The organism is Lentzea sp. NPDC003310 (genome assembly GCF_040610935.1).
Lineage (GTDB): Bacteria > Actinomycetota > Actinomycetes > Mycobacteriales > Pseudonocardiaceae > Lentzea.
The window spans coordinates 476,024-519,340 of sequence record NZ_JBEXNC010000005.1 but is presented as its reverse complement, the minus strand read 5'-3'; the positions used below and the strand labels follow the sequence as shown (position 1 = coordinate 519,340).

Genomic DNA, 43,317 nt, shown 5'->3' with positions numbered 1-43,317 from the left:
TCAGGCCGGCTACCCGTCGTCGCCTTGGTAGGCCATTACCCCACCAACAAGCTGATAGGCCGCGGGTCCATCCCATACCGCCGGAACTTTCCACCACCGAGCATGCGCTCAGTGGTCGTATCCGGTATTAGACCTCGTTTCCAAGGCTTATCCCAGAGTACAGGGCAGGTTACCCACGTGTTACTCACCCGTTCGCCGCTCGTGTACCCCGAAGGGCCTTACCGCTCGACTTGCATGTGTTAAGCACGCCGCCAGCGTTCGTCCTGAGCCAGGATCAAACTCTCCAATAAGGATTGTGTTTGATCGCTCCAGACGGAATATGTCTGGCAATCTGGTATTACTCTCAAAGGAATACCCCGACGAGGGGTATTCATATTACTGGCTGTGTTTCGGCACGCTGTTGAGTTCTCAAAGAACACGCGCTCACCGGATCCTCACTCCGTTTCCGGAGAGTTTCACTCGGGGCTGGTGTTTCTGAAGCTTATTTGGTGTTGGTCGCCGGTGTCAAATCGGCCTCTGAGAGGCTCTTTGTCTTCCGGCTTTTTCGTCAGGCCCGTTCCGGCTTGTTTTCCGGCCCGTGTCGCTCTGACTTGGAGAACATTACACGGGGCACTTTCGATCTCCAAATCGGGGGGTCACCTACGGCGCCGAACCGCCGCTGACCTGCGCGTTCGTCACCGAGAAGACCGGATGGCGGTCCGCCTCCGCCTCGAACGCCGAGACCGGGTCGCCGACCTTCGCGTCGAAGAAAGGCCTCGTCACGGGCTCTTTTCGCACATAGGCCGCCAGCACGGGTGCCGCGACGGGCGCGGAAACCTCCGTCAAAACGACTTGACGTGACCTACGTCCCCTTCGGAGCACTGCCGTGCCGGCGGCCCGTGCGTTGCGCACCCAGTCGCGGACCCCGTACGGCGCGACGAGCCACTCCTGGCCGTCGTGGTTCATCAGGCGGATGGGAATCGTTCGCTCCGTGCCGCTGCGGCGGCCGCGGATCGTGAGCAGCACGTAGTACGACGGCCCGATGCCCAGGGAGGCAGCGCGACTGATGACGACGTTGCCGATGCGACGCACGAGGTGCTGTCGGTAGGTCTTGGCCACGAGGTCAATCATGGACCTCGTGACGTACGACGTGATGGTCATTGGCGGAGGTCCGGCCGGACGGGCGCTCGCACGCGCCTGTGCGGGGGAAGGCCTGCACACGGCGATCGTCGATCGTCATCCACATCGGCCCCCTACGGCGACGTACGGCGCGTGGGCCGACGAGCTCCCGGAGGGCACGCCCACCAGAGCGGTGAGCACGACTGTTCGCGCGTACGCGCGCGAGGAGCACCTGATCGACCGCACCTACGTCGTTCTGGACAACGCCAAGCTCCACGAACTGCCGGACAGCGTCGAGGTGCTCCGACGGCCGGAAGCAGCGCGCTACACGTTCAACGCCACTGGGGCGCGCAAGGGCAGTGCGGAACAAACGGCCGTAGGAACGGTCATCGAGTCGGACAGCACGGAAACGACGTTGATGGACTGGCGTGGCAGCGGTGACACGTTCCTCTACACGGTCCCTCTAGGGGGCAACCGAGTTCTTGTGGAAGAGACGTGTTTGGTGCGCAGGCCTGGCATGCCACTGCAGGAGCTCCGTGAGCGCTTGCACGCGCGGATGGCGCCAGGCGAAGAAGAGGAACGCGTGCGCTTCCCAATGGACGCTCCTAGGGCGAAGAACGCGTTCGGCGCGGCGGCCGGCTTCATCCACCCCGCGACTGGCTACAGCGTCGCGACCTCGCTCCAGCTCGCTCCCCGCGTGGCCCAGGCGATCGCGAGCAACGAGGACCCCAAGCGCGTCATCTGGTCGCGTAAGGCGCAGGCCGTGCACGCAATGCGCGCGTACGGTCTGAAGGTCCTCCTCCGCCTCACCCCCGACGAGACGAAGGACTTCTTCGAGCTGTTCTTCCGGCTCGACCCGGAACTGCAGCGTGCTTACCTGTCCGGCCGCGAGGACGTCCGCGGCATGACGGCCGCCATGATGGCCTTGTTCCGAACCGTGCCGAGCCACCTCAGGTGGAAACTCGTCCGCTGAAACCCCAGCGTGAAGGCCGTGTCACGGTGCGCAGCCCCGGCGTGGCGATTCGGAGCCGTGCTCGTGAACAGCTGGTGAACCCCCTTGGTGCCGCTCGTTCGCACCGGCACGATCGAGGGCGTGCCCGCATTGCTGGATGACGTCAGGTTCGCCTTCCAGCCGCTGTTCAACCTCAACACCGGGGGCGTCGTCGCGATCGAGGCTCTGGCCCGGCCGCACGACGGCAGCGTGCAGGATCTGCTCCAGGCCGCCTTCCGGGCGGGCCTGCTGGCCAACGCCGACGTCGGACTCGCCTGCCGCGCCATCCGGTCCGCGGGCGACTTCGACCTGATGCTGCCGCTGCACGTGAACCTGCTGGCGATCACGGTGGCGGACAAACCCGAGGTCATGAGCCCTCTGTACGGCGCTCTCCGGGACGCGGGGCGGTCGCCGGACAGCGTGGTCATCGAGATCGGCGAACCGTACTCGCGGGCCAACCGCGGCCGGCTCGCCCGCGGCCTGCAGACGTTGCGCAACAACGGTTTCCGCCTCGCGCTCGACTGCGTGGGCGAGGGCGACGTGCCGCTCGGCCTGCTGACCAGCTCGTCGCCGGACTACATCAAGCTCGACCGCGAGATCGTCCGCTCGCTGCCCGACGACGCCGCGCGGGGTGCGCTGGTGAAGTCGCTGGTGCACCTCGGCGAGTACACGGGCGGCCAGGTCGTGGCCGAGGGTGTGGAGACCGAGGCGGAGCTGACGTACCTGCGCAAGCTCGGGGTGGGGTACGCCCAGGGGAAGTACCTGGCGCCGCCGCAGCGCAGGCCCGCCGTGAACGCCCGCATCGCGCCCGAGGCGGTGACGGAGACCGGGGAGATCCGCCGGGCCAGCACGGGTCCGCGGATCACGGCGTTCCTGCACCCGGCGACGACGTTGCCCGAGCACGCCACCAGTGAAGAGGTGCGTGAGGTGCTCGCGTCGCAGCCGTCGGTCACGGGTGTCGTGCTCGTCGACGACGAGGGACGCCCGAAGTGGTCCGTGGACCGCAACAGGTTCCTTCTCGCCGTGACGGGTCCGTACGGCCATGCGTTGCATGCCAAGCGAGAGGCCGCACGGCTCGCGGACAAGCCTCACATCATCGGTACCGAATCGTCGGCGCTCGACCTGCTGGACGTGGTGGCGGGTGCGAACCGTGAGCGCACCAACGACGACCTCATCGTCGTGGACCACAACGAGCGGTGCATGGGTGTTGTGCGCGTGGCGGACGTTGTGCGAGGTGTCGCGGAGCTGAAGGTGGAGCAGGCGGCCGCGCTGAGCCCTCTCACCCGCCTGCCGGGTAGCGACGTGATCTCCGACGAGGTGGACCGGCGCATCGACCAGGGCGAGATCTTCGCGATCTCGTGGCTCGACGTCGACGGCTTCAAGCTGGTCAACGACACGGTCGGGTTCGCGGCGGGCGACGACCTGATCCGCGCGATCGGGCACGACCTGGCGGATCTCGCGCAGGTGTTCCCCGGTGTGCAGGTCGGGCACGTCGGCGGTGACGACTTCCTGCTCCTCGTGGGCCTCGACGAGACGGTGCCGCTGTGTGCTCGTCTGCTCGACAAGCCGTACACGGCAGAGGGACGACACGTCACCCTCTCTCTTGCGACCCTTATCTGTGCTCCGGGATCAGTCGGGTCGTATCGAGAGGTGTCGCGGTTGCTGGCACCAGTGAAGGAGCACGCGAAGTCGCTCTCCGGTTCCAGCTGGGTCATGGGACGGCCGGGCACCGAACGACGCGACGTGCTGCGTGGTGTCGCGCAACGCGCGGTGAGTTGACAAGTACAACCAAACGCCTCCTGTGCGGCGCGCTGATCACTCATAGCATCGAGGGTGCTACTCAGTGCACAGGAGGTTCGCGTGCAGGTCGGCAGCAGAACTCAATCGGTACCCGCGCAACGCAGAAGCATTGACGGCCTCCTGACCGTTGGCGTGGAAGAAGAATTCGTTCTGGTGGAAGCCGCCACGGGGCATTTGGCCAACCGTGCCAACGAAGTGCTGGCGGGCGCGGACCGGTACGAGGTCGATCTGCAACCGGAAATCGCGCAATACCAGGTGGAATCGGCGAGCGGCGTGTGCACGGACATGACCGTGTTGCGCGAACAGCTCGCCACGGCGCGGAGGGCTCTCGTCGAACGGGCGGCGCGGCACGACGCGCGGCTCGCGGCGACCGGGACGCCGGTGCTGGGGCTCACGATGCCGACGCCGCTGACGAACTCCCCGCGCTACCACCGGATGGCGCAGGAGATGGGCGCGCTCACCAACGACCTCGCGATCTGCGGCTGCCACGTGCACATCGGGCTGCCCGACGACGAGGCGAAGATCTTCGTGAGCAACCACCTGCGGCCATGGCTGCCGACGTTGCTCGCGCTGGGCGCGAACTCGCCGTACTGGCTCGACGGGGACACGGGGTACGCGAGCTGGCGGTACGTCGTCTGGAACCGTTGGCCCACTTCGGGTGCGCCGCCGCACTTCGAGTCGGCGGCGGAGTACTACGCGGCACGGGAGGAGATCGTCGCGAGCGGCGCGGCGATCGACGCGGGGATGCTCTACTGGGACGTCCGGCTCTCGGCCCGCCACCCCACGCTGGAGCTGCGGGTCTCCGACGTGGCGCCGACGGTCGAGGAGGCAGTGCTGATGGCCGCGCTGGTGCGCGGGATCGCCGCCACCGCGCTGACGTCCGGCACGCCGCCGGTGAAGCTGCCGGCGCACCTGCTGAAGGTGGCGATGTGGCGGTCGGCGCGCGACGGCCTGGAGGGCTTCGGCATCGACCCGGTGACGGGCGCGCCCACGCCGGCGTCGTCGATCGTCGCGTCGCTGCTGCGGTGGATCCGGCCGGCGCTGGAGTTCGCGGGCGACTACGAGATGGTGTCCACGGCGATCGACCGCTTGCTGCTCGACGGCACGGGCGCGGTGCGGCAGCGGCGGGCGTTCGCGCGGCGCGGCAGGCTGGACGACGTGGTGGGTTTCCTGGTGGCACAGACTTCTCCCGTGTGACCTCACTCGATCGGGTACAACTCGTCGCGGCTTGGGGTGCCTCCAAGCCGCGATCCGGTAGGTAGTCCCCGTGGCCACCCCCATCTGGGCCCCGGGAGTGAACGGCCCGGAACTCCCCAACACCGCACGGGTCAGGGACTACTGGCTCGGCGGCACGCACCACACCGAGGCCGACCAGCGGCTCGCGGCGCACCTCGTGTCCGCGGCGCCGCACCTGCCGTACCTGTGCCGCACGCACCGCGCGTTCCTCGGCAGGGTGGTCAGGAGGCTGACCGCCCTGGGCGTGCGGCAGTTCCTCGACCTCGGGTCCGGCCTGCCCACCGCCGGCAACGTGCACCTCGTCGCGCCGGACGCGAGCGTGGTGTACGTGGACGTCGACCCGGCGGTGGCGCAGCAGGGCCGGGAGATCGTCGCGGACGACCCGCGCGTCTCCTACCTGTGCGCGGACCTCTGCGATCCCGGTGCGGTGCTGGAGTCGGAGGAGGTCCGCACGACGCTGGACCTCACGCGGCCGGTCGCGTTGCTGGTGCTGGACGTGCTGCACTTCGTCCCCGACGAGGCCGAGCCGCACGAGGTCCTCGCCCGGTACGCGGACGCGCTGGCGCCCGGCAGCCACCTCGGGCTCTCGCACACGTGCCGCGACCCGTTCATGCTGGCCGCTGTCGGGCTTTTCGGGGCCATGTACGGGAACCAGCCGCTGCCGTCGTTCTCGTTCCGGTACCCGGAGCAGGTCGTGCGGTTCTTCGACGGCTTGGAGGTCCTCCATCCCGGTGTGGTGCCGATCCCGTTGTGGGAGCCGGATCCCGGCGAGGTGCGGGACCGCAACCCGGAGAACTTCCAGGGCTGCGGCGGTCTCGCGCGCAAGAACTAGGCGAGCAGCGGGATCGCGGCCAGCACGATCGTCGACGCGACCGCCAGCGACATCCCGTAGCGCAGCTGCTGCCGTGCCGACGGCAGGTCGCGCGCGAGCAGGAACGCCGAGCACGCGCCCACGCCGACAGCCGCCCACCACGGCCCGAACCGGAACCACAGCCCGCCGCCGACCAGCAGCAGTCCGCCGACGGTCAGCTGCGTGGTCGCGTTCACGGCGTGACGGGTGCCGTACAGCACGGCCGGGGTGCGCGAGCCGGCGCGCGCGTCGCCGGCCCGGTCCGGGACCGCCCACCAGAGCGCACGGCCCGTCGCGAGCGCGGCGACGCCGGAGAACACCAGCCACACCGCCGGTTCGGCCCGTCCCCCGGCGGCCGAGTAGGCCGTGATGCTCGGCAGCAGTCCGGCGGCGGTCGCGAGCGCCACCGGACCGGCGTACCCGCGCCGCTTCAGCCTGACCGGTTCGAGGTTGTAGGCCAGGTACAGCACCAGGATCAGCGCGACGCCGGCCGCCACCCGCCACGACACGGCGACGGCCAGCGCGAGGGCGAAGACCATTTCGAAGACGGCCAGGGCGAGGACTCTGCGGGTGCCGATCTCCCGCACCGCCTGCGCCAGATGGCGTTTCTCGGTGGTGTGGACGTCGTTGCGGACGTCGGCGTACGCGTTGAGCGGGTTGCCGGAGATGATCGCGACGAAGTTCGCGAGCACGGCGATCACCACGGCGAGGTCGAACCTCGTGGCGTAGCAGGCACCCCAGGAGGCGGCGCACGCGTAGTGCGCGCCGAAGGGGTGTTCCAGGCGGTGGAGGTGGATCAGCGCCGGCACGTGGCCACCACCGTGAGGCTTGGCGGCGGCACCATCGCGGCGCCCCGCGACCGGGGCGGGCCGATCGGCGAGGTGACCTCGACGCGCCTGTGCCGCAGCAGGGTCGCGACGATCAGCCGGATCTCCAGCAGCGCCAGGTCCCGGCCGGGGCAGAGCCGCACTCCCCCGCCGAACGGGAGGAACGCGCCGGGCGGCGGGGGCGGGCGGCCGGGGTCGAACACGTGCGGGTTCTCGTAGGTCGCGGCCCGGCGGTGCGCGAGGTAGATGCTCGGGGTGATCACCATGCCGGCGGCGCTCATCCGGTTGCCGGCGAGCGTCGCGGGCGGGGACAGCCGCAGCGACTCCGCGATCACCGCGTCCAGCAGGTCCGGTCGCTCGGCCAGGCCGGGGGTGCGGCTGGTCCAGTGCAGCGTCCACGCGGTGGCGCTCGCCGTGGTCTCGTGGCCGGCGAACAGCAGCGAGACGACCTGGTCGCGCAGGTCGTCGGCGGGCAGGAACGCCGCCAGGGCGGGAGGTTCGGCGGTGCGCGCCCGGTGCAGCAGCAGCGCGTCGAGCCGCGGGTCGGACCTCGTGGCGCCGGGCGTCAGGCAGCGGTGCGCGAGGGTGCGGACGCGGCTGCCGAGGCGGCGGTCGAGCCAGCGGGAGAACGCGGTCAGCAGCACGTCGTCGTCCACGCCGAACACGACCCTGCCGATGATCCGCAGGGTGAGCCCCCTGGTCCACGACGACAGGCTCACCGGGGTCTCCGGCAGGTCGCCGACCGCGCGCTCGACGATCTCCTCGACCACCGCCCGGTGGCGGGCCGGGCGCAGCAACGGCGCGAGCGTGCGCCGGTACGCGGCGTGCTCGCGGCCGTCGAGCCAGAGCACGGACCTGGTGCCCAGCAACGGGCTCAGCGTGCGGCTCGGCGGGTGCCGCAGCGCGCGGTCGGTGCGGAACAACGCGGTCACGACGTCCGGGTGCCAGGCGAGCCAGCGCCGGTCGCGCACCCGGACCAGGCCGTCCTCGACGTCCTCCACCGAGTCGAGGAACGGGATCAGGCGCAGCGTGAGCTTCAGCTCGGTGCGGTTCACCGGCGCACCGCGCAGGCGAGGTGGAGCGCGGCCCGGCCTTCCGCGCGCACGATTCTCGTTGGGGTGTAAAGGTCCTTGTCGTGCCACAGCGGCGGGTGAGCGCGATCTCCCCAGTGCCGCAAGAACATCGCACCGCGGTGGACGGCCCGGCTGACGTCGCGGGTCGCGTGGGACAGGACGCGGAGTGCGTAGGCGGTCTCCTCGTAGGTGCCCTCCCACCTGCCCCACGAGCCGTCGTCGCGTTGCGTGCCGAGCACCCAGTCGACGGCTTTGTCGTTGCCGCGCAGGGCATTGGTGGCGCACGCGGTGGCGTAGTACGGCGAGGCGTGCCACTTGTCGGTCCAGTTGCCCGCCGGTTCCTGCATGTCCCGCACCCACTCCTCCAGTTCCCGGTCGGGGCCGACGGCCTGCAGCGCGTGGGCGTTCGTGCTCGTCGACGGCGTGCGCTCGCCCGGGAAGCAGGCGAAGTGGCGGGCTTCCCGGTAGCGGTCGAGGACGCGCACGGGGCCGGGGCGGTCGCACAGCGCGAGGGCGTGCAGCGCGGTGGCCGTGTCGTCGGCGTCGGCCGGGAGTCCCGGACCGCCCGCGGCGCCGTCGACCGAGAACGCCGCCCGGATCCCGTCGGTCGCGGTGTCCGGTACGTCGAGGCCCGCGGACCTCAGGGCGACGACGATCCACGACCGTTCGAACAGCGGGACCGGGACGCCCGCGGGCACCGGACCGCCGTGCCGTTCTTGGACGGCCTCCAAGTAGTCGAGGCCAGGACCCGGCACCGGTCCCCCGAGCTGCACGGCGGTCGCGGCCGGACTGGCGGCGACGACACCGTCGACCGCCCGGACCTCGGGACGCGGGCCGAAGACCTCCAGGGTGTGCCAGAGCTTGGCCGGCAGCGGGCGGCGGCGCAGCGCGTGCAGCGGACGGGGGTCGAACGGTGTGCGCAGGCCGAGCCGCTCGGCCAGGGCGGGCACGATGAGCTCGACGGCGACCGTGTCGGGCAACGCCACCGGGCGGCCGAGCAGACCGCGCAGGGCGGCGAGGCCCCGGCGCGCGGCCGAGTGCGGACCCAGGGCGTCGACCGCGCTCAACGTCGGGACCAGCGCGTACTCACCCGGTCCGCCCCACGTGCCGTCGGCGTGCTGGCTGTCGAGGAGGAACCGGACCCGCGCCGCGTGCCCCCGCAGCCACGGCGCGAGAGCGACCAGCCGGGCCGTCTCGTACACGGACGGTGAAACGCCACCCCAGGGATCGTCGCTCAGCTGCGCCCACAGCCCCATGTGCGGCCCCCGGAGATAGCGACTGCGTAACCCTAGGCCCACGCAGAGTAGCACCGACTGCGCCGTTCGGCGCAGCACCCTGCGGGGTGGTCGTGACAGGCGGATGCTCGGGGAAACAGCCCGGAAGGAGCAGATTGTGACGACAGCGCGCGACATCATGCACCCCGGCGTGCAGTGCGTGGACGAGGACGCGAGCCTCGTCGAGGCAGCCCGGATGATGCGGGACCTCGACGTCGGCTCCCTGCCGATCTGCGGCAAGGACGACCGGCTGCACGGCATCATCACCGACCGCGACATCGTGATCAGGGCCGTGGCCGAGGGCCTCGACCTCGCGACGACCCGGGCCGGCGAGTTCGGCTGCCACGTGCACTGGGTCGACGCGGAGGACCCGGTGGAGCACGTGCTCGAGACCATGGGCGAGCACCAGATCCGGCGGCTGCCGGTGATCGAGGACCACCGGCTCGTCGGGATGGTGTCCGAGGCGGACCTCGCGCGGCACCTGCCGGAGGACAAGCTGGCGGAGTTCGTCGAACGGGTCTACGCCTAGAGCCTGCGAACGCCGTGCTCCAGGTAGTGGGTCTCGCCTGATTCCCGCGCGCGCAACGCTTCCGCGACCCTGCGGGCGAGTCTCGGGATCAGGCGGTCCCCCGCTTCGAGCGGCGGGACGAACGCGTACGACCGCAGTTCCTCGGCCTGCAGCCGGATCTCGTCCGCCGCGGTGAGCAGGCCGCCCTCGAACACGAACAGCACGCGGTCCTCGCCGTCGCGCGGAGCCCAGTCGGCCACGAGCAGCCGGCCGGGTTCCCTGACCAGGCCGAGCTCTTCCTCGACCTCGCGGCGGCACGCCTCGCTCGGAGTCTCGCCGTGTTCGACCGCGCCGCCCGGGATCTCCCAGTGCGGCTTGTAGGTGGGCTCGACGAGCAGGAGGCGTCCCGCCTCGTCGAAGAAGAGGGCGCCCGCCGCGGACAGTGCTCTGCTGCTGCGATCCACGGGCTCAGAACAGGGTCGCGGGCTCGAGCGGTTCCGGCTCGGGCAGCGGATCGAGGCCGGACACCAGCGCGCGCACGTCGTCGTGGAAGCGGCGGCACAAGGCGGGCGCGTCGTCGTTGTTGGGCGTGTGCACGAAGAACGTCGGCGACAGACCCTCACGCAGCCAGTTCGCGACCACCTCGGTCCACGGCCGCCAGCCCTCGATCGTCTCCTCGTCGGAGTCGCGGCCCAGGTAGCGGACGGACGGCCGGTCGGTGAGCGCGCGGGTGCGGCGCGGCATCCTCGGCTTCCTGGCCCACGCCTCCGCTTCGCCCTCGCTGGTCGGCGGGCTCTGGAACAGGACCTCGGTGTCGAACGGCATCCACTCGGCGCGCACGTCGTCGAGCGTCGTCTCGAGCAGCGACTCCGCCCGCGCGTCGGTGAAGAAGTCGAGGTGGCGCACCTCCGCCACGCGCCGGAGACCGGCGGGCAGCCTGCGCAGGAACCGGCCGAGGGCGTCGACGTCGTGCGGGCCGAACGACGCGGGCAGCTGCGTCCACAGCACGGCCCGCTCGCCGAGGGGCTCGATGGCGTCCAGGAAGGCGCGCATCTCGACCTCGACGCCGGCGAACCGGCGCTCGTGCGTGACGGTCTTCGGCACCTTCACCATGAACCGGAAGTCCGGGTCGGTCTGCTGCGCCCACGTCTCCACGGTGCTGCGGGCCGGGGTCGCGTAGAAGGTGGTGTTGCCCTCGACCGCGTTGCACCAGCCCGCGTACGCCCGCAGGCGTTCCTTCGGCGGCGAGGGCTGCGGCAGGAACCGTCCAGGCCACGCCTTGTGGTTCCACATCGCGCAGCCGACGTGAAGACGCGCCACTCCACCTGCTCCCGTCGGTCGAGAGGCCAGTCTATGGTCGTCCGGCCAGGGTTCGAACCTGGGACCCTCTGCTTGTAAGGCAGACGCTCTCCCGCTGAGCTACCGGACGTTCAGTCGCCCCGCCAGGACTTGAACCTGGGACCTACCGCGTATCAGACGGACGCTCTCACCGGGCTGAGCTACGGGGCGTTGGTGGAAGACGAGGGTGTCGAACCCTCCAGGGCGATCTTGCAAGGATCACCTGCGCGCCGGCGCGTCCCCCGTTGTGTTCGGTTGTGCAGTGCCGCGGGCAGGATTCGAACCTGCACTGGACGCGTTCTGAGCGCGTTGCCTCTTCCGTTGGGCTACCGGGGCGTGCGGATCCGGGGAGTCGAACCCCGACTGTCATGGCCCTCAACCATGTGCCTCTGCCTGTTGGGCTAGATCCACGTCATTGCGAGCGGTCGGAGGGCATCGAACCCTCTGCTTCGGTTTGGAAGACCGACGTGTCCGCCGAGTTCACCACGACCGCATTGTTTTTCGAGCAGCACCGATGGAAGGAGTCGAACCCTCGGGCAACGGGTTTGGAATCCGTTCCGCTTCCGAAGCTCATCGGCATGGACCAGGCCAAAAAGAAAACCGCCCACGTTGCGCGTGGGCGGCTCCGAGGTCATGACCTGGGGATCAGGTCATGGCGTGGAGCCCCACGCCACCGCCAGCAGACCGCTGGCGACGAGGGCGAGAATTCGCCATCCCGCGAGCTGTGCCTTGGCGAGCATGTCTTCCTCCGGTTGATCTTCGGTGTTCGTGATGGGATCAAGTTATGCGAGCGGCGCGAGGGGGCGCAACGCATTTAATCGAGTTCACCGGCATGTTCCAGATGGTGGATTCGTGTTTCGATGGCGGACATGCGGGGTAAAGGGTCGCGTCATCCGGAACTGACGGCGCTGCTGGCCGGTCGCACACCGGCCGCCACCGTGGACGTGTCGTGGCAGGGCGGCGCGATGCCGTTGCGGGTGCACGCCCACACCGTCCCGGCCGAGCTGCCCGACGTGCTGGTCACGTCGGTGCGGTGCGTCGTGCGGGTGGGCGGGCTGGTGGTCCTCTGCGAGAACGCCGACGGGTGGCACCCGTTGCCCGGTGGCAGGCGAGAGCCCGGTGAGTCCCATGTGGACACCGCGGTCCGCGAGGTGCGTGAGGAGACCGGGTGGTTGCTGGACCGCGCGAGTCTGCGCCCTCTCGGGTGGCTGCACCTCGAGCACCTCGCGCCGCGTCCCGCGGGCTACCCGTACCCCTACCCGGACTTCCTGCAGGTCGTGTTCCACGGCACCGCGAGCGGGCGCGACGGCGGACCGGACTGGGTCGACACCGACGGGTACGAGCAGCGGTCCCGGCTGGTCGGCCTGGCCGAGGCACGTGCCACCACCTCGAACGGTCTGCTGGCGCCGGCGTTCCTGGACCTGCTCTGAAAACGGCGACGGCGCGCACCCCGGAGGATGCGCGCCGTCGCGACGAGAAAGCCGATCAGACGGTGAAGCCGAGCGCCCGCAGCTGCTCGCGGCCGTCGTCGGTGATCTTCTCCGGGCCCCACGGCGGCATCCACACCCAGTTGATGCGGAAGTCCGACACGAGACCGCCACCCGTGCCCCCGGTGAGGGCGGCGCGGGTCTGGTCCTCGATGACGTCGGTCAGCGGGCAGGCCGCGGACGTGAGCGTCATGTCGATGGTGGCGACGTTCTTCTCGTCGACGTGGATGTCGTAGACGAGGCCGAGGTCGACCACGTTGATGCCCAGCTCGGGGTCCACGACGTCGCGCATCGCTTCTTCCACGTCGTCGAGCGCGGCGACGTCAGCCTTGGGCTCGAAGACCGGCATGCCCTCGGCTCCCCGGACCACTTCTTCGGTGCTCATGCTGCTCCCTGGCTTCGTGCTACTGCGTCTTTGAAGGCCATCCAGCCCAGCAGCGCGCACTTCACGCGCGCCGGGTACTTCGAGACGCCGGCGAAGGCGATGCCGTCCTCGAGGACGTCCTCGTCGGGCTCGATCTGGCCGCGGCTCTGCATCAGCTCGACGAACGCGTCCATCTTCTCGAACGCCTCACCCACGGGCTTCCCCACGACGAGGTCGGTCAACACCGACGTCGACGCCTGGCTGATCGAGCAGCCCTGGCCGTCGTAGGAGACGTCGGAGACGATCTCGCCGTCGAGCTTGACCCGCAGCGTCACCTCGTCGCCGCAGGTCGGGTTGACCTGGAACGACTCCGCGTCGTACGGGTCGCGCAGGCCTCGGCCGTGCGGGTTCTTGTAGTGGTCCAGGATGATCTCCTGGTACATCTGCTGGAGCTGCATCTCAGGCCACCCCGAAGAACTTCTGCGCCTCGCGGACGCCGTCGACCAGTGCGTCGACCTCGTCCAGCGTGTTGTACAGGTAGAACGTCGCGCGCACCGACGACTGGGCGTTCAGGCAGCGGTGCAGCGGCCACGCGCAGTGGTGGCCGACGCGCACGGCGATGCCCAGGCTGTCGAGCACCTGGCCGGCGTCGTGCGGGTGGACGCCCTCGATCTCGAACGGCACGGCGCCGCCGCGGTTCACCGCGTCGGACGGGCCGATCAGGCGGACACCCTTCACCGCTGAAAGACCTTCGAGCGCCGCCACGGTCAGCAGGTGCTCGTGGGCGTGCACGCGCTCCATGCCCACGACGCTGAGGTAGTCCACCGCGGCACCCAGGCCGACGGCCTGGGACGTCATCGGCGAACCGGCCTCGAAGCGCTGCGGCGGCGGGGCGAACGTCGAGCCCTCCATCTTCACCAGCTCGATCATCGAGCCGCCGGTGATGAAGGGGGGCAACGCCTCCAGCAGCTCACGCCGTCCGTAGAGGACACCGATGCCGGACGGGCCGAGCATCTTGTGGCCGGAGAACGACGCGAAGTCGACGCCCAGCGCGTGGAAGTCGACCGGGCCGTGCGGAACGGACTGGCACGCGTCCAGCACCGTCAGCGCGCCGACCTTCCGCGCCGCAGCGACGAGCACGTCGACCGGGTTGATCACGCCGGTCACGTTGGACTGGTGCGTGAACGCGACGACGCGCGTCCGGGACGTGATCACGCTGTCCACATCGGACAGGTCGAGCCTGCCGTCCGCGGTCAGCTTGAACCACTTCAAGGTCGCGCCGGTCCGAGAAGCGAGCTGCTGCCACGGAACGAGGTTCGCGTGGTGCTCCATCTCGGTCACGACGATCTCGTCACCGGGGTTCACGACGAACCGCGCGGCCTCGGGACCCGAGGTCGCGGCGTTGCCCATCGCGTACGCCACGAGGTTGAAGCCCTCGGTGGCGTTCTTGGTGAACACCAGCTCGCCGAAGTCGGCGCCGACGAAGTCCGCGATGCGCTGACGCGCACCCTCGTACGCGTCGGTCGCCTCTTCCGCCAGCTGGTGCGCGCCGCGGTGGACAGCGGCGTTGTGCTGCTGCAGGAACGCCTTCTCGGCGTCCAGAACCTGCGTCGGGCGTTGTGAGGTGGCGCCGGAGTCCAGGTAGACCAGGCGCTTCCCGTCACGAACGGTGCGAGACAGGATCGGGAAGTCCGCCCTCAGGGCGGTGACGTCCAGTGGTGCTGCGGTGGTGGTCACAGCGCCTCCTCTCAACACTGCCAACGTCAGGAAAGGGCTGCTGCTTCCGACTTTCCGGTGTACTTCACGTAACCCTCGGACTCGAGCTGGTCGGCGAGCTCGCGGCCGCCCGACTCGACGATCCGGCCGTTCGCGAAGACGTGCACGAAGTCGGGCTGGATGTACTTGAGGATGCGGGTGTAGTGCGTGATCAGCATGACGCCGACCTCACCGTTCTCCTTGTACCGGTTGACGCCCTCGGACACGACGCGCAGCGCGTCGACGTCCAGGCCGGAGTCGGTCTCGTCGAGGATCGCGACCTTCGGCTTGAGCAGGCCCAGCTGCAGGATCTCGTGGCGCTTCTTCTCACCGCCGGAGAAGCCCTCGTTCACCGAGCGCTCGGCGAACGCCGGGTCGATGTCGAGGTCGGCCATCGCGCCCTTGACCTCCTTCACCCAGTGGCGGAGGTTCGGGGCCTCGCCGCGGACGGCGGTGGCGGCGGTGCGCAGGAAGTTCGACATCGAGACGCCGGGGACCTCGACCGGGTACTGCATGGCGAGGAAGAGGCCCGCGCGGGCGCGCTCGTCGACGGACATCTCGAGGACGTCCTCACCGTCGAGCGTGACGGTGCCCGAGGTGATCGTGTACTTCGGGTGGCCCGCGATCGCGTAGGACAGCGTGGACTTGCCGGAGCCGTTGGGGCCCATGATGGCGTGCGTCTCGCCGGCCTTGATCGTCAGGTCGACGCCCTTGAGGATCTCCTTGGGAGCGTCCTCGCTGACGACCGAGACGTGCAGGTCCTTGATCTCAAGGGTGGCCATGACTTGCCGTTCTCCTGGTGGTGTAGCTAGAAGTCAGTTCGTGGTGACGGTGACGTCGACGAAGACGTCGCCGTCACGGATGTCGACGGCGTAGACGTCGACCGGTTCGCTGGCGGGCGGCGACGAGGGCTTGCCGGTCTCGAGGTCGAAGCACGACCCGTGCAACCAGCACTCGATCCCCTTGCGGGAGACCTCGCCCTCGCTCAGCGACACCGCGGCGTGCGAGCACAGATCCGCGAGTGCGTGCACCCGCTCGCCGTCGCGCACCAGGACGATGTCGACATCGTCCACGGTGGCGGCCAACGGCTTGCGGTTGTCCAACGAGGACAGTGCACACACCTTGATCACGCGCCGACCGCCTCGAGCTCTGCCTCGATGGCGGCCTCGAGGCGCTCGCGCACCTCGGGGACGGCGATCTTCGCGATCAGCTCCTGGAAGAAGCCGCGCACGACGAGACGCCGCGCCTGCTCCTCCGGGATGCCGCGCGCCTGCAGGTAGAACAGCTGCTCGTCGTCGAACCGGCCGGTGGCGCTGGCGTGGCCCGCGCCCTCGATCTCGCCGGTCTCGATCTCCAGGTTCGGCACCGAGTCGGCACGCGCGCCGTCGGTGAGCACCAGGTTGCGGTTGAGCTCGAAGGTCTCGGTGCCCTCGGCCGCCACGCGGATCAGCACGTCGCCGATCCACACGGTGTGCGCGCCCTCGCCCTGCAGCGCGCCCTTGTAGACCACGTTGCTGCGGCAGTTGGGCTGCGAGTGGTCGATGAACGGGCGGTGCTCCTGGTGCTGGCCCGCGTCGGCGAAGTACAGGCCGGCCAGGTCGGCGTCGCCGCCCTTGCCCGCGTACTGCACGACCGGCGTGATGCGGACGACGTCGCCGCCCAGCGTCACCACGGTGTGCTTGATCGACGCGTCGCGCCCGAGCTTCACGTGGTGCTGCGAGACGTGCACCGCGTCGTCGGCCCAGTCGTGGATCGCGATCACCTGGAGGTGCGCGCCGTCCGCGACGACGAACTCGACGTTCTCGGCGTACGCGCCGGAACCCCGGTAGTCGACGACGACGGTGCCCTCGGCGAACTGCGCGGCCTTGACCAGCAGGTGGCCGTAGGCGACGGAGCCCTCGCCGGCGCCGGTGATCGTCACCGTGGTGGGCTCGGACTTCGCGTCGCCGGGCAGCGTCACGACCGTGGCCTGCTCGAAGGACGTGTACGCCTGGGCCGCGATGCGGTCACCGGGGACACCGGCCTTGCCGAGGCGGTCGTCGTCACGACCGACCGTCTCGACGGTGACACCGGCGGCGGCGTTCACCTCGACGGCGACGGAACCCGTCGCCGCAGCGCCGGAGTGCAGACCGGCCAGACGCTTGAGAGGCGTGAAGCGCCAGATCTCCTCACGGCCGCCCGGGACCTCGAACGCGTCCACGTCGTAGGACGTGAAGTGCTCTGCGCGCGAGGCGACGGGAACGACAGCTCCGTGGGAGTGAGGTTGAGTCGACAGGGCGGCCATGTCAGCCGACGGCCCCTTCCATCTGCAGTTCGATCAGGCGGTTCAGCTCGAGGGCGTACTCCATGGGGAGCTCGCGCGCGATGGGCTCGACGAACCCGCGCACGATCATGGCCATGGCCTCGTCCTCGTTGAGGCCGCGCGACATCAGGTAGAACAGCTGGTCCTCGGAGACCTTCGAGACCGTGGCCTCGTGGCCCATCGCGACGTCGTCCTCGCGGACGTCGACGTACGGGTAGGTGTCCGAGCGGCTGATGGTGTCGACCAGCAGCGCGTCGCACTTCACCGTGGACTTCGAGTGGTGCGCCCGCTTGTTCACCTGGACCAGGCCGCGGTACGACGTGCGGCCACCGCCACGCGCCACCGACTTCGACACGATCGTCGAGGAGGTGTGCGGGGCCATGTGGACCATCTTGGCGCCGGCGTCCTGGTGCTGGCCCTCGCCTGCGAACGCGATCGAGAGGACCTCGCCCTTGGCGTGCTCGCCCATGAGGAACACGGCCGGGTACTTCATGGTCACCTTGGAGCCGATGTTGCCGTCGACCCACTCCATGGTCGCGCCCTCTTCGGCCTTGGCGCGCTTGGTGACCAGGTTGTAGACGTTGTTCGACCAGTTCTGGATCGTCGTGTAGCGGCAGCGGCCGCCCTTCTTCACGATGATCTCGACGACGGCCGAGTGCAGCGAGTCCGAGGAGTAGATCGGCGCCGTGCAGCCCTCGACGTAGTGCACGTAGGCACCCTCGTCGACGATGATCAGCGTGCGCTCGAACTGGCCCATGTTCTCGGTGTTGATCCGGAAGTAGGCCTGCAGCGGGATGTCGACGTGGACACCCTTCGGCACGTAGATGAACGAGCCACCGGACCACGTGGCGGAGTTCAGCGCGGAGAACTTGTTGTCACCGGCCGGGATGACCGAGCCGAAGTACTCCTTGAAGAGCTCCGGGTAGTCCCGCAGGCCCGAGTCGGTGTCGACGAAGATGACACCCTGCTGCTCCAGGTCCTCGCGGATCTGGTGGTAGACGACCTCGGACTCGTACTGGGCGGCGACGCCCGCGACGAGGCGCTGCTTCTCCGCCTCCGGGATGCCCAGGCGGTCGTAGGTGTTCTTGATGTCCTCGGGCAGGTCCTCCCACGAGGTGGCCTGCTTCTCCGTGGACCGCACGAAGTACTTGATCGAGTCGAAGTCGATCCCAGAGAGGTCAGCGCCCCAGTTCGGCATCGGCTTGAGGTCGAAGAGCTTCAGCGCCTTCAACCGGTACTCGAGCATCCACTCGGGCTCGCTCTTCTTCGCCGAGATGTCGCGGACGACATCCTCGCTGAGGCCTCGGCGGGCGCTCGCGCCGGCAGTGTCCGAGTCGGCCCAGCCGAACTCGTAGTTGCCGAGAGACGCGATGGTCTCTTCCTGCGTGAGCGGAGACTGCACCGTGGTGGGCGTGCGCTGCTCGGCAGCGGCAGTCATGCGGGCTCCCCTCCATCATCTGGGATCCGTGAAATGTTCGGGATGTGCGTCGTGCACACGGCGTGGCCGCGGGCGATCGTCGCGAGGCGCTGCACGTGGGTACCGAGGAGGTTCGCGAACGTCTCCGTCTCGGTCTCGCACAGCTGGGGGAACTCGGCGGCAACGTGGGCGACCGGGCAGTGGTGCTGGCACAACTGCTCACCCACCCCGACGTTTCGCGCCGATGAAGCGTAGCCCTCCCTGGTCAGCGCGGCGGCGAGGGCCTTGGCCCGTTCGGCGGGCGTGACCTGGGCCACGATCGACGAACGATGCCGGTCCACGAGCGCGTCGACCCGACTTTGCGCGAAGGCGCGCACTGCCTCTTCCCCACCCGTCTGGGCGAGGAACCTGATCGCGGCGACCGCGAGGTCGTCGTAGGCGTGGCCGAACCGGGCGCGTCCGGCGTCTGTCAGGAGGAACAGCTTCGCGGGACGGCCACGACCACGTTGGGTCTGCCGGGGCGCGTCCCTGGTGATCGCCTCGCCGTCCGCGAGCAGCGCGTCGATGTGCCGGCGCACCGCTGTCGGGCTGATGCCCAGTTCCTCGGCAACTGCTGCCGCGGTGACCGGGCCCTGCTCCAGGAGGAGCCTGGCGACAGCACGCCGAGTCTTGCCGTCGTGCTGCGGCACGGCGTCAAGGTGGGTCTCGGCGTTTTTCACAACACCAGTGTTGCGTATTTAGCCGGAGGTCGCAAAGATCGCGGTCACAGGGTGACCTGACTCACGGCTGAGACGGACTAGATACCCTGCCGACATGCCCACTTCCGGCGGAGCCGTGACTCCGGAGAGCGACCTCTTGAACGGTCGAGAGCGTCGCCAGCTGGACATCGTGCGTCGCTGGGGCACGATCGGTGCTCTTCTACTCACGGTCGGGTCGCTGGGCGGTGGCGCGGCCCCGATCTACTCGCCGCTCTACGGCGTCCCCGTGCTTGGGCTGTTCTCGAGGATGCCCAGTGTCGCGATGGGGGTCGTCTGGACCGGCATCTTCATGATCGTGTCGGCCTGGCTCGCGCTCGGCCGGTTCGCGAAGCCCGGCCGGTCGCGGCTCATCTCGCGCGGGCAGATGGACCGAACGCTGCTGATGTGGACCGTGCCGCTGGTCTTCTGCGTGCCGATGTTCTCCCGCGACGTGTACTCCTACCTCGCGCAGAGCGAGATCGCGGCGCGCGGCCTCGACCCGTACGAACTGGGCCCGGCCGGCGCGCTGGGCGTCGACCACGTGCTCACGCGCGGTGTGCCGAACATCTGGCGGGAGACGCCCGCGCCGTACGGGCCGCTGTTCCTCGCGTTCGGCCGGCTGACCGCGATGCTGACGGGCGACCACGTGGTGTCCGGCGTGTTCGTGCACCGGCTGCTGGTGCTGGTCGGCCTCGGGATGATCGTGTGGGCGCTGCCGCGTCTGGCCGCCCGGTTCGGCGTGCCGCCGGTGGGCGCGCTGTGGCTCGGCGCGCTGAACCCGCTGGTGCTGTTCCACATCGTCATCGGCGTGCACAACGACGGCCTGGCGCTCGGCATGATGCTGGTCGGCCTGGAGCTCGCGATGCGCGGGCTGGAACCGTTGAAGTGGACGTGGATCACGCTCGGCGCCGGGGTGATCGTGTGCGGCGCGATGGTGAAGATCCCCGCGATGGCCGCGCTCGGGTTCCTCGGCGTGCTGGTGGCGCGCAAGCTCGGCGGTCAGCTCAAGCACCTGGCGCTGGTGGCCGGGATCATGGCGGTGATCGCCGCGGTGGGGGTGGTGGTGATCTGCCTCGGCACCGGGTTCGGCTTCGGCTGGCTGGAGACGCTGAACGTCGCGTCGACCGTGAAGTCGTGGATGTCGCCACCGACCGCGCTGGGCTTCCTGGGCGCCGGCACCGGCATCATGCTCGGCCTGGGCAACCACACCGAGGCGATGATCTCGCTGACCCGCCTGCTCGGGCAGGCCGTGTCCGTGGTGATCACGGTCGGGCTGCTGTGGCGCAGCTTCAAGGGCCGCATCAAGGCGATGAACGGGCTCGGGGCGGCGCTCGGCGCGATCCTCGTGCTCGGGCCCGTGCTGCAGCCCTGGTACGTGCTGTGGGCGGCGATCCCGCTGGCCACGGCCGTGGTGGGGCCGAAGTTCCGGATGTTCGCCATGGTGACGTCGGCGATCATCGCGATCATCCTGCCGCCGACCGGGTCCGCGTTCGACGGGCGCGCCTACACGGTGCCGCAGGCGGTCGCGGGCGCCGTGATCACGTTCGCCGTCTGCGTGCTGATCGCGCGCAAGCGGGTCGGGCCGTTCCTCAAGTCCGACCCGGCCGGTGGGCAAGTCTGATGGCCCGTTCGGGGCAGCAACGCGTCAACCGTCAGCGGGAGAGCTCCCCGGCGTAGGAAGATCTGCGGCGGGGAGGGGGTGCGGCATGACCGAACAACCCATGGCGCGCGAAGAGGTCCGGTTCGCCGTCGTGCTCAACGGGGGCGTGAGCCTCGCCGTCTGGATGGGCGGGGTGGTGCTGGAGCTCGACCGGCTGACGAGGCCCGGGTCGGTGTACCAGCCGTTGCTCGACCTGGTCGGCTGCACGGCGCGCGCGGACGTCATCGCGGGCACGTCGGCGGGCGGCATCAACGGCGCCGCGCTGGCGTTGTCGCAGGTCAACAAGCAGGCGGACCTGTCGCGGCTGCGGGACCTGTGGGCCGAGCAGGGGCGGATGGAGCAGCTGCTGCGGACGCCGTTCCGCGGTCAGCCCGCGTCGCTGCTCAAGGGCGACGAGTTCTTCCTGCCCCGGCTGCAGGAGGCGCTGGCGCGGCTGACCACCGACTTCGACCCGACCGAGCCGGACGAGCGCCCGATCGACCTGCGGATCACCACGACGCTGCTCGGCGGCGTGCCGGAGGTGACCTACGACGACCTGGGCCAGCCGCTGACGCAGTCGGTGCACCAGGGGTCGTTCTCGTTCCGCCGCGACCCCTACACCTGGGTCAGCGAGCAGACCAGGGACGACTTCGCGGCAGAGACGCTGGACGAGCGCGTGCTCCAGCTCGCGCTGGCGGCGCGCAGCAGCGCGAGCTTCCCGTTCGCGTTCGAGCCGAGCTTCATCCCCGTGGGCGGGCAGTCCACTCCGGACCGTCCCGACATGGCCGACGTGGCGAGCTGGGCGAACGGCGGTGATCGCAGCAGGTTCGCGGTCGACGGCGGCGTGCTCGTGAACACGCCGACCAGGGAGGCGCTCGAGGCCATCGACCGGATGCCGGCGGACGGGCCGGTGCGGCGGGTGATGCTGCTCGTCTTCCCGCACGCCGAGCCGCTCGGCACCGAGCCGGTGGCCGACACGCTCGGCACCGGGCCGACGACGGTCTCGTCCGGCGGCAGGCTGCTGGGCGCGATGTCGAGCCAGGCCGGGCGGACGTACGTCGAGAAGATCGAGGAGCACAACCGGCGTGCGGCGAGCAGCCGCGGCGGCCGGACGGCGTTGCTGGAGCGGCTGCACGAGAGCGGCGAGGACGTCGCCTGCGAGGTGTACTCGCTGGCGCACCGGCTCTTCGGCCACTACGAGGACGTCGAGATCCGGCTCGCCGCGCGGCAGCTGACGGCGCAGCAGTTCGCGCTGCCGCAGGGGAATCCGGCGAACTGGTCGTTCGAACGGGCGCGCCGGGCCGCGGAGACCGCGCAGCGCAAGTGGAAGCGGCGGCACGGCGTCCTGCCGTACGTGCCGGGCGTGCAGCTGCCGAGCCGCGTGTGCCGCGACGACGTGGGCTGGGAGTGGGGCATCACGATGGCCGAACGCCTCGGGGCGTCGGCGCTCGACCTGCTCAAGCGGCTCGTCTGGGTGGCGCCGGACGGCAAGGCCGACGAGATCGCGTCGCTGCGCCGGGAGCTGCACCAGGTGCGCGCGGAACTGCGGCGGCTGCGCGACGAGCTGTTCGACTGGAAGCCGTCGGACTCGCTCGGCGACACCTACTGGACCGGCCGGATCGCGAGCTACCAGGAGAACATGGTCGACGGGCCGATCGGCGTGGCGGTCAGGACGCAGGTCGGTGAGATCGGGCGGGTCGTCGACGCCGCCCGCGACGTGATCACCTCGCTCGACGAACACCGGCTGAAGCTCGGCGGGCTGCTGTGCTGGCACGCGTTGCTCGACGCCCCCGCGACCACCTCGGAGGCCGGTCTCGACGACGGCGAGCGGTGGCTGTCGCGGTTGCTGGCGCTGGAGGTCGCGGGCACGTGCCTGTCCGACGACGCCTCGACCGGGCTCGACACGCCGGTCGAGCTGGTGCAGGTGTCGCTGCAGACGCGCAACGCGTTCGCCAAGCAGTCGATCACCGCCGACGACAAGGCCGGGGGCGCGTCGCTGTCGCGGTTCTCCGGGTTCCTCAAGCGGTCGTGGCGGGTGAACGACTGGATCTGGGGGCGCCTGGACGGCGCCACGATGCTGTGCCGGGTGCTGTTCGACCCGCGGCGGTTGCGGCGCATGGACCTGCTCGGGCGTCCCGAGGGGGACGAGCGCACCGCCGCCGAACGCGCGCAGGCCGTCGTCGACCAGGTGGTGTCGGCGATGTTCGGGCTGGAGCTGCCGGTCCAGGTCGCGCGGTGCGCGGTGGAGGCCGCCGCCGAGCTCGCCGGCATCTACGAGACCGAGAACGAGCTGTCGCCGTCGTCGATGAAGCTCGCCGAGCTCGCGGCGTGGGGCCTGCACTGGCGGATCATCTGCGAGGAACTGCCCCGGCTGCGGGCCGCGATCATCGCCGACCGCGGCGACGGCGCAGACAAGCGCTCACGCGGTGAGCTGTTCCTGGAGGAGCACGCGGACCTGTTGCGGCGCCTGGAGTATCCCGACCAGCACACCGTCACGCTGGGCATGTCGGCGCTGACCGCGTTCGACCGCGCGGGCATCGGGCGCGAGCCGCTCACGCAGGAGGCCGCGTCGGACCAGATGATCCGCACGGCCGCGACCGCCGCCGCCGTGGCGGTCACCGTGGCCGACTCGGAGCGGTCCGGGCTGCCCGCGGTGCGGCCGGTGACGCGGTCGTTGCGGGGCGCGGCCCTGCTGCCGTACTGGACGATCACCGGGCTGACCCGCGGCGGGAACCTGGCGCGGTTCCTCGGTCTGCTGGGGCTCGCGGTGGGCGGCGCGCTGGTCGTGATGGCGTTGTTCGGGATGCTGCCGTCGTGGGCGGCGGGGCCGGGCGCGGCGCTCGGCGCGGCCAGTCTGCTGGGCGCGTTCGGGTACGCGGCGTTGCGCAGCGGCACGATGCTGCACGGGCTGGTGCTGCTGTCGCCGGTGATCCCGCTGGTGGCCATCGCGGTCGACCGGCTGCCCAGGGCCACATCCGAGCTCACGACCGGCACGATCACGCTGGCCGGGGTGGCGTTCGTCGTGGCGGCGCTGCTGGTGCTCGGCTCGCTGCCGTCGCCGGTGCGCACGCCGCTCGCGGTGCTGGCGGACTTCCGGCCCCTGGAGCTCGTGCGGCGGCGGTGGAAGCAGGTCGCCGTGGTGGCGTTCGTGGCGGCCCTGGTCTGGTCGGTGTGGCGGTTCGAGCTGCACCTGCGGCCGTGGCTGGTGATCCCGCTGTCCGTCCTCTGTGGAGCGTTCGGGACGTGGATGGCGTTGTCCGGCGGCAAGTCCCTGCAGCGGTGGCGCCGCGTGGAAGGTGTCTGGGGCACGGAACGCGCCGAGCCGCCCGCCGCCGCGACCGCGGGCTGGGCCGTGGTCTACGGCATCGGCTACCTCGTGGTGGCCGACGTGCTGCTGGTGATCGGCCCGCGCGGGTGGGGCTGGCAGGTGGTCGTCGGGACGGCGCTGGCGTTCGGGCTGACGTTGCTGCTGATCACGTCCTGGTACGTGCCGCGGTTCGAACGCAGGAGGCTGCGCGAGCAGCTGGTGGCCGAGGCGATCCCGGCGATCTACCCGGAGGGCTCCGACGTCGCGGCCGTGCTGCGGGAACGGCTGGAGGGCCACGCGTCGCTGTACCGGTTCCTGGTCCGGGGCGAGGGCGAGCACCCGGCGGAGCTGACCCTGTCGCAGGCAGGGTTGCTGGTGGCACAACGGATCGAGGCGAAGCTGCGATGAGGGCCGACGCGACGCGCAACGTCGAGGCGGTGCTGCGCGCGGCGGCGCAGGTGTTCTCCGCGGACCCGCAGGCGCGCATCCCGGACGTCGCCGCGGCGGCGGGCGTGGACCGGCGGACCGTCTACCGCCGCTTCGAGTCGCGCGAGGACCTGCTGCTCGCGGTCTACCGCACGCGCCTCGACCACCTGGAGTCGCTCATCGCCTCCACGCTGGAGGACTCCCGCCCGCCGCGCGAAGCCCTGCTGACGTTCTGCGCGGGCGGGATCCGGCTGAGCCGGGACTGGCCGGCCGACATCCGCGCGGTGGCCGATCCGGGGATCCGCCGGCGGCGCGAGGAGCTCGACGAGCGGATGGAGGCGTTCCTGCGGCGGGCCGGGGTGGTCGCGCCCGGCCTGCCCAACGGCTGGGCGTTGCGGGTGCTGCAGACGCAGCTGCACACGGCGGCCCAGGAGACGTCGCTGGAGCCCGCCGCGGCGGCCGAACTGGTGGTGAGGACGTTCCTGCACGGCGTCTCCGTGTGACGAGGGCCATGCCGCGTGTCGGGCATTTTCGGGCGGGCTTCGGCGTCATAAGTGTCATAGAAAGTGACACTTAAGGAGTTCTGCGATGTCGAAGACGTGGCTCATCACCGGTGCCTCCCGCGGTTTCGGGCGTCAGCTCGCCGAGGCGGCCGCTCTCGCGGGCGACCGCGTGGTCGCGACCGCCCGCCGCCCCGAACAGCTCGCCGACCTGGTCTCGCGGTACCCGGACACGGTGCGCGCCCTCGCCCTGGACGTGACCGACGCGGCCGCCGCGCGTGAGGTGGTCGCGGCGACCGTGGAGGCGTTCGGCGCGCTCGACGTGGTCGTGAACAACGCCGGCTACGCCAACAGCGCGCCCATCGAGGAGATGGCGGAGGACGACTTCCGCGCCCAGGTGGAGGCGAACCTGTTCGGCGTGGTGAACGTGACGCGGGCGGCCCTGCCGGTGCTGCGCTCGCAGCGTTCCGGCACGTTCGTGCAGTTCTCGTCCGTGGGCGGCCGCGCGGGAGGCACGCCGGGCATGGGCGCCTACCAGGCGGCGAAGTTCGCCGTGGAGGGTTTCTCCGAGGTGCTGGCGAGCGAGGTGGCGCCGTTCGGCGTGCGGGTGGTGATCGTCGAGCCGGGCGCGTTCCGCACGGACTGGCAGGGCTCGTCGATGGTGCGCGGTGCGGTGGGCGCGGACTACGAGGAGACCGTGGGGGCGATCAACCGGTTCCGCGACGAGACCGACGGGGCGCAGCCCGGGGACCCGGCGCGGGCCGCTCGTGTGGTGCTGGACGTGGTGGGGTCGGAGGAGCCGCCGCGGCGGTTGGTGCTGGGGGCCGCGGCGGTGGAGACGGTGCTGGCGGCGGAGGCTCGGCGGAGTGAGGAGACGCGGAAGTGGGCCGAGGTGAGTGCTTCGGCGGACTTTCCGGGGGACGAGGGCTGAGCGCGCTCGGGGTGCTGGGGTGCTGGGAGCGGCGCGGCGGTGTGGCAGGGCGGGGGCAGGGTGGTGTGACGGCAGGTGGTGTGGCGGCAGGGTGGTGTGGCGGGGGCCGGGGGCGAGGTGGCCGGGGCGGCGAGCCGGGGCGATGCGGCCGGGCCAGGGCGATGGCGGTGCTGCGGGGCGATGGCGGTGCGGCGGCGACCGCAGGCGGCAGCTGTGGCGCGTCCCCCACCAACGCGGAAACCCGGCCGCCTCCCCGCGACCGAGCTTCCGCGTCCCTCCCCCGCCTGGACCTCAGGCCGCCAGCGCGATGACCGGCACCGGCTTGCCCATCGCCCGCGCGTACAGCGCCTCGAACCTCTCCAGCGTCGCCCCCAGCGCGTGGTGCGAGATGATCTCCCGGCTCGCCGCCCCCATCCGCGACCGCATCGGCGCGTCGTGCACCAGGGTGTGCAGGCGCTGTGCCAGCTGGTTGACGTCGCCCGGCTCGAACAACCAGCCGTTGCGGCCGGGGCGCACGAGGTGCGGGAGCGCCATGGCGTTCGCGGCGATCACCGGCTTGCCCGCGGCCATCGCCTCCATCGTCGCGAGGCTCTGCAGTTCGGCGACGCCGGGCATGACGAACAGGTCGCAACGGGCGTAGGCGTCGAGCAGGTCGTCCTCGGACACGAAGCCGTGGAAGCGCACGCGGTCGGTGATGTCGAGGTCGCGGGCGAGGAGCTCCCACTCCGCCTTGCAGGTGCCGTCGCCGACGATCTCGCCGAACGCGCCGGGCACGCGGGCCAGGGCGCGCAGGAACTCGTCGACGCGCTTCTCCTCGTCGAGGCGGCCCACGAACAACGCGGTCGGGCGGTCGTTGTGCGTCACGGAGCGCTGGTAGCGGGAGATGTCGATGCCGCACGAGACCGGGACGGCCGGGGACGGGAAACCGCTGTCGTGCAACAGCTGCACAGCGCGCGGGGTCGGGGCGGTCACCACGTCGGCGCGGCCGAAGACGCGGGCCAGGTCGCGGTAGGCCCACTTGCGGGACAGGCCCTGCAGGAACGCCGGCACGTGGGCGTGGCTGAACAGGTTCTCCGGCATGAAGTGGTTCGTGGCGAGGGTCGGGATGCCTTGGGCCACCGCGGAGTTCAGCACGAACCTGCCGACCACGAAGTGCGCCTGCACGTGGACGACGTCCGGCTTCAGCGACTTGACCAGCGCGTCGGCCTCCTTCGACGCCTGCCACGGCAGGCAGAAGCGGAAGTCCGGGTAGAACGGGAGCCGGTGCGATCGCAGCCGGTGCACCGTCACGCCGGGGATGTCCGTGGCGCGCGGGGAGTCCGGGGCGATGACGTGGACGTCGTGTCCCCGCGAGGCGAGGCCGACCGCCAGGCGCTGCGCGAAGCGCGCGGCGCCGTTGACGTCCGGCGGGAACGTGTCGGCGGCGATGACGACGCGCAGCGCGCTGGTGGTGTTCACGGGAAGCTCCGTTCGGATGTTTTCACGAGGTTGACGAGCAAGTGCGAACACGCCGCAAACGGCGGCGAGAGCGCAGGCGAACAGCGCGACACCGGTCAAAGGAGACAAATGCGCTGCTTCGCCGAGCAGGAAGGCGCCGAGGCCGACCGCGACCAGCGGGTCCACCACGGTCAGGCAGGCGACGGCGAGATGAGGGGGACCGCCCGCGTAGGCGTGCTGGACGAGCCAGCCGCCGACGGCGAGTGAGAGGGCGATGCCGAGCGCGGACGCGAGGTGCGAGAGCCCGAAACCGCCTTGCTGCACGGACTGGGAGACCGCACGCATCAACACGGACACGTAGCCGTATGCGACGCCACCGGCTGATGCGAACGCCACAGCGCGTACGCGTGCATTGGACGTAAGGGCTGCGATCACGCCCGGCACCGCGATCAGGCCGAGGGTCACCAGTCCGGCCGTGAGTTCCGCGTCCGGCGCGACCTTCGTGGCGGTCGCACTGCCCGAGGCGAACCACACGAACGCACCGACACCCACGGTCGTGAGCAGGATCGCGGGCATTTCACGGAAACGGCGGTCCATCAACGCGGTCATGCCGATCGCGAGGACACCGATCGGCTGCACGACCGTCAACGGCGCCATGCCCAGCGCGACGGCGTGCAGTCCCGCGCCGGCGACCAGCAGCGCGAGGCCGCCGAGCCACCTGGGCTGCCGCAGCACGCTCGCACGTGCCCCGGTCGAGGCGACCGCGTCGTGCTGCAGGCGGGCGGCGAGGGCGAAGCACACGGCGCCGAACACGGCGAGCGCGATGGCGATCATGGTCATGACGTGCGCCTCACTTGAAGTGCCGCGATGGCGAAAAGCAGGACGTAAAGAGATGCGAACAAAACGCGTTCCGTAAGTCCACGCGCCTCGAAACCGCCGAAGGAAACGTGACTCACCAGAAACGCGGCGCTGGAGATCGTCGCCGTTGTTGCGATACCGAGCAGGGCCGGAAACTGCCGGGCGATGAGGACGCCCGCGGCGGGCAGCGCCACGAACATCACCGCGCCGGCGTACCGGTGGATGTAGCCCGACATGGACGTCGGTGCCCCCGTCGGGTCGGTCGGGAAGATCGTCGCCACGGTCAGGCCTGCCGACCAGATTCCGATCAGCCACTGCGCTGACCTGCCTACACCGCGCAGGTTGACGGCGAGCAACGCCGAGACGGCGGCGAGGCTAAGAGACGTCGCGGCGAGCCAGCCCGTGCCGTTGTCGACGAACACGTAGTCGCTGATCACGTCCGAGACAGGGTTGAGCTGACCTGCCGACACCACATGCAGGTAGAAAATCGGGACCAGTGAGAACACCAGTCCCCCGACCACCCATCCCCGCTTTTTCGCCCCCGCTTCGATCACGGGAAAAGTCTCTTGCGCGGGCGTTGATCAACCAATGGGGAACTCCCCCGAGCGAACCCTGAGGTGTCCCTGAGTCGCCGGGGTAGGGCTAGCCCCACCTTTTTCAGCCCTGCTTCAGGAATGGGCCGAATGACCCAACTGCGTGCGGATCGCCCCGACCGCCTAGGCTGCGTGCCTGTGAGCCCGAATCCCCAGCCTGCGGTGGAAGTGTCGGGGCTGGTCAAGAGATACGGCTCGAAGACCGCCGTCGACGGCCTCGACCTCGTCCAGCAGCCCGGCACCGTTCTCGCCCTGCTCGGGCCCAACGGCGCGGGCAAGACGACGACCGTCGAGATCTGCGAGGGCTTCCGCACCGCCGACGACGGCACGGTGCGCGTGCTCGGTCTGAAGCCCGGCGAAGAGGCGCTGCGCCCGCGCATCGGCGTGATGCCGCAGGGCGGCGGCGGTTATCCCGGCATCCGCGCCGAGGAGATGCTGAACCTCGTCGCCGCGTGCGCGAAGAACCCGCTCGACCCGAAGTGGCTGATCGAGGTCCTCGGGCTCGGCGGCGCGGCGCGCACCCCGTACAAGAGGCTCTCCGGCGGCCAGCAGCAACGGCTTTCGCTCGCGTGCGCGTTGATCGGCCGTCCCGAGCTCGTGTTCCTCGACGAACCGACCGCGGGCATGGACCCGCAGGCGCGCCGGCTGGTGTGGGACCTGGTGGCGGCGCTCAAGGACGACGGCGTGGCCGTGCTCCTCACGACGCACCTCATGGACGAGGCCGAGGCGCTCGCCGACGACGTCGTGATCATCGACGAGGGCCGCGTGGTCGCGCAGGGCTCGCCCGCCGAGCTCACCGCCAACCGGCCGGACGACCAGCAGCTGCGGTTCCGCGCCCGTCCCGGCCTCGACACGTCGCTGCTGTCCGCCGCACTGCCCGAGGGGCTGAAGGTGCGCGAGGTGACGCGCGGCGCGTACGTCGTGGAGGGGCTGATCGACCCGCAGGTCGTGTCGACCGTCACGTCGTGGTGCGCGCAGCAGGGTGTGCTGGCCGAGGAGCTGACGGTCGCCAAGCGCAGCCTCGAAGACGTTTTCCTGGAGCTGACCGGCAGGGAGCTGCGCTCGTGACCACCTTCGCTCCCGGCACGTTCACGCCCGCGCCCGGCCGCGGTTCGTTGCCGCGCATGCTCTTCACGCACGCGCGGACCGAGGCGATGCTGACGTTGCGCAACGGCGAGCAGATCCTGCTCACCGTGATCATCCCGCTGGCGCTGCTGATCGCGCTGTCGGTGATGTCGGTCATCCCGATGCCCGAACCCCGCGTCGGGTCGGCGACGGCCCGGATCTTCGCGCTGGCGATCATCTCCAGCGCGTTCACCGGGCAGGCCATCGCGCTGGGCTTCGACCGGCGCTACGGCGTGCTGAAGCGGCTTGCGGCCTCGGCGCTGCCCCGCTGGCTGCTGGTCGCCGGACGGGTCTGCGGCGCACTGGTCGTGGTCGCGCTCCAGATCGCCCTGCTGGCCGTGACGGCGCTGTTCCTCGGCTGGCGGTTCCCGCTCGCGGGCCTGCCGTGGGTCGTGCTGCTGATCGTGCTGGGCACGCTGACGTTCGGCGCGCTGGGCGTGCTGCTCGGCGGCGCGCTGCGGGCGGAGATCGTGCTGGCGCTGGCGAACATCATCTGGTTCGTGCTGCTGATGGTCGGCGGTGTGGCGCTGAGCGTGCCGGTGTCGTTCGTGCACCTGCTGCCGTCGGCCGCACTGGCCCAGGCGCTGGAAACCTCTGTGGTGCACGGCACGGCGCCCGGTGTGGGCCCCGTCGCAGTGCTCGTGGCCTGGGGCGTTGTGGCCGGGGCGTTGGCGACCCGGACGACGAAGCTGACCTGACAAGACCTACCATCAAAGGCGTGTCGAAGCTGACCGCCTTCCTCGTGTCCTGGCAGCGCGCTTTCGCGATTGCCGTCGTCATCGCGCAGGCCGGGATCGCGGTCACCGGCTCGATCGTCCGCGTCACCGGCTCCGGGCTCGGCTGCCCGACGTGGCCGCAGTGCTTCGAGGGCAGCGTCACCCCGGTCGACCACCCGGAGGTCGCGACCCTGCACCAGTGGGTCGAGTTCGGCAACCGGACGCTGACGGGCGTGGTGGGCATCATCGCCGGGCTGTGCGTGCTGGCCGCGTGGTTCCACCTGCCGCGCCGCCGCCGGGTGCTGGTGCTCTCGCTCGTGCAGCTCGTCGGTGTGGCCGTGCAGGCCGTCGTCGGCGGCATCACCGTGCTGACGGGCCTCGCCTGGTACACCGTGTCGATCCACTTCATGATCTCGATGGGTCTCGTGTGGATGGCCGTGCTGCTCGTCAGCTCGCTGTCCGAAGGCGACGGTCCGGCCCGCCTGAAGGTGCCCGCGCCGTTGATGAGGCTCCAGGTCGTCATGGCGGTCGTGCTCGGCGCGCTGCTGCTCGCGGGCACGTGGGTGACCGCCGCCGGGCCGCACGCGGGTGACGCGTCCACGCCGCGGCTGGGCGTCGACGTGGCGACGCTCGCGCAGATCCACGCGGACCTGCTGTTCCTGTTCCTCGGTCTGCTGATCGCGGTCGGGTTCTTCACCCGCACCCGCGCGTACTGGACGCTGGTGAGCGTCGTGCTGGCCCAGGGCGCGCTGGGCATGGTCCAGTACTGGACGGGCGTGCCCGAGGTGCTCGTGTCGTTCCACGTGCTCGGCGCCGGCGCGGTCGTCGTCGCCACCGCGGCGCTGTGGACGTCGTCGCGGGAGCGCACGCACGCGGTCGAACTGCCCGCCGAGGGCGATCAGGCGCTCAGCAAGGCCTGAGCCTCGCCCTGGTCGTTGTGGCCCGCCCAGTTCTCGGGCGTGGCCTCGAAGTTCGCGTCGGTGATGGTCCGGTCGGCGCCCGCGTCGAGCAGGACCCGGATCACCGGCAGGTGGCCGCGTTCGGCCGCGAGGTGCAGCGCCGTCACGCCCTCGCCGTGCAGCGGACCGCCGAACGTGGTGCGCCCGTTGGGGTTCGCGCCCAGGTCGAGCAACGTGCGGGTGGCGTTCTCCCGCCCGCACCAGGCCGCCCACGCGAGCGCCGTGCCGCGGTAGACGTCCGCGTCGATCCGCGCGCCTCGCTTGAGCAGGTCGCCGAGCACTTCCGCGCGGTCGTTGCGAGCGGCCCACGACAGCGCCTCGTCGAGCACCTCCTGCGGGTCGTTCGTCGGCCACCAGCGCGGGAAACCGCTGTGCGGCCGGTAGTAGCCGCGTCCCGACTCCGGCGCGGTGGCGAGGTCCAGGTCGCCGAGACCGGCCGCGACGCGCAGGTTCGGCGGGTGGATCCCCTGCCGCGCCAGGAGTTCGGCCACGTCCCGGTTGCCCCAGAACAACGCGACGGTCAGCGGCGTGCCGCCGTCACCGCGCGCGTCGAGGTCTGTGCGGGCGCCGCGGGCCAGCAGGAGCCGGGCCAGGTCCGGCAGGTTCGCGTAGGCGGCCTGGTGCAACGCCGTCCAGCCGTGGACGTTGCGGTGGTCGATGTCCGCACCGGCGGCGAGCAGCACCTCGACGAGGCGTTCGTCGCACTTGGCCGTCGCGAGGCCGAGCAGGTCGTTCCCGTTGGTACCGCTGGCTTTCACGAGCCACGGGTCACGCGCGACGATGGCCTTGAGCTCGCCGGGGTTCTGCAGCTCGATCGCCTGGTAGGCGCGGGCGAACGGGCGCGGCTTGCGGATGTTGGCCTTGAGCGCCTTCCAGTCCTCGCAGCCGTGGGCCCGGGCGAGCACCAGGTGCGCGCCCTCGTCCGTCAACGGGACGTCGTCGAACACCTCGAGGGCACCGGGCACGCCGTCCCACGCGGAGGCGAGAAGGCCGCGGGCGCGTTCCTCGTAGTACTCGACGTCGTCGCGAAACGGGTGCCACATGGCACCACGCTACTTCGGTGCGGCGGGCCTGCGCTCCCACAAAGCGGGGAGTTCCTCTGAGAGCCAACCGTAGAGGTTGTCGACGGTCCTCAGCCGCATCGACCGCTCCGGGTCGCCGCTGAGCAACCGCATGCCGTCGTCGGTGAGCGTCTGGACGCTCGCGATGGCGTTGAGCTTGCGCTGGATGAAGTCCGTCCAGGCCTTCTCGTTGATCCGGTACTCGGCCGCCTGCCGGCCGCGCCGGGTCCGCTTGGTCACGAGGCCGACGTTGACCAGGTACTTGAGGTTGGTGCTGATCGACCCGCTGCTCGCCTCCAGCTCCTGGGACAGCTCGGCGGCGGTGCGCTCGACCGGCTGGCAGACCAGGAGGTAGCCGAGGATGCGGCCGCCGATCAGCGGAATGCCCTCCTCGGCGAAGTGGGCCGCGAACCGCTCGATCCAGGCCGACAGCCTGGTCTCCCGCCCGACGCTCATGTCAGCGATTCCTTTCGGTCGACACTGAAGCCATCGTAGCGATCTTGTCAACGAGCGGCCGGACGCGTCTGGAATTCAGCACGGGTGCCGAACGAAAGCGAACGGCCCCGGAACAATCCGGGGCCGTTCGACGAAAAGGAGGCGCGAATGCGCCGATTCAGCAGACGGGCGCGAGAGGCGTCGTCTCGTCCGGTCCGGGGCGCCGGCGCCACCGGTCCAGCTTCGCGTGTTCCGTGAGCGAGATCAGCGTTTCCCGAACGGACAACCGCACGCGCGGATCGCAGTTCAGCACCGGAACGTGGTCCGAAATGCCCATTCCGCGGATGATCGCCTTCACGTCCGACCGGATGGACGCGTGCACGTTGTTCAGCGCCATCACGTACGGGATGTTGTGGTCCTCGAAGTACCGCATGGCGTCCACGGAGTCCGCGGGACGCATCACGTCGAACAGCACGACGGCGCCCACGGCACCGCGCACCACGTCGTTCCAGCCCGCGCGCGGGTCCTGCCACTGCGGCGCCACGAACAGGTGCAGGGCGAGGCCCGGGTCGAGCCACACGCGGCCGAACTGGATGCGCACCAGCTCCGTCACACCGCCCGCGCGCTCCGGCGCGAGCGAGCTCATCGTCAGGAGATCGCTCTCCACGATGGACCTGATGAAAGTGCTCTTGCCCACGCCGAAGCCACCGGCGACGACAATCTTGGCCGAGGTCAGCTCCCGACCGGGCGGCCCAGGGGGCCCGAATTCGGGAAATCTAGAGCCGACGTAGTCCACTCAGCACTCTCTCCATCAACCCGAGGTCCGGCGTGTCACCGCCCGCGGAAGCGGTCTGGTGCACGTCCACCAGACCTCGTTCCGCCATGTCGCCGAGCAGCACCTTCACGACTCCCAGCGGGAGGCGCATCAGTGCGGCCACCTCCGCGACGGAGCGCGGTGCGTGGCACAACTCGACAACGCGTTGGTGCTCAGCCTGCAAGATACCTGCAGACTGCCGACTCTGATCATTGGCGGAGACAAGTGTCTCGATCTCGAGATCGATGTTCGACCGAGTGCGCCCACCCGTCCAGGCATATGCACGAACGATCGACGAGTCCTGGGCGTCGCCGAAGGCGGGCTCGAAGGACCTCGGGACGATCTCCCGCGGCAGCACGGGGGCCTCTTCCCGCACGGGCTCCTGCTCCTGCGGGCGCGGTCGTTTCCGGCCCGAGTCCAGGGAGAACCCGTTCATCAGGTCGGCGAACGTCTGCTCGGCGGGCACCTCGGCCCGCTTCCGCCGCCGGGGCACGTCAGGGGACGGACTCATGGATCACCTCACGCTGTGCAGCTGCGCTCGCAGTTCGGGAGTGAGGATCTGGCCCACCTGCTCGACGACCACGGTCATCTCGTAGGCGACCTGGCCGACATCGCTGTCGGGCGCGGCGAGAACCGCCAGACAGGACCCGTCTCGAATGGACATGAGGAGCATGATCCCGTAGTCCATCTCGATCACGGTGCGCAACACTCCGCCACCTTCGAAGCATCGTGAGGCGCTCAGCGTGAGCGCCACGACACCCGAGGCGATGGCGGACAACTGGTCGGCCCGTTCCGGCGGCAGCGCCGCGGACTTGGTGAGCAACAGGCCGTCCACCGAGATCACGATCGCGTGGGCGACACCGGCCACGCGATCGGCGAAGTTCGTGATCAACCAGCCGAACTGGTCGACCTGGCGCGACTGCGGCGTGCTCATGCCTTCTCCCCGTTGTACTGGCCGTTCCCCTGGCCCTGTCCGTTCCCGCCGCCCCCGAGCGGTGCCTGGCGCAGGCCCGTCTGGTAGCTCGCGAGGAAGCCCCGTGCCCGTTCCGGGTCGCGCTTCGGCCCCGGCGCCGGGCGCGTGCCCGCGTCGGAACGGTCGGCGAGATCGGGGAGCAGGTTCTTGCGCGGCGCCCGCTTCGGCAGGCCGGCCTCGGTCTCGCCGGCGTCCGTGGCGGGGTCGCCCGCCTGCTCCCAGACGGTTCCGCCGGGCTTCTTCCCGAACCACGATGCCACTACGGACGGTGACGGCGTGGAGGGGGGTCCCTGGTTCGGCCGGTCACCGCCGCCCGGCTCGTCCGACACCCCGCTGCCCGCGAACCACGACGAGGTCGTCTCGTTCGGGGACGGGCGGTGGGGCCCAGAGCCGTTCGGAGACGTGCCGTTGGGCGACGTGCCGTTGGGCGACGTGCCGTTCGTTCCGTTGGACGTGGTGCCGTTCAGCGCCGCGCTGATGGACCTGCCGTCGGGCGTGGTGCCGTTGGGCGGCTTGGTCTCCCCGCCGTCGCGAGGGCCGGGACGGGGCGTGCGCTGCGGCAGCGACTCGTCGATCGCGGCGCCGCGGAACGACGTCCACTCGGCGGACTCGCGCGGGCCGTCGATGGCCGGCGCGGGAGCGGGTGGCGGGGCCAGGTTCGGCGTCTTCACGACCACGTGCGGCTGCCGGGGGATCGCGGGCTTGGGCTGGGGCAGCGCCGCGTGGCGGGGCTGCGAGGGCGCCGGGGCCTCCTCGTGCGAGCGCACGAGGTCCGCGGGCACGAGCACGAACGCGCGCAGGCCCTCCCGGCCCTCCCCCGCGCCGCGCAGCCGCACGGTGATGCCGTGGCGGCCCGCGAGCCTGCCGACGACGAACAGGCCCATCTGCCGCGAGACGGGGACGTCCTCCTCGGTTCCGGTCGAGAGGCGCTCGTTGGCTTCGGTGAGCTCGGCAGGTCCCATGCCGATGCCCTGGTCGGCCACCTCGACCAGCACGGATCCGTGCTGGTCGAGCCGTGAGCCGATGACGACCTGGGTGGTGGGCGCGGAGAACGCGGTGGCGTTGTCCAGCAGCTCCGCGACGAGGCGGACGAGGTCGCTGGCCGCGTAGCCGACGATCTCGACCGACGGCGTCGACTTCACGACGACCCGCTGGTAGTGCTCGATCTCCGACGCGGCGGCGCGCAGCACGTCCGCGAGCGGCACGGGCTGGTGGAAGCGGCGGGCGACGTCGGTGCCGGACAGCACCATCAGGTTCTCGTTGTTGCGGCGCATGCGCGTCGCGAGGTGGTCGAGCTTGAACAGGTTCGCGAGCTGCTCGGGGTTCTCCTCGTGGCGCTCCAGCTCCTCCATGAGCTTGAGCTGGCGTTCGACGAGGCCCTGCGAGCGGCGCGACAGGTTGACGAAGATGTTCTTCATGCCGGACCGCATCGACGACTGCTCGACGGCGGACCGGATCGCCTGCTCGTGCACGGCGTCGAACGCGCGCGCCAGCTGGCCGAACTCCTCGCTCGAGTGCACGGGCACCGGTTCGATCTCGGTGTCCGGCTTGCGGTCGGCGCGGATCGCGGCGACGACCTCGGGCAGGTGGTGGTGCGCCACGTCGAGGGCGGAGCGGCGCAGCTCGGACAGCGAGCGCAGCAGGTAGCGGCCGATGACGAAGCCGAGCGTGCCGGCGATCAGCAGCATCGCGAGCAGGATGACGGCGGCGGCGCCGGCCTTGTTGGACGTGTCGTCCTGCAGCGCGGCGGAGGTGTTCGCGAGCTCGTCCTGCAGGCCGCGGACGACCTGCTCCATCAGGCGGGCGGTGGTGCCGGACGACTTGTTCCAGTCGTCGACGGCGATGCCGAACTCCTGCGGCGGCCTGGGCTGGCCGGGGCGCGGGGTGGGCTGCGGGGTGCCGCCCGGCTGGGTGAGCGCGCGTTCCACCAGCGCGGACCTGTTCGCCACGGCGGCGCCGGTCACGGTCTGGTCGTAGAGACGGCGCTGCTCGGTGGTGCCGATGGCCTGGAAGTCGTTCAGGCGGTCCTGCAGGCGGATGTCGGACTGCTCCAGCGCGCGGACCTCGGGGTCGAGGAGCTTGCCGCGGCCGATCCCGGCCAGGACGAACGCGTGCTGCAGCGAGACCTGCTCCTGCGCGATCACCATGCTGTGCAACGCCTGCGCGGTACCGGAGATGGCGTTGTCGTTGAACTGGCCGACGAGCGCCTGCTCGAAGTCCAGCAGCGACTTGATGATCGCGGTGTAGCCGTAGGTGCCGCCGGACGGGTCGCCGCCGTCGCCGCCCTGCGCGACCTTCTCCCGCAGGTTCTTCAACGTCTCCAGCTGACCGCCGACCTCGGCGTACCGCTGGCGGGACACGTCGCTGACGCCGTCGGTGCGATCCAGCCGCCGGCGCACGGTCGACGCGGCGTTGTCCGTGGCGCTGATCTGGTTCTGGTACGCGCCGACGCCGGAGCCGCTGGTGGCGCTCTGCGCGGCGAGCGTGCGCTCCTGCTGGACGCTCGAGATCAACGGCGCGAGATCCGCCCGCAACCGAACCAGGCCCTGCATCTGCACGTAGTTGTTCGACCGGTCGACGTAACCGGAGATCTGCAGTGCGCCCGCGCCGACCGCCACGGCGACCGGGACGAGCAGCACGACGCCGAGCTTGACCGGCAGGCGCCAGTTGCGCCAGTCGCTGATCTTTCTCCACTCGACATTCACGAAATGATCCCCACGGCGCGCTCGAAGTGCCCCACTTTCCGGCTACCTCCTGGCCTGGTGAATCTCCGCGAGTCGATGTCCCCGCAGCTCGATATCTCCGTCAGCCGTATCGGGTGTGAGCGGATAGTAGGCCAGAGAGCGTGACGCGACAACGACCTTGGGCGTGCACGATCGATCACGCAGTGTCACCCTCGACCTTTTGGGGTGGTCCTGCGGGTTCCGGGGATTGACTCGCCGCCACGCGTGGTTACGCTTGCGCCTCCCACCCCCGGATCGGTCGCGCTGTGTGCGCGGAGCCTCGCCGGGCACTCCCCGTAACGAATGCGAGCGGTTGATGACGAAGGCGCTGCCCTCCGTGTCACGCCCGGCCAGCCCCGGTTTCGCGACTTTCGAAGAGTCCCCTCACTCATTGCTCATAGATGGTGACGGTGAGCCCGATTTCGATGCCATCCAAACGAGTGAGGATTTCGTCGATCTGAAGCGGCGGGTGAAGCGTTTTATTCTCCCGGCAACGGTGCTGTTCCTCGCTTGGTACGTCACGTTCGTATTGCTTTCCGCTTACGCCGCCGACTTCATGAGCACTCCGCTCTTCGGAACGGTGAACGTCGGCTTGACGATGGGATTCCTCCAGATCGTCACCACCATCATCATCACCATGGCGTACGCGCGGTACTCCAAGAGGAAGCTCGACCCGCAGGTCGACAAGGTGCGCGCGCTCGTCGAGACCGACGAGGAGCTCGCGTGACCGGGGCGAACACCGCGATCAACCTGTCCGTCTTCGGCGTCTTCGTCCTGCTGACGCTCTACATCGTCTACCGCGCCTCCACGCGGAACGTGAGCGCGTCGGACTACTACGCGGCGGGCAGCAGTTTCACGGGGACGCAGAACGGCATCGCGCTCTCGGGCGACTTCCTGTCCGCGGCGTCGTTCCTGGGCATCTCCGGCGCGATCGCGGTGAACGGCTACGACGGCTTCATGTACTCGATCGGGTGGGTCGTCGCCTGGCTGATCGGCCTGATGCTGATCTCCGAACGGCTGCGCAACACCGGCCGTTTCACCATGGGCGACGTCATGGCGTTCCGCATGCGCCAACGCCCCGTGCGCGCGGCCGCGGCGAACGCGACCCTGGTCATCTCGCTCTTCTACATGATCGCGCAGATGGCGGGCGCCGGCGGACTCATGGCGCTGCTGCTGGACGTGCACAGCAAGGTCGGCCAGGCCATCATCATCGCCGTCGTCGGCATCGTCATGGTGCTGTACGTGCTGGTCGGTGGCATGAAGGGCACCACGTGGGTGCAGATCATCAAGGCCGTGCTGCTGATCCTGTCCGTCTCGCTGCTGACGATCTTCCTGATCGGCAAGTTCGGCTTCGACTTCTCCACGATGCTCGACCGCGCGACGCAGCGGTCGCCGCTCGGCGAGGCCGTGCTGTCCCCCGGCGTGAAGTACGGCGCGACGGACCTGTCCAAAATCGACTTCATCTCTCTCGCGCTCGCTCTCGTGCTGGGCACTGCCTCGCTGCCGCACGTGCTGATGCGCTTCTACACGGTCCCGAACGCCCGTGAGGCGCGGAAGTCCGTCGTGTGGGCCACGTGGATGATGGCGATCTTTTACTCGTGCACCCTCGTCATCGGCTTCGGCGCCATGGCCCTGGTCGGCACCGACAAGATCACCAGCGCTCCGGGCGGCGAGAACTCCGCGGCCCCGCTGCTCGCGTTCCAGATCGGCGGCACGGTGCTGCTCGGCATCGTCTGCGCCGTGGCGTTCGCCACGATCCTCGCGGTCGTCGCCGGTCTGACCCTGACCGCCTCGGCGTCGTTCGCGCACGACGTCTACGCCAACGTGATCAAGCACGGCGAGGCCGACCCGCGCGACGAGGTCCGGGTCGCGCGCCTCACGGCGGTCTGCGTCGGTGTGCTGGCGATCGTCGGCGGCATCGCGGCCAACGGCCAGAACGTGGCGTTCCTGGTCGCCCTGGCGTTCGCGCTCGCGGCGTCCGCGAACCTGCCGACGTTGCTGTACTCGTTGTTCTGGAAGCGTTTCAACACGCGCGGCACGCTGTGGAGCATCTACGGCGGCCTCACGTCGTGCGTGCTGCTCATCGTGTTCTCGCCGGCGATCTCGGGCTCGAAGTCGTCGGTGTTCCCGGACGCCGACTTCGCGTTCTTCCCGCTGTCGAACCCCGGCATCGTGTCGATCCCGCTGTCGTTCCTGGCCGGGTTCCTCGGCACGGTGCTCGGCGGGGAGAAGGCGGACCCGGCCAAGCAGGCCGAGATGGAGGTGCGCGGGTTGACCGGCATCGGATCGGGCCTGCGCTGACCGGACTTCCGGGACGCGGCCCGGGCTCCGCCGAGTCCGGGCCGCGTCAGCTCCGGGCCAGCAGGTCCTCCACCGCGGAGTTGAACACCTCGGGCCGTTCCAGGTTCGGCATGTGCGCCGCGCCGTCGACCACCACGAGCGTCGAACCCGGGACGCGGTCGCTCATGTACTCGGCATCGCGGACCGGCGTGAACTCGTCGTCGCTGCCGACGACCACCAGCGTGGGCACCGAGATGGACGTGAGCGTGGCCGTGTAGTCCGGCCGTTCGGCCCGCCCGCGCAACGCGGCCGCGGCACCCTCCGGCGGAGCGGCGAGCATCAGGCCCTCGACGAAGTCCGCCACCTCGGGGTTGTGCCGCGCCACCATCTTCCACTTCACCTCGGTGGCGTAGCCGGACATGCCCTCGCGCAGCAGGCGGTCGGCCATGTCGTTGCGGCTGCGACGTCCTTCCTCGGTCTCGGGCTGGGCGAACGTGTCGGCGAGAAGCACGCCCCTGAGCCGGTCGGGGAAGTCCTGGACGCACTGCAGGACGATCTGGCCTCCCATGGACAGGCCGCCGAGGACGAACTTCTCGACACCGAGGTGGTCGAGCAGCCCTCGGACGTCGGAGGCGAAGACCTCGAGGGGTGTCACCCCGGGGACCACGGTGGTCTCGCCGTACCCGCGCAGGTCCGCGGCGATCACGCGGCGCCCAGTGGAGCTGAAGTGCTCCACCTGGGGGCGCCACATCCTGCGGTCGAACGGGTGGCCGTGCACCAGCACCAGCACGTCGTCGCCGGTGCCTTCGTCGTCGTAGCCGATGGTGATGCCGTTGACGGTCGCCGTGGTCATGATCCGACCGTAGCGCGGGCTACGCCCGGGAAGCCGCTTCCTGGATCGCCTTGGCGAACCGGGACGCGGCCGCCTCGGTGGTGAACTTGAAGCCGAGCGTGGGCTCGGTCAGCTCCAGCTCCAGCAACAGCGGCGAGCCGTCCGGCCCCTCGACCACGTCCACGCGGGCGTAGAGCAGACCGGTGCGCGGCACCGACAGCAGCTCCGCCGCCACGTCCAGGACCTGTTCCGCCAGCTCCACCTGCCGTGCGGACGGCTCGATGCCCGCCAGCCGTTCCTCGACGTAGAGACCGGACTCGGCCTCCGCGAGGCCCTGGGCCAGCATCGGTCCCTTGTGGAACGAGTGGGAGTACTCGCCCGCGAAGAACACCAGCGCGGTCTCACCGTGTTCGTCCACACTGGACTGGTACGGCTGCACGAGCGCCTTGACGCCCAACGACTCCAGGTGGGCGCGGGCGGCGGCGTGGTCGGTGAACCGGCCCGCGCCGCGCGAGCCCGCGCCGACCGCCGGTTTCACGACGAACTCACCGTCCGGGAAGGACGGTTCCGCGCCCGGCTCCACCACGGCGGTGGGCACGACGGGGACGCCGCGGGCCGCGAGCTCGGCCAGGTAGGACTTGTCGGTGTTCCAGCGCACGACCGGCAGCGGGTTCGCGAGCGCCGGCACGGTGCCGCACCACGCCAGGAAGTCGTCGAGGCGCTCGGTGTAGTCCCAGGTGGCGCGCAGGACGACCAGGTCGGCCTCCACCGGGGTGCCCCAGGGCTGCCACGCGACGTCGACGCCGTCGCGGGCGAGGGCGGCGAGCAGCGACTCCTCGTCGCCGTCGCCCTCGGGCAGGCCGGCGCAGGAGGCGAGCACGACCCTCATGAGCTCATCTTGGCCATCTTGCGGCGGTGGGCGGGGCCGATCTTGGCGGCCGCGGTGGTCTCGCGGTCCCACTCGGCCTGCTCCACGCCGGCGACGGCCTCCACGGCCTGGGTGGCGGACTCGACGTCCTTGGTCATGACGTCGCCCATGGCTCCGTCGGCGCCGACCAGCACGATCCGCGCGCCCGCGCGGCCGATCGGCTCCACCACGGCCCGGACCGCCGTGTCCGGCGTTCCGTGGGCCTTCACGAACTCGGCGATGCGCTTCTGAGCGGTTTGATCAGACACCCCCACACTGTAAAACCAGCGGGTAGCTTCAGTCGGGTGACCACCGACACGCTGACGTCGTTCCTCTCGTGGTACTTCGACCACCACCCCGCGCACGCGGCCTCGGCGGGCTCACTCCCGCACTACTCGACCTTCGGTGACTTCTCCGCCTCGGCGTTCGAGCAGCGGGCCAGGGAGAAGGAGGCGTGGATCGCGCGGCTGGAGCCGCTGCCGCGGTCGGTGGACCGCGACCTGGCGCTGTCGGTGCTGCGCGGGGCGTCGGCGCTCGAGACGTGGCCGGGCTGGCGGCGCGATCCGCACGAGTACAGCAGCCTGGTGTTCTTCGGCCTGCTGGGGCCGTTCCTGCACGGGCTGCTGCCCGAGGCGGAGATCGTGGCGGCGACGGTGGCGAAGCTGCGGGAGGTGCCCGCGATATTCGCGGCCGCGCAGGCGAACCTCGACGCGTCGCTCGCGTCGCCGCTGGTGGTGCGGCGCGCGCTGGACCAGGTGCGGACGGGCCGGGCGTTCGTGCTGCACGCGCTGCCGCTGGAGGCGTCGGAGGAGTTCCGGGCGGAGATCGCCGAGGCCGCCGGGCCCGCCGCCGACGCGTTCGACCGGTACGCGGTGTTCCTCGAGGACCTGGCCGTGCGGGCGACCGGCGACTGGCGGATGGGCGAGAAGCTCTACTCGACGGTGTTGCAGGACAAGGAGTTGCTCGGGTACGGGGCGCCGGAGCTGCACCAGCGCGGGCAGGACGCGTACGCGGAGCTCGAGGCCGAACTGGTCGAGCTCGCCGGCACGAAGGACTGGCGTCCGGTGATGAGCGCGCTGCAGGACGACCACCCGCCGACGCTCGAGGCGATGCGCGCCGAGTACGAGGCCGAGACGTCCCGGGCGCGGGCGGCGCTGATCGAGCACTCGCTCGTCACGATGCCCGAGGGCGAGGAGTGCCACGTGGTGCCGTCGCCGCCGTTCAACCGCGCGGTCATGGCCGTGGCGAGCTACCTCGGCCCTCCGCCGCTCACGTCGCGGCGCACCGGCTACTTCTTCGTGCCGTTCACGCGCGAGGGCGCGTCGGAGGAGCAGATCTCGCAGCGCCTGCGCACCAACTCGCGGTCGCAGCTGCCGACGATCTCCGTGCACGAGGCCTACCCCGGCCACCACTGGCACTCGGCGTGGCTCGCGGCGCAGGGCCCGGCGCACCCGTTGCGCAAGGTGTTCCGGACGTCGTACTTCTCCGAGGGCTGGGCGCTCTACGCGGAGAAGCTGCTGCGCTCGGTCGGCTACTACACGACCAACGGCGCGCTGATGAGCCACGTCGAGGCGCGGCTGTTCCGGGCGGCGCGGATGATCGTCGACACGGCGCTGCACTGCGGCGACATGACGCCGGACGAGGCCGAGTCGTTCATGGTGGCGCGCACGGCGCTGACGCCGGGCACCGCCACCGGCGAGGTGAAGCGGTACTGCGCGTGGCCGACGCAGGCGCCGTCGTACCT

General features: G+C 70.4%; 41 protein-coding genes, 5 tRNA genes and 1 rRNA gene (1 of these 47 running past the window's edge). 16 read left to right on the top strand and 31 right to left on the bottom strand.

Translation table 11 applies throughout. The features are described from left to right. Positions 1-290 (bottom strand): 16S ribosomal RNA (locus ABZX02_RS12555); the annotation flags it as partial. 349 nt (positions 291-639) lie between these two features. Beyond that, positions 640-1,098: a nitroreductase/quinone reductase family protein gene (locus tag ABZX02_RS12550; RefSeq protein ID WP_355297583.1), complete on the bottom strand. Its 459-nt coding sequence runs from the start codon at positions 1,096-1,098 to the stop codon at positions 640-642. Between the two features lie 10 nt (positions 1,099-1,108). Here ABZX02_RS12550 and ABZX02_RS12545 point away from each other — a divergent pair, with 10 nt between their 5' ends. The 4 genes from ABZX02_RS12545 to ABZX02_RS12530 all read left to right on the top strand — a co-directional run bounded on the left by ABZX02_RS12545 (position 1,109) and on the right by ABZX02_RS12530 (position 5,957). Beyond that, a complete protein-coding gene (locus ABZX02_RS12545) occupies positions 1,109-2,071 on the top strand; it encodes a lycopene cyclase family protein (RefSeq protein WP_355297581.1) in 963 nt (320 codons plus the stop codon). 87 nt (positions 2,072-2,158) lie between these two features. Further along, complete coding sequence (locus ABZX02_RS12540) at positions 2,159-3,868, top strand: GGDEF domain-containing protein (protein ID WP_355297579.1); 1,710 nt, start codon at positions 2,159-2,161, stop codon at positions 3,866-3,868. Between the two features lie 81 nt (positions 3,869-3,949). After that, positions 3,950-5,086: a glutamate--cysteine ligase gene (locus ABZX02_RS12535; RefSeq protein WP_355297577.1), complete on the top strand. Its 1,137-nt coding sequence runs from the start codon at positions 3,950-3,952 to the stop codon at positions 5,084-5,086. A 70-nt stretch (positions 5,087-5,156) separates the two neighbouring features. Next, positions 5,157-5,957, top strand: a complete 801-nt coding sequence (locus ABZX02_RS12530; RefSeq protein ID WP_355297575.1) for an SAM-dependent methyltransferase — start codon at positions 5,157-5,159, stop codon at positions 5,955-5,957. Here the strand turns inward: ABZX02_RS12530 and ABZX02_RS12525 are convergent. Genes ABZX02_RS12525 through ABZX02_RS12515 form a run of 3 tightly spaced genes read right to left on the bottom strand, consistent with a single transcriptional unit; the run spans position 5,954 to position 9,077 of the window. Continuing rightward, entirely contained in the window at positions 5,954-6,784 is an 831-nt protein-coding gene (locus ABZX02_RS12525) for a UbiA family prenyltransferase (RefSeq protein WP_355297573.1), read from the bottom strand. The two genes, ABZX02_RS12530 and ABZX02_RS12525, sit on opposite strands and share 4 nt — an antisense overlap. Continuing rightward, positions 6,772-7,857, bottom strand: coding sequence for a cytochrome P450 (locus ABZX02_RS12520; protein WP_355297571.1), 1,086 nt, complete (start codon positions 7,855-7,857; stop codon positions 6,772-6,774). The genes ABZX02_RS12525 and ABZX02_RS12520 overlap by 13 nt, the downstream gene beginning before the upstream one ends. Beyond that, positions 7,854-9,077 (bottom strand): prenyltransferase/squalene oxidase repeat-containing protein, encoded by a 1,224-nt coding sequence (locus ABZX02_RS12515; RefSeq protein WP_355297570.1) that lies wholly within the window; start codon positions 9,075-9,077, stop codon positions 7,854-7,856. The genes ABZX02_RS12520 and ABZX02_RS12515 overlap by 4 nt, the downstream gene beginning before the upstream one ends. Before the next feature lie 190 nt (positions 9,078-9,267). Here ABZX02_RS12515 and ABZX02_RS12510 point away from each other — a divergent pair, with 190 nt between their 5' ends. Next, positions 9,268-9,678 carry a CBS domain-containing protein gene (locus tag ABZX02_RS12510; protein WP_355297568.1) on the top strand — a complete coding sequence of 137 codons (411 nt, stop codon included), beginning with the start codon at positions 9,268-9,270 and terminating at the stop codon, positions 9,676-9,678. Here ABZX02_RS12510 and ABZX02_RS12505 read toward each other — a convergent pair. The 7 genes from ABZX02_RS12505 to ABZX02_RS12475 form a co-directional block, all read right to left on the bottom strand. Further along, complete coding sequence (locus ABZX02_RS12505) at positions 9,675-10,121, bottom strand: NUDIX hydrolase (protein ID WP_355297566.1); 447 nt, start codon at positions 10,119-10,121, stop codon at positions 9,675-9,677. The genes ABZX02_RS12510 and ABZX02_RS12505 overlap by 4 nt on opposite strands. Positions 10,122-10,125: 4 nt before the next feature. Then, entirely contained in the window at positions 10,126-10,950 is an 825-nt protein-coding gene (locus ABZX02_RS12500; RefSeq protein ID WP_355297607.1) for a DUF72 domain-containing protein, read from the bottom strand. Between the two features lie 61 nt (positions 10,951-11,011). After that, a tRNA-Val gene (locus ABZX02_RS12495) sits at positions 11,012-11,086 on the bottom strand. Positions 11,087-11,091: 5 nt separating this feature from the next. Next, positions 11,092-11,166, bottom strand: a tRNA-Ile gene (locus tag ABZX02_RS12490). A gap of 92 nt (positions 11,167-11,258) precedes the next feature. Further along, positions 11,259-11,331, bottom strand: a tRNA-Leu gene (locus ABZX02_RS12485). A 1-nt stretch (position 11,332) separates the two neighbouring features. Further along, positions 11,333-11,406, bottom strand: a tRNA-Leu gene (locus tag ABZX02_RS12480). A 9-nt stretch (positions 11,407-11,415) separates the two neighbouring features. Beyond that, positions 11,416-11,488, bottom strand: a tRNA-Gly gene (locus tag ABZX02_RS12475). Positions 11,489-11,864: 376 nt separating this feature from the next. On the opposite strand from ABZX02_RS12475, the gene ABZX02_RS12470 reads away from it, so the two are divergent. Beyond that, a complete protein-coding gene (locus ABZX02_RS12470; protein ID WP_355297564.1) occupies positions 11,865-12,425 on the top strand; it encodes an NUDIX domain-containing protein in 561 nt (186 codons plus the stop codon). Positions 12,426-12,480: 55 nt separating this feature from the next. Here the strand turns inward: ABZX02_RS12470 and ABZX02_RS12465 are convergent, their stop codons facing one another. Genes ABZX02_RS12465 through ABZX02_RS12430 form a run of 8 tightly spaced genes read right to left on the bottom strand, consistent with a single transcriptional unit; the run spans position 12,481 to position 19,039 of the window. Continuing rightward, positions 12,481-12,867, bottom strand: coding sequence for a metal-sulfur cluster assembly factor (locus tag ABZX02_RS12465; RefSeq protein ID WP_355297562.1), 387 nt, complete (start codon positions 12,865-12,867; stop codon positions 12,481-12,483). Beyond that, positions 12,864-13,304 carry a Fe-S cluster assembly sulfur transfer protein SufU gene (sufU, locus tag ABZX02_RS12460; RefSeq protein WP_355297560.1) on the bottom strand — a complete coding sequence of 147 codons (441 nt, stop codon included), beginning with the start codon at positions 13,302-13,304 and terminating at the stop codon, positions 12,864-12,866. Before sufU ends, ABZX02_RS12465 begins: the two co-directional genes overlap by 4 nt. 1 nt (position 13,305) lies before the next feature. Next, positions 13,306-14,583 (bottom strand): cysteine desulfurase, encoded by a 1,278-nt coding sequence (locus ABZX02_RS12455; RefSeq protein ID WP_355297558.1) that lies wholly within the window; start codon positions 14,581-14,583, stop codon positions 13,306-13,308. A 26-nt stretch (positions 14,584-14,609) separates the two neighbouring features. Next, positions 14,610-15,383 carry a Fe-S cluster assembly ATPase SufC gene (sufC, locus tag ABZX02_RS12450; RefSeq protein ID WP_355297556.1) on the bottom strand — a complete coding sequence of 258 codons (774 nt, stop codon included), beginning with the start codon at positions 15,381-15,383 and terminating at the stop codon, positions 14,610-14,612. Between the two features lie 33 nt (positions 15,384-15,416). After that, the gene (locus ABZX02_RS12445) at positions 15,417-15,731 is read right to left on the bottom strand and encodes a non-heme iron oxygenase ferredoxin subunit (protein ID WP_355297555.1); all 315 of its coding nucleotides are present in this window, start codon (positions 15,729-15,731) and stop codon (positions 15,417-15,419) included. Further along, complete coding sequence (gene sufD, locus ABZX02_RS12440; protein WP_355297553.1) at positions 15,728-16,885, bottom strand: Fe-S cluster assembly protein SufD; 1,158 nt, start codon at positions 16,883-16,885, stop codon at positions 15,728-15,730. The genes ABZX02_RS12445 and sufD overlap by 4 nt, the downstream gene beginning before the upstream one ends. A 1-nt stretch (position 16,886) precedes the next feature. Next, positions 16,887-18,341: a Fe-S cluster assembly protein SufB gene (sufB, locus tag ABZX02_RS12435; protein WP_355297551.1), complete on the bottom strand. Its 1,455-nt coding sequence runs from the start codon at positions 18,339-18,341 to the stop codon at positions 16,887-16,889. Further along, complete coding sequence (locus tag ABZX02_RS12430; RefSeq protein ID WP_355297550.1) at positions 18,338-19,039, bottom strand: metalloregulator ArsR/SmtB family transcription factor; 702 nt, start codon at positions 19,037-19,039, stop codon at positions 18,338-18,340. Before ABZX02_RS12430 ends, sufB begins: the two co-directional genes overlap by 4 nt. 94 nt (positions 19,040-19,133) lie before the next feature. On the opposite strand from ABZX02_RS12430, the gene mptB reads away from it, so the two are divergent. From mptB to ABZX02_RS12410, 4 genes are all read left to right on the top strand, one after another. Continuing rightward, a complete protein-coding gene (gene mptB / locus ABZX02_RS12425; protein ID WP_355297548.1) occupies positions 19,134-20,678 on the top strand; it encodes a polyprenol phosphomannose-dependent alpha 1,6 mannosyltransferase MptB in 1,545 nt (514 codons plus the stop codon). A gap of 85 nt (positions 20,679-20,763) precedes the next feature. Beyond that, on the top strand, positions 20,764-24,411 hold the full coding sequence (locus ABZX02_RS12420) for a patatin-like protein (protein WP_355297547.1): 3,648 nt from the start codon (positions 20,764-20,766) through the stop codon (positions 24,409-24,411). Continuing rightward, positions 24,408-24,932, top strand: a complete 525-nt coding sequence (locus ABZX02_RS12415) for a helix-turn-helix domain-containing protein (RefSeq protein WP_355297545.1) — start codon at positions 24,408-24,410, stop codon at positions 24,930-24,932. Before ABZX02_RS12420 ends, ABZX02_RS12415 begins: the two co-directional genes overlap by 4 nt. 85 nt (positions 24,933-25,017) lie before the next feature. After that, positions 25,018-25,860, top strand: a complete 843-nt coding sequence (locus tag ABZX02_RS12410; protein WP_355297543.1) for an oxidoreductase — start codon at positions 25,018-25,020, stop codon at positions 25,858-25,860. Between the two features lie 291 nt (positions 25,861-26,151). On the opposite strand, the gene ABZX02_RS12405 is transcribed toward ABZX02_RS12410, so the two are convergent. Both ABZX02_RS12405 and ABZX02_RS12400 read right to left on the bottom strand, forming a co-directional pair. Further along, a complete protein-coding gene (locus tag ABZX02_RS12405; RefSeq protein WP_355297542.1) occupies positions 26,152-28,137 on the bottom strand; it encodes a glycosyltransferase in 1,986 nt (661 codons plus the stop codon). Further along, on the bottom strand, positions 28,134-28,709 hold the full coding sequence (locus ABZX02_RS12400) for a DUF998 domain-containing protein (protein WP_355297540.1): 576 nt from the start codon (positions 28,707-28,709) through the stop codon (positions 28,134-28,136). Before ABZX02_RS12400 ends, ABZX02_RS12405 begins: the two co-directional genes overlap by 4 nt. A gap of 177 nt (positions 28,710-28,886) precedes the next feature. Between ABZX02_RS12400 and ABZX02_RS12395 the strand changes: the two genes are divergently transcribed. From ABZX02_RS12395 to ABZX02_RS12385, 3 genes are read left to right on the top strand one after another with little or no spacing between them, the layout of a single operon-like run. After that, on the top strand, positions 28,887-29,816 hold the full coding sequence (locus ABZX02_RS12395; protein WP_355297539.1) for an ABC transporter ATP-binding protein: 930 nt from the start codon (positions 28,887-28,889) through the stop codon (positions 29,814-29,816). 56 nt (positions 29,817-29,872) lie between these two features. Beyond that, positions 29,873-30,571: an ABC transporter permease gene (locus ABZX02_RS12390; RefSeq protein ID WP_355297605.1), complete on the top strand. Its 699-nt coding sequence runs from the start codon at positions 29,873-29,875 to the stop codon at positions 30,569-30,571. A gap of 20 nt (positions 30,572-30,591) precedes the next feature. Further along, complete coding sequence (locus ABZX02_RS12385) at positions 30,592-31,509, top strand: COX15/CtaA family protein (protein ID WP_355297538.1); 918 nt, start codon at positions 30,592-30,594, stop codon at positions 31,507-31,509. On the opposite strand, the gene ABZX02_RS12380 is transcribed toward ABZX02_RS12385, so the two are convergent. From ABZX02_RS12380 to ABZX02_RS12355, 6 genes are all read right to left on the bottom strand, one after another. Beyond that, on the bottom strand, positions 31,488-32,591 hold the full coding sequence (locus ABZX02_RS12380; protein ID WP_355297537.1) for an ankyrin repeat domain-containing protein: 1,104 nt from the start codon (positions 32,589-32,591) through the stop codon (positions 31,488-31,490). The genes ABZX02_RS12385 and ABZX02_RS12380 overlap by 22 nt on opposite strands. Before the next feature lie 9 nt (positions 32,592-32,600). Then, entirely contained in the window at positions 32,601-33,065 is a 465-nt protein-coding gene (locus tag ABZX02_RS12375) for a transcriptional regulator (RefSeq protein WP_355297535.1), read from the bottom strand. A 157-nt stretch (positions 33,066-33,222) separates the two neighbouring features. After that, positions 33,223-33,741: an ATP-binding protein gene (locus tag ABZX02_RS12370; RefSeq protein ID WP_355297533.1), complete on the bottom strand. Its 519-nt coding sequence runs from the start codon at positions 33,739-33,741 to the stop codon at positions 33,223-33,225. 79 nt (positions 33,742-33,820) lie between these two features. Beyond that, a complete protein-coding gene (locus ABZX02_RS12365) occupies positions 33,821-34,369 on the bottom strand; it encodes a DUF742 domain-containing protein (protein ID WP_355297531.1) in 549 nt (182 codons plus the stop codon). A 3-nt stretch (positions 34,370-34,372) separates the two neighbouring features. Then, positions 34,373-34,792, bottom strand: a complete 420-nt coding sequence (locus ABZX02_RS12360; RefSeq protein WP_355297529.1) for a roadblock/LC7 domain-containing protein — start codon at positions 34,790-34,792, stop codon at positions 34,373-34,375. Then, complete coding sequence (locus ABZX02_RS12355; protein ID WP_355297527.1) at positions 34,789-37,536, bottom strand: nitrate- and nitrite sensing domain-containing protein; 2,748 nt, start codon at positions 37,534-37,536, stop codon at positions 34,789-34,791. The genes ABZX02_RS12360 and ABZX02_RS12355 overlap by 4 nt, the downstream gene beginning before the upstream one ends. A 334-nt stretch (positions 37,537-37,870) precedes the next feature. On the opposite strand from ABZX02_RS12355, the gene ABZX02_RS12350 reads away from it, so the two are divergent. Together ABZX02_RS12350 and ABZX02_RS12345 are read left to right on the top strand one after the other, a co-directional pair. Beyond that, complete coding sequence (locus ABZX02_RS12350; RefSeq protein WP_355297525.1) at positions 37,871-38,281, top strand: DUF485 domain-containing protein; 411 nt, start codon at positions 37,871-37,873, stop codon at positions 38,279-38,281. Then, entirely contained in the window at positions 38,278-39,855 is a 1,578-nt protein-coding gene (locus ABZX02_RS12345; protein WP_355297523.1) for a cation acetate symporter, read from the top strand. The genes ABZX02_RS12350 and ABZX02_RS12345 overlap by 4 nt, the downstream gene beginning before the upstream one ends. Positions 39,856-39,901: 46 nt before the next feature. Here the strand turns inward: ABZX02_RS12345 and ABZX02_RS12340 are convergent, their stop codons facing one another. Genes ABZX02_RS12340 through ABZX02_RS12330 form a run of 3 tightly spaced genes read right to left on the bottom strand, consistent with a single transcriptional unit; the run spans position 39,902 to position 41,842 of the window. Beyond that, positions 39,902-40,687, bottom strand: coding sequence for an alpha/beta hydrolase (locus ABZX02_RS12340; RefSeq protein ID WP_355297521.1), 786 nt, complete (start codon positions 40,685-40,687; stop codon positions 39,902-39,904). A gap of 19 nt (positions 40,688-40,706) precedes the next feature. Continuing rightward, on the bottom strand, positions 40,707-41,555 hold the full coding sequence (locus tag ABZX02_RS12335; protein ID WP_355297519.1) for a hypothetical protein: 849 nt from the start codon (positions 41,553-41,555) through the stop codon (positions 40,707-40,709). Further along, positions 41,552-41,842, bottom strand: a complete 291-nt coding sequence (locus ABZX02_RS12330) for a hypothetical protein (RefSeq protein ID WP_355297517.1) — start codon at positions 41,840-41,842, stop codon at positions 41,552-41,554. Before ABZX02_RS12330 ends, ABZX02_RS12335 begins: the two co-directional genes overlap by 4 nt. A gap of 36 nt (positions 41,843-41,878) precedes the next feature. On the opposite strand from ABZX02_RS12330, the gene ABZX02_RS12325 reads away from it, so the two are divergent. After that, positions 41,879-43,317, top strand: the 5' portion of a protein-coding gene (locus tag ABZX02_RS12325; RefSeq protein ID WP_355297515.1) for a DUF885 domain-containing protein. Its footprint extends 145 nt past the window's final position; only the first 1,439 of its 1,584 coding nucleotides appear in the window; it begins with the start codon at positions 41,879-41,881; its stop codon lies off the right edge, out of view.

Bases quoted from the DNA above. Each gene is read 5' to 3' on its own strand.
- ABZX02_RS12545 (WP_355297581.1), top strand. From the start codon at position 1,109: ATGGACCTCGTGACGTACGACGTGATGGTCATTGGCGGAGGTCCGGCC.
- ABZX02_RS12500 (WP_355297607.1), bottom strand. From the start codon at position 10,950: ATGTGGAACCACAAGGCGTGGCCTGGACGGTTCCTGCCGCAGCCCTCG.
- ABZX02_RS12470 (WP_355297564.1), top strand. From the start codon at position 11,865: ATGCGGGGTAAAGGGTCGCGTCATCCGGAACTGACGGCGCTGCTGGCC.
- ABZX02_RS12465 (WP_355297562.1), bottom strand. From the start codon at position 12,867: ATGAGCACCGAAGAAGTGGTCCGGGGAGCCGAGGGCATGCCGGTCTTC.
- sufU (WP_355297560.1), bottom strand. From the start codon at position 13,304: ATGCAGCTCCAGCAGATGTACCAGGAGATCATCCTGGACCACTACAAG.
- sufC (WP_355297556.1), bottom strand. From the start codon at position 15,383: ATGGCCACCCTTGAGATCAAGGACCTGCACGTCTCGGTCGTCAGCGAG.
- sufD (WP_355297553.1), bottom strand. From the start codon at position 16,885: ATGGCCGCCCTGTCGACTCAACCTCACTCCCACGGAGCTGTCGTTCCC.
- sufB (WP_355297551.1), bottom strand. From the start codon at position 18,341: ATGACTGCCGCTGCCGAGCAGCGCACGCCCACCACGGTGCAGTCTCCG.
- mptB (WP_355297548.1), top strand. From the start codon at position 19,134: ATGCCCACTTCCGGCGGAGCCGTGACTCCGGAGAGCGACCTCTTGAAC.
- ABZX02_RS12420 (WP_355297547.1), top strand. From the start codon at position 20,764: ATGACCGAACAACCCATGGCGCGCGAAGAGGTCCGGTTCGCCGTCGTG.
- ABZX02_RS12415 (WP_355297545.1), top strand. From the start codon at position 24,408: ATGAGGGCCGACGCGACGCGCAACGTCGAGGCGGTGCTGCGCGCGGCG.
- ABZX02_RS12410 (WP_355297543.1), top strand. From the start codon at position 25,018: ATGTCGAAGACGTGGCTCATCACCGGTGCCTCCCGCGGTTTCGGGCGT.
- ABZX02_RS12405 (WP_355297542.1), bottom strand. From the start codon at position 28,137: ATGACCATGATCGCCATCGCGCTCGCCGTGTTCGGCGCCGTGTGCTTC.
- ABZX02_RS12390 (WP_355297605.1), top strand. From the start codon at position 29,873: ATGCTCTTCACGCACGCGCGGACCGAGGCGATGCTGACGTTGCGCAAC.
- ABZX02_RS12380 (WP_355297537.1), bottom strand. From the start codon at position 32,591: ATGTGGCACCCGTTTCGCGACGACGTCGAGTACTACGAGGAACGCGCC.
- ABZX02_RS12375 (WP_355297535.1), bottom strand. From the start codon at position 33,065: ATGAGCGTCGGGCGGGAGACCAGGCTGTCGGCCTGGATCGAGCGGTTC.
- ABZX02_RS12365 (WP_355297531.1), bottom strand. From the start codon at position 34,369: ATGAGTCCGTCCCCTGACGTGCCCCGGCGGCGGAAGCGGGCCGAGGTG.
- ABZX02_RS12360 (WP_355297529.1), bottom strand. From the start codon at position 34,792: ATGAGCACGCCGCAGTCGCGCCAGGTCGACCAGTTCGGCTGGTTGATC.
- ABZX02_RS12350 (WP_355297525.1), top strand. From the start codon at position 37,871: ATGACGAAGGCGCTGCCCTCCGTGTCACGCCCGGCCAGCCCCGGTTTC.
- ABZX02_RS12340 (WP_355297521.1), bottom strand. From the start codon at position 40,687: ATGACCACGGCGACCGTCAACGGCATCACCATCGGCTACGACGACGAA.
- ABZX02_RS12335 (WP_355297519.1), bottom strand. From the start codon at position 41,555: ATGAGGGTCGTGCTCGCCTCCTGCGCCGGCCTGCCCGAGGGCGACGGC.